The 57,671-nt window shown below is 40.6% G+C and carries 55 protein-coding genes (2 of these 55 running past the window's edge); 34 read left to right on the top strand and 21 right to left on the bottom strand.

Annotation, left to right across the window (positions count from 1 at the left end):
* A protein-coding gene (locus KIH23_RS00795) for a polyprenyl synthetase family protein (RefSeq protein WP_213210743.1) crosses the window boundary here: on the bottom strand, positions 1-377 show its start. 601 nt of this gene lie to the left of the window's left edge; the window shows 377 of its 978 coding nt (coding positions 1-377); its start codon is at positions 375-377; the stop codon falls past the left edge of the window.
* 125 nt (positions 378-502) lie between these two features.
* Between KIH23_RS00795 and KIH23_RS00800 the strand changes: the two genes are divergently transcribed.
* A complete protein-coding gene (locus tag KIH23_RS00800; RefSeq protein ID WP_213210745.1) occupies positions 503-1,396 on the top strand; it encodes a hypothetical protein in 894 nt (297 codons plus the stop codon).
* 50 nt (positions 1,397-1,446) lie between these two features.
* On the opposite strand, the gene rlmN is transcribed toward KIH23_RS00800, so the two are convergent.
* A complete protein-coding gene (gene rlmN / locus KIH23_RS00805) occupies positions 1,447-2,490 on the bottom strand; it encodes a 23S rRNA (adenine(2503)-C(2))-methyltransferase RlmN (RefSeq protein ID WP_213210746.1) in 1,044 nt (347 codons plus the stop codon).
* Between the two features lie 71 nt (positions 2,491-2,561).
* Here rlmN and KIH23_RS00810 point away from each other — a divergent pair, with 71 nt between their 5' ends.
* On the top strand, positions 2,562-3,203 hold the full coding sequence (locus tag KIH23_RS00810) for an O-methyltransferase (protein WP_213210747.1): 642 nt from the start codon (positions 2,562-2,564) through the stop codon (positions 3,201-3,203).
* Here KIH23_RS00810 and KIH23_RS00815 read toward each other — a convergent pair.
* The 6 genes from KIH23_RS00815 to KIH23_RS00840 form a co-directional block, all read right to left on the bottom strand.
* A complete protein-coding gene (locus tag KIH23_RS00815) occupies positions 3,200-3,754 on the bottom strand; it encodes a phosphatase PAP2 family protein (protein WP_213210748.1) in 555 nt (184 codons plus the stop codon). The two genes, KIH23_RS00810 and KIH23_RS00815, sit on opposite strands and share 4 nt — an antisense overlap.
* Complete coding sequence (locus tag KIH23_RS00820) at positions 3,754-4,101, bottom strand: twin-arginine translocase TatA/TatE family subunit (protein WP_213210749.1); 348 nt, start codon at positions 4,099-4,101, stop codon at positions 3,754-3,756. The genes KIH23_RS00815 and KIH23_RS00820 overlap by 1 nt, the downstream gene beginning before the upstream one ends.
* Before the next feature lie 70 nt (positions 4,102-4,171).
* Entirely contained in the window at positions 4,172-6,415 is a 2,244-nt protein-coding gene (locus tag KIH23_RS00825; RefSeq protein ID WP_213210750.1) for a M1 family metallopeptidase, read from the bottom strand.
* A 73-nt stretch (positions 6,416-6,488) separates the two neighbouring features.
* The gene (locus tag KIH23_RS00830; protein WP_213210751.1) at positions 6,489-6,977 is read right to left on the bottom strand and encodes a DUF6702 family protein; all 489 of its coding nucleotides are present in this window, start codon (positions 6,975-6,977) and stop codon (positions 6,489-6,491) included.
* 15 nt (positions 6,978-6,992) lie between these two features.
* Entirely contained in the window at positions 6,993-7,733 is a 741-nt protein-coding gene (locus tag KIH23_RS00835; protein WP_213210752.1) for a hypothetical protein, read from the bottom strand.
* Between the two features lie 4 nt (positions 7,734-7,737).
* Entirely contained in the window at positions 7,738-8,487 is a 750-nt protein-coding gene (locus KIH23_RS00840) for a hypothetical protein (protein WP_249684745.1), read from the bottom strand.
* 198 nt (positions 8,488-8,685) lie between these two features.
* Here KIH23_RS00840 and pepE point away from each other — a divergent pair, with 198 nt between their 5' ends.
* On the top strand, positions 8,686-9,402 hold the full coding sequence (pepE, locus tag KIH23_RS00845) for a dipeptidase PepE (RefSeq protein ID WP_213210753.1): 717 nt from the start codon (positions 8,686-8,688) through the stop codon (positions 9,400-9,402).
* A gap of 57 nt (positions 9,403-9,459) precedes the next feature.
* On the opposite strand, the gene KIH23_RS00850 is transcribed toward pepE, so the two are convergent.
* The 3 genes from KIH23_RS00850 to KIH23_RS00860 form a co-directional block, all read right to left on the bottom strand.
* Positions 9,460-9,756 carry an isoamylase early set domain-containing protein gene (locus KIH23_RS00850; protein WP_213210754.1) on the bottom strand — a complete coding sequence of 99 codons (297 nt, stop codon included), beginning with the start codon at positions 9,754-9,756 and terminating at the stop codon, positions 9,460-9,462.
* Positions 9,757-10,018: 262 nt separating this feature from the next.
* Positions 10,019-11,644: a phosphoenolpyruvate carboxykinase (ATP) gene (gene pckA / locus KIH23_RS00855; RefSeq protein WP_213210756.1), complete on the bottom strand. Its 1,626-nt coding sequence runs from the start codon at positions 11,642-11,644 to the stop codon at positions 10,019-10,021.
* 81 nt (positions 11,645-11,725) lie between these two features.
* Complete coding sequence (locus KIH23_RS00860; protein WP_213210757.1) at positions 11,726-12,112, bottom strand: DUF423 domain-containing protein; 387 nt, start codon at positions 12,110-12,112, stop codon at positions 11,726-11,728.
* A 190-nt stretch (positions 12,113-12,302) separates the two neighbouring features.
* Here KIH23_RS00860 and KIH23_RS00865 point away from each other — a divergent pair, with 190 nt between their 5' ends.
* The 4 genes from KIH23_RS00865 (at position 12,303) to KIH23_RS00880 (ending at position 15,347) form a co-directional block, all read left to right on the top strand.
* Positions 12,303-13,058, top strand: a complete 756-nt coding sequence (locus KIH23_RS00865; protein ID WP_213210758.1) for a DUF3108 domain-containing protein — start codon at positions 12,303-12,305, stop codon at positions 13,056-13,058.
* A gap of 1 nt (position 13,059) precedes the next feature.
* A complete protein-coding gene (locus tag KIH23_RS00870) occupies positions 13,060-13,377 on the top strand; it encodes a hypothetical protein (protein ID WP_213210759.1) in 318 nt (105 codons plus the stop codon).
* An 87-nt stretch (positions 13,378-13,464) separates the two neighbouring features.
* On the top strand, positions 13,465-14,811 hold the full coding sequence (locus KIH23_RS00875) for a saccharopine dehydrogenase family protein (protein ID WP_213210761.1): 1,347 nt from the start codon (positions 13,465-13,467) through the stop codon (positions 14,809-14,811).
* A gap of 65 nt (positions 14,812-14,876) precedes the next feature.
* Positions 14,877-15,347 (top strand): Lrp/AsnC family transcriptional regulator, encoded by a 471-nt coding sequence (locus tag KIH23_RS00880; RefSeq protein ID WP_213210762.1) that lies wholly within the window; start codon positions 14,877-14,879, stop codon positions 15,345-15,347.
* 145 nt (positions 15,348-15,492) lie between these two features.
* On the opposite strand, the gene KIH23_RS00885 is transcribed toward KIH23_RS00880, so the two are convergent.
* Positions 15,493-16,377 carry an NAD(P)H-binding protein gene (locus KIH23_RS00885; protein ID WP_213210764.1) on the bottom strand — a complete coding sequence of 295 codons (885 nt, stop codon included), beginning with the start codon at positions 16,375-16,377 and terminating at the stop codon, positions 15,493-15,495.
* A gap of 77 nt (positions 16,378-16,454) precedes the next feature.
* Here KIH23_RS00885 and KIH23_RS00890 point away from each other — a divergent pair, with 77 nt between their 5' ends.
* Positions 16,455-16,829, top strand: a complete 375-nt coding sequence (locus KIH23_RS00890) for a winged helix-turn-helix transcriptional regulator (protein ID WP_213210766.1) — start codon at positions 16,455-16,457, stop codon at positions 16,827-16,829.
* Positions 16,830-17,011: 182 nt separating this feature from the next.
* Here the strand turns inward: KIH23_RS00890 and KIH23_RS00895 are convergent, their stop codons facing one another.
* The 3 genes from KIH23_RS00895 to leuS form a co-directional block, all read right to left on the bottom strand.
* Positions 17,012-18,520: a T9SS type A sorting domain-containing protein gene (locus KIH23_RS00895; RefSeq protein WP_213210768.1), complete on the bottom strand. Its 1,509-nt coding sequence runs from the start codon at positions 18,518-18,520 to the stop codon at positions 17,012-17,014.
* A gap of 11 nt (positions 18,521-18,531) precedes the next feature.
* A complete protein-coding gene (locus KIH23_RS00900) occupies positions 18,532-19,200 on the bottom strand; it encodes a zinc metallopeptidase (RefSeq protein WP_213210770.1) in 669 nt (222 codons plus the stop codon).
* A gap of 93 nt (positions 19,201-19,293) precedes the next feature.
* A complete protein-coding gene (gene leuS / locus KIH23_RS00905) occupies positions 19,294-22,128 on the bottom strand; it encodes a leucine--tRNA ligase (RefSeq protein WP_213210772.1) in 2,835 nt (944 codons plus the stop codon).
* 300 nt (positions 22,129-22,428) lie between these two features.
* On the opposite strand from leuS, the gene KIH23_RS00910 reads away from it, so the two are divergent.
* From KIH23_RS00910 to truB, 4 genes are all read left to right on the top strand, one after another.
* Positions 22,429-23,304 carry a cell division protein FtsX gene (locus KIH23_RS00910; RefSeq protein ID WP_213210773.1) on the top strand — a complete coding sequence of 292 codons (876 nt, stop codon included), beginning with the start codon at positions 22,429-22,431 and terminating at the stop codon, positions 23,302-23,304.
* Positions 23,305-23,309: 5 nt separating this feature from the next.
* A complete protein-coding gene (locus KIH23_RS00915; protein ID WP_213210774.1) occupies positions 23,310-23,558 on the top strand; it encodes a DUF3098 domain-containing protein in 249 nt (82 codons plus the stop codon).
* Positions 23,559-23,656: 98 nt separating this feature from the next.
* Positions 23,657-24,442, top strand: coding sequence for an undecaprenyl-diphosphate phosphatase (locus KIH23_RS00920; protein WP_213210775.1), 786 nt, complete (start codon positions 23,657-23,659; stop codon positions 24,440-24,442).
* The gene (gene truB, locus KIH23_RS00925) at positions 24,442-25,140 is read left to right on the top strand and encodes a tRNA pseudouridine(55) synthase TruB (protein WP_213211098.1); all 699 of its coding nucleotides are present in this window, start codon (positions 24,442-24,444) and stop codon (positions 25,138-25,140) included. Before KIH23_RS00920 ends, truB begins: the two co-directional genes overlap by 1 nt.
* On the opposite strand, the gene KIH23_RS00930 is transcribed toward truB, so the two are convergent.
* Positions 25,100-25,723 carry a thioredoxin family protein gene (locus KIH23_RS00930; RefSeq protein WP_213210776.1) on the bottom strand — a complete coding sequence of 208 codons (624 nt, stop codon included), beginning with the start codon at positions 25,721-25,723 and terminating at the stop codon, positions 25,100-25,102. The two genes, truB and KIH23_RS00930, sit on opposite strands and share 41 nt — an antisense overlap.
* A 146-nt stretch (positions 25,724-25,869) precedes the next feature.
* Between KIH23_RS00930 and pyrH the strand changes: the two genes are divergently transcribed.
* Both pyrH and frr read left to right on the top strand, forming a co-directional pair.
* A complete protein-coding gene (gene pyrH, locus KIH23_RS00935; RefSeq protein WP_213210777.1) occupies positions 25,870-26,577 on the top strand; it encodes a UMP kinase in 708 nt (235 codons plus the stop codon).
* 24 nt (positions 26,578-26,601) lie between these two features.
* Positions 26,602-27,165: a ribosome recycling factor gene (gene frr, locus KIH23_RS00940; RefSeq protein ID WP_213210778.1), complete on the top strand. Its 564-nt coding sequence runs from the start codon at positions 26,602-26,604 to the stop codon at positions 27,163-27,165.
* A gap of 64 nt (positions 27,166-27,229) precedes the next feature.
* Here frr and KIH23_RS00945 read toward each other — a convergent pair whose 3' ends face one another.
* Complete coding sequence (locus tag KIH23_RS00945) at positions 27,230-29,503, bottom strand: cation:proton antiporter (RefSeq protein WP_213210779.1); 2,274 nt, start codon at positions 29,501-29,503, stop codon at positions 27,230-27,232.
* A 188-nt stretch (positions 29,504-29,691) separates the two neighbouring features.
* Here KIH23_RS00945 and KIH23_RS00950 point away from each other — a divergent pair, with 188 nt between their 5' ends.
* The 4 genes from KIH23_RS00950 to KIH23_RS00965 all read left to right on the top strand — a co-directional run bounded on the left by KIH23_RS00950 (position 29,692) and on the right by KIH23_RS00965 (position 35,795).
* Entirely contained in the window at positions 29,692-32,043 is a 2,352-nt protein-coding gene (locus tag KIH23_RS00950; protein ID WP_213210780.1) for an efflux RND transporter permease subunit, read from the top strand.
* Between the two features lie 52 nt (positions 32,044-32,095).
* Entirely contained in the window at positions 32,096-33,529 is a 1,434-nt protein-coding gene (asnS, locus tag KIH23_RS00955; protein WP_213210781.1) for an asparagine--tRNA ligase, read from the top strand.
* Positions 33,530-33,721: 192 nt separating this feature from the next.
* The gene (gene rpoN / locus KIH23_RS00960; RefSeq protein ID WP_213210782.1) at positions 33,722-35,188 is read left to right on the top strand and encodes an RNA polymerase factor sigma-54; all 1,467 of its coding nucleotides are present in this window, start codon (positions 33,722-33,724) and stop codon (positions 35,186-35,188) included.
* 1 nt (position 35,189) lies between these two features.
* Positions 35,190-35,795 (top strand): hypothetical protein, encoded by a 606-nt coding sequence (locus KIH23_RS00965; protein WP_213210783.1) that lies wholly within the window; start codon positions 35,190-35,192, stop codon positions 35,793-35,795.
* Here KIH23_RS00965 and KIH23_RS00970 read toward each other — a convergent pair.
* On the bottom strand, positions 35,790-36,491 hold the full coding sequence (locus KIH23_RS00970) for a porin family protein (protein ID WP_213210784.1): 702 nt from the start codon (positions 36,489-36,491) through the stop codon (positions 35,790-35,792). The two genes, KIH23_RS00965 and KIH23_RS00970, sit on opposite strands and share 6 nt — an antisense overlap.
* A gap of 139 nt (positions 36,492-36,630) precedes the next feature.
* Between KIH23_RS00970 and KIH23_RS00975 the strand changes: the two genes are divergently transcribed.
* The 3 genes from KIH23_RS00975 to KIH23_RS00985 are packed head-to-tail and all read left to right on the top strand — an operon-like array spanning position 36,631 to position 38,620.
* Entirely contained in the window at positions 36,631-37,116 is a 486-nt protein-coding gene (locus tag KIH23_RS00975) for a dihydrofolate reductase (protein WP_213210785.1), read from the top strand.
* Positions 37,117-37,171: 55 nt separating this feature from the next.
* The gene (gene ubiE / locus KIH23_RS00980) at positions 37,172-37,909 is read left to right on the top strand and encodes a bifunctional demethylmenaquinone methyltransferase/2-methoxy-6-polyprenyl-1,4-benzoquinol methylase UbiE (protein WP_213210786.1); all 738 of its coding nucleotides are present in this window, start codon (positions 37,172-37,174) and stop codon (positions 37,907-37,909) included.
* A gap of 6 nt (positions 37,910-37,915) precedes the next feature.
* The gene (locus KIH23_RS00985) at positions 37,916-38,620 is read left to right on the top strand and encodes a porin family protein (protein WP_213210787.1); all 705 of its coding nucleotides are present in this window, start codon (positions 37,916-37,918) and stop codon (positions 38,618-38,620) included.
* Between the two features lie 2 nt (positions 38,621-38,622).
* Here the strand turns inward: KIH23_RS00985 and KIH23_RS00990 are convergent, their stop codons facing one another.
* Entirely contained in the window at positions 38,623-39,351 is a 729-nt protein-coding gene (locus KIH23_RS00990; protein WP_213210788.1) for a TrmH family RNA methyltransferase, read from the bottom strand.
* Positions 39,352-39,434: 83 nt separating this feature from the next.
* On the opposite strand from KIH23_RS00990, the gene KIH23_RS00995 reads away from it, so the two are divergent.
* The 3 genes from KIH23_RS00995 (at position 39,435) to accD (ending at position 44,011) form a co-directional block, all read left to right on the top strand.
* Positions 39,435-41,939, top strand: coding sequence for a BamA/TamA family outer membrane protein (locus tag KIH23_RS00995; RefSeq protein WP_249684747.1), 2,505 nt, complete (start codon positions 39,435-39,437; stop codon positions 41,937-41,939).
* A gap of 48 nt (positions 41,940-41,987) precedes the next feature.
* Positions 41,988-43,055: a class II fructose-bisphosphate aldolase gene (fbaA, locus tag KIH23_RS01000; RefSeq protein ID WP_213210790.1), complete on the top strand. Its 1,068-nt coding sequence runs from the start codon at positions 41,988-41,990 to the stop codon at positions 43,053-43,055.
* Between the two features lie 101 nt (positions 43,056-43,156).
* Positions 43,157-44,011 (top strand): acetyl-CoA carboxylase, carboxyltransferase subunit beta, encoded by an 855-nt coding sequence (gene accD, locus KIH23_RS01005; RefSeq protein ID WP_213210791.1) that lies wholly within the window; start codon positions 43,157-43,159, stop codon positions 44,009-44,011.
* A 144-nt stretch (positions 44,012-44,155) separates the two neighbouring features.
* Here accD and KIH23_RS01010 read toward each other — a convergent pair whose 3' ends face one another.
* Entirely contained in the window at positions 44,156-45,415 is a 1,260-nt protein-coding gene (locus KIH23_RS01010; RefSeq protein ID WP_213210792.1) for an ABC transporter permease, read from the bottom strand.
* A 192-nt stretch (positions 45,416-45,607) separates the two neighbouring features.
* On the opposite strand from KIH23_RS01010, the gene purH reads away from it, so the two are divergent.
* The 6 genes from purH to rodA all read left to right on the top strand — a co-directional run bounded on the left by purH (position 45,608) and on the right by rodA (position 52,792).
* The gene (purH, locus tag KIH23_RS01015) at positions 45,608-47,134 is read left to right on the top strand and encodes a bifunctional phosphoribosylaminoimidazolecarboxamide formyltransferase/IMP cyclohydrolase (RefSeq protein ID WP_213210793.1); all 1,527 of its coding nucleotides are present in this window, start codon (positions 45,608-45,610) and stop codon (positions 47,132-47,134) included.
* A 57-nt stretch (positions 47,135-47,191) separates the two neighbouring features.
* A complete protein-coding gene (locus tag KIH23_RS01020; protein WP_213210794.1) occupies positions 47,192-48,220 on the top strand; it encodes a rod shape-determining protein in 1,029 nt (342 codons plus the stop codon).
* 70 nt (positions 48,221-48,290) lie between these two features.
* Entirely contained in the window at positions 48,291-49,115 is an 825-nt protein-coding gene (mreC, locus tag KIH23_RS01025; protein ID WP_213210795.1) for a rod shape-determining protein MreC, read from the top strand.
* Entirely contained in the window at positions 49,108-49,614 is a 507-nt protein-coding gene (locus KIH23_RS01030; RefSeq protein WP_213210796.1) for a rod shape-determining protein MreD, read from the top strand. The genes mreC and KIH23_RS01030 overlap by 8 nt, the downstream gene beginning before the upstream one ends.
* Complete coding sequence (gene mrdA / locus KIH23_RS01035) at positions 49,611-51,530, top strand: penicillin-binding protein 2 (protein WP_213210797.1); 1,920 nt, start codon at positions 49,611-49,613, stop codon at positions 51,528-51,530. The genes KIH23_RS01030 and mrdA overlap by 4 nt, the downstream gene beginning before the upstream one ends.
* 5 nt (positions 51,531-51,535) lie before the next feature.
* The gene (rodA, locus tag KIH23_RS01040) at positions 51,536-52,792 is read left to right on the top strand and encodes a rod shape-determining protein RodA (protein WP_213210798.1); all 1,257 of its coding nucleotides are present in this window, start codon (positions 51,536-51,538) and stop codon (positions 52,790-52,792) included.
* 41 nt (positions 52,793-52,833) lie between these two features.
* On the opposite strand, the gene KIH23_RS01045 is transcribed toward rodA, so the two are convergent.
* On the bottom strand, positions 52,834-55,056 hold the full coding sequence (locus tag KIH23_RS01045) for a carboxy terminal-processing peptidase (protein ID WP_213210799.1): 2,223 nt from the start codon (positions 55,054-55,056) through the stop codon (positions 52,834-52,836).
* 260 nt (positions 55,057-55,316) lie between these two features.
* On the opposite strand from KIH23_RS01045, the gene surE reads away from it, so the two are divergent.
* The 4 genes in view from surE to KIH23_RS01065 are tightly spaced (at most 24 nt apart) and all read left to right on the top strand, a layout consistent with a single transcriptional unit that may run on beyond the window.
* Entirely contained in the window at positions 55,317-56,105 is a 789-nt protein-coding gene (gene surE, locus KIH23_RS01050) for a 5'/3'-nucleotidase SurE (protein ID WP_213210800.1), read from the top strand.
* The gene (locus tag KIH23_RS01055) at positions 56,095-56,367 is read left to right on the top strand and encodes a hypothetical protein (protein WP_213210801.1); all 273 of its coding nucleotides are present in this window, start codon (positions 56,095-56,097) and stop codon (positions 56,365-56,367) included. Before surE ends, KIH23_RS01055 begins: the two co-directional genes overlap by 11 nt.
* A gap of 9 nt (positions 56,368-56,376) precedes the next feature.
* The gene (lpxB, locus tag KIH23_RS01060) at positions 56,377-57,501 is read left to right on the top strand and encodes a lipid-A-disaccharide synthase (protein ID WP_213210802.1); all 1,125 of its coding nucleotides are present in this window, start codon (positions 56,377-56,379) and stop codon (positions 57,499-57,501) included.
* 24 nt (positions 57,502-57,525) lie between these two features.
* Positions 57,526-57,671: the start of a C40 family peptidase gene (locus KIH23_RS01065; RefSeq protein ID WP_249684748.1), read on the top strand. Its footprint extends 496 nt past the window's final position; 146 of the gene's 642 nt are visible here — the first part of the coding sequence; the start codon lies at positions 57,526-57,528; its stop codon lies beyond the right edge, outside the window.

The following is a 57,671-nucleotide window of genomic DNA, read 5'->3' on the forward strand; positions in this document are numbered from 1 at the left end:
GAAAGCAACAAACCTTTTGAAAGCAAATAATCGCCCACCAAAACCGCAATTTTGTTTTTCCAAAGCGCATTGATCGAGAAAAATCCGCGACGGCGATTGCTGTCATCTACCACATCATCATGAACCAAAGTTGCTGTGTGAATCAGCTCGATGACCGAAGCTCCGCGATAAGTGCGTTCGTTTACGGTTCCGCCACTAAGCATTTTGGCCGTGAGAAACACAAACATCGGGCGCATTTGTTTGCCCTTTCGGTTAACAATATAATAAGTAATACGATTGAGCAATGCCACCTGAGAGCTCATCGATTCATAGAACTTCTTCTCGAAAAGTTCCATTTCGGACTGAATGGGCTGCTTTATTTGTGCGGTAATATTCATACAGAAGCCCAAAGATACTTATAAAAGTAATTGAGGCGCAATGCAATATTTTATATTTTTTTACATTTGAATTAAACTCTTTTAAAAGTGTTCAGTCAAAAGGCAAACTTAAAAACGACGAGATTATGAAAACAAGATTTTTAATGATGGGAGCTGTGCTAACATTGATGGTTACAGCTTGTAGTAAAGACGATTCTAAGAGCAGTGCATCAGCTGCTGACTTTAGTGCAGATGAAGCCAAACTCAATTCAAAAATGGATATCGCCAATGATGATGTTTCTGATATTGTTGAAGCCCAATTTGATGCAACACAAAGTAGTGCTGCAGGGCGAAGTGCAGAATCATCAGCTCTAACATCAAACTTACCTTCTTGTGCAACAGTAACGCGGATTCCCGCATTTGGAGAAACAATTACTCCCGGAACTCAAGTGACGAAAACCATTGATTTTGGAACTACTGGTTGCACAATGAACAACGGAAATATCCTTAAAGGCAAAATCATCATCACTTTTACCTACCAACCGGGCGCAAATCCACAAACCATCAATTATCAATTTGATAATTTCTACCACAACGCTGTAAAATTTACCGGAAATAAAACTTTTACCAGAACCATGACAGATGCTACAGCAACATCGCCAAGTCATCCGGTGGTAGTAATGAATATGGATTTAGATGCGACTTTTCCTGATGGACGTGTGATTCACCGAACCGGAACCAGAACCAGAGAAATTATTGAAGGTTATGGAAACGGTGATTTGAGTGATAATGTATATTCTGTAACCGGAAATTGGACCAACACATTTCCAAATGCAAGTGTAAAAACCAGTACGATTACAACTCCACTCATAGTAAAAATGAGTTGTATCCAACAAAACAAACCACTTATTGTTCAAGGTGTAATTACTTTTCAGAGAAATACAAGAACAGCCACACTTGATTATGGCGATGGAGAGTGCGATAACATTGCAACGTACACAGTCAATGGAAATTCATACACTATTATAATTGGCAACTAATCTTGCTAGAAATAAAAACAAAAAACGCTCTCAAAATCGGGAGCGTTTTTTTATGCTTCTTTATTGGCCAACTGACCGCATGCGGCATCGATGTCTTTACCTCGACTGCGCCGTACTTTGGCCACAATATCATTAGACTCTAAAGCGCGAATGTATGCATTGATCGTTTTTTCATCAGCTTGTTGAAACATTCCATCATCAATAGGGTTGTATTCAATTAGATTAACTTTACAAGGCACATATTTGCAAAATTTGACCAAAGCCTCGATGGATTTTGCATCGTCATTAATACCTTTCCAAACCACATATTCATAAGTCACACGACTTTTGGTTTTTTGATACCAATATTCAAGAGCTTTACGCAAATCAGTCAGCGGAAAATTCTTGGTAAATGGCATAATCTCGTTTCGGATTTCTTCTACCGCCGAATGTAATGATACCGCCAATTTGAATTTTACTCCATCGTCGGCCATCTTTTTAATCATCTTTGAAATTCCTGAGGTTGACACCGTAATGCGTTTGGGTGACATGCCCAAACCTTCCTCAGAAGTAATCATTTCAATCGCGCTCAAAACGTTATTATAGTTCATCAGCGGTTCGCCCATACCCATAAAAACAATATTTGAAAGCGGCCTACCGTGATAAAATCTGCTTTCTTTGTCAATTGAAACCACTTGATCGTAAATTTCGTCCGGGTTCAGATTGCGCATGCGTTTGAGTCGAGCTGTGGCGCAAAAGTTGCAATCCAAACTACAACCCACTTGACTAGATACACAAGCGGTAGTGCGGGTTTCGGTTGGAATCAAAACTGATTCAACGATTAAACCATCATGCAATCGCAAAGCATTTTTAACCGTGCCGTCTTCACTGCGCTGCATTTGATCCACGTGAATATGGTTGATGACAAAATTATCTTCGAGCATTTGACGTGTGTTTTTTGACAAATTGGTCATGTCGTCAAAACGGTGCGCGCCTTTGCTCCAGAGCCATTCATAGACTTGGTTTCCGCGAAAAGACTGATCGCCTTGAGCGGTAAAAAAATCGCGCAGTTGCTGTTTTGACAAAGCGCGGATATCTTTTTTATCGATTTGCATGCGGCAAATTTAATTGAATTTACCCGATTTGACTCTGAGATAATTTGATAACTTTGAGAAAATATTCAGCCATGCACTTCCTATCAGAAGAACTCGAAGATTACGTTGAAAGACATTCTGAAAACGAACCCGAATTATTAGCGGCGCTCAACCGCGAAACCCACTTAAAAATTTTAAGCCCACGCATGCTCAGCGGTCATTTTCAAGGTCGCGTTTTGAGTATGTTGTCTAAACTCATTCGCCCGAAAAACATTCTTGAAATTGGCACCTATACTGGTTACTCAGCTTTGTGTTTGTGCGAAGGAATGACAGCAGACGGCGTTTTACACACCATTGATATCAAAGATGAACTCGTGGGTTTTCAGCGCAAATATTTTGACCAATCGCCTTGGGGCAAACAAATTGTGCAGCATTTGGGGCCAGCCACCGAAATCATTCCAAACCTGACCGATACATTTGATTTGGTTTTTATTGATGCCGACAAAGAGAATTATCAAAATTATTACGAATTGATTTTGCCCAAAATGAATCAAGGCGGTGTGATTTTATCAGACAATGTACTCTGGAGCGGTAAAGTTTTAGAACCCCTCAAAGACAACGACCGAAGCACTAAAGCGCTGATGGCCTATAATGAACACCTCAAAAATGATCCGCGGGTTGAAACCGTTTTGCTGCCGATTCGCGACGGACTTACGGTGAGTCGTGTGCTTTAAGCTTGAAAGTATTTTTTGAAATAGTGTTTTGAGAGCAAACCTCCGAAAACGCCCCCAAATAAATATCCGAACAAAATATCTCCCGGAAAATGAACCCCGAGATAGATGCGGCTGTACGCAAAAATGAGCGGAAATAAGAAAATCAAAAATCCCAATTTGTAGTATCGCTTGAGCAAGCCATACACAAAAACCATCGAAGCCATAGAATTGGCCGCATGCGCTGAAAAGAAACTAAACGTTACGCTGGGTTTCACTACGCGAATCAAATCTTTTATTTCAGGATCGTTGCAAGGTCTGAGTCGCTCAAAAGTAACTTTGAATAAATTAGCCGATTGGTCACATAAAAACATGAGAATCGCAATATATACCATGCCGATTCCGAGGTTGCGCCAGCCGATTTTTTTTTGCAACAAATAAAACAACAACAAGAAAAAAGGAATCCAAGTCCATTGCTTGGTAATCATGAGCCAGAAACCATCGTATTTTTCTGAGCCCAATGAATTAAGCAATACAAAAGCTTTTTTATCGAGCGCAATGATTTTTTCCAACATTATCTTTGACGTTTTATCGGGCCTTCTGGGATATCTTCGAGGCTCTGGGCCACTTCATTTTGGGTTTGTGCAGTTTCGGTCAACATTTGGGTTTTGGCTTTGTTGACTTCGGTTTCAATATCTTGGGTAAGTCCGGTAAAATTTCCGTGCAATTCTTCAAAAGTTTTGTCTAATCCGTTGGCTTGAGCTCCTTTCTGGATTTCACTTTTGATATCGTTGGTGGCATTTTTGAGTTGCGCCATAATCTTCCCCAAATTACGGGCGATTTCAGGAATTTTATCCGTTCCGAACAACATCAGAGCTACAAACATGATGAAAATTAATTCACCGCCTCCAATACCAAACATAATCAATTATTTTGTGGCAAATGTACAAACTTAAGTGTTTGCTACACGACTTGGGTTGACTAATTAAATGTTAATCAAATTTTGATTTGACTTCTTGTTTGGGCCAAACGTTGTTGGTTACATCAATATCAGCGGTTTCTTCTTTAGGATCAACCTGAATTTTTGAAATAGCTTTTTTACTAGCAAACACGCGGCTCACTTCGGCATCATTCATACGCCAAATTTGCGCCGGGAATTTGTAATCCTCAGTGGTTCCATCGTCAAACGTTAGCTGAACAATAATGGGCATCACCAAACCTCCGGGCTTGTCAAAAGTCACTTGATAGAAATATTTCGGAGCATCGAGCTTTGCCTGTTCTTCAGCCGTAAACTTGGTTTTGACAAATTCATCCAAAGAAGTAATGCTGGCAATATTGAGTGGTTTTTTCATCTCAGGTTTAAAATCAGGGCTCGCATCAGCAATCATATACACAAGCGGGCCGCTGGCTTTGAGACGGTTGCGACGCGTAACTTCAGGCGCTTTGAAATCTTTAGGCGGATCATTGCTCACAAAATATTGCTGAACTTGTTTAATGCCAATGTCAGTATAATCAGTAGTGAAAAACCATCCTCTAAAAAACCAATCCAAATCAACACCTGAAGCGTCTTCCATCGTTCTGAAAAAATCATCCGGAGTTGGATGTTTGAACTTCCAGCGCGATGAATAAGTTCTAAAAGCATAATCAAACAAATCGTGTCCCATAATGGTTTCACGCAAAATGTTGAGACCGGCAGCCGGTTTTCCGTAGGCGTTGTTGCCAAATTGTTTGATGCTTTCTGAGTTGGTCATGATGGGCTCTAATTTCGATTGATCACCGCTCATATACGGAACAATTTTCTTGGCCGGACCGCGATCAGCCGGAAAGTTCGGATCAAATGACTGCTCAGCTAAATATTCCATAAAGGTATTGAGCCCTTCGTCCATCCAAGTCCATTGACGCTCATCTGAATTGACAATCATCGGAAAAAAGTTATGCCCGACCTCATGAATAATCACGCCCAACATGCCGTATTTGACGCGATCTGAATAAGTTCCATCGGCTTGTGGTCGCCCGAAATTCCAGCAAATCATCGGGTATTCCATGCCTTGATCTTGCGCATTCACTGAAACCGCTTTCGGATACGGAAAATCAAAAGTATATTTTGAATAGCTTTTTAAAGTATGCGCCACCGCTCGTGTTGAATAGTTTTCCCAGAGCGGATTGCCTTCTTTGGGATATACTGAAACGGCCATGATTTTCTTACCGCCAATTTCAACGGCCATGGCATCAAGGATAAATTTTCGCGAGGTTGAAATACCAAAATCACGCACGTTTTCGGCCTTGAATTTCCAGGTTTTCTTTTGGGTTGAAAAACCTTTCTCGGCAGCCATGGCTTCGGCTTGAGTTACCACAACCACTGGTTTTTCAAACGAGTTTTCGGCCTCAGTATAACGTTTGAGTTGTTCTGGTGTATAAACCTCAGCGCGGTTTTGTAAAACGCCGGTGGCTTCCATGATGTGATCGGCCGGAACGGTGATGTTGACTTCGTAATTTCCGAAAGTCAAAGCAAATTCTCCGCTGCCCCAGAATTGCTGATTCTGCCATCCTTCCACATCATTATAAACCGCCATGCGCGGATAAAACTGCGCCAAAACATAAAGGTTATTTCCGTCGGCAAAATGCTCATAACCAGAGCGTCCACCATCAATCATATAATTATTGATGTTGTAATTCCACTTGATGTTCAAAACGATTTTTTCGCCATGCGCCAATGGTTTTTGCAAGTTAATGCGCATCATGGTGTGATTGATGGTATAGGACATCGGATTGCCTTTGGCGTCTTTGACATAGTCGATTCTGAAACCACCGTCAAATTTTTCTTCCAAGTATTTTCTTGAAAAACCAGCTACGCTGATCGACGGATCCATTTTAGAACTTTCAACCAAAGGCGTTTGCGAGCTGCGTGCCGCAATGTTTTGATCTAATTGCAACCATAAATAATCCAATGATTCCTTAGCATTGTTGGTATAAGTAATGGTTTCGGTTCCGAATAAACGAGCGTTTTTATCGTCGAGTTCAACATCTATTTTATAATCGGCTTGTTGCTGATAATACTCCGGCCCCGGAGCGCCGGAAGCCGTTCTGTAGCTATTCGGCGTGGCCAACAAATCATACATCTGACGGAATTTATTTTCGTCAACATGCCCCTTTTCTTTGACTTTTGGAGTTTCTTGAGCCTTGATCGGAGCCGATATGATTGATAGCAAAAAGACAATCAAAAGATGTTTTTTCATAGAATTTGTTTTAAGTATGCTAATTACAACCAGATAAAAGTAGTTGTTTTTTAAAAATTGTTACCGGTCAATTTTATTTTAACAGTCCACTGGTGGTTTCAGCCGTGAGCAGCAAACTTTGTTTTTTACCGCCTAATTGACTCTGAATAATATTTTGTTGTTGATCTGAAATTTCTAAAAGTGCCGTATTCTGAACTTTGAGCGAAGTTATTTTGGGCACTGCATTGATTTTGTAATAACCCAACAAAACATTGTCTTGATATTCATGCGATACATATTGGCAAATACTCTTTTTTCCGTTGACAAAAACGATAAAATGTTCGCTCAAATACCGATTCATGAGTTGCTCATCAAGTGTAGATTCAGTGGTTTCGCCCAAATGAGTTTTTTGTTTGTAGTTTTTTTGGATGGCCGCATTGAGGTCGTCAATAAAAATACGCGTCGTAATTTCAAGTCTTTGCTTTTTTGCGTTGTAGTCAATTTTATAGATAGAAACATAAAACTTATGTGCCACGAATGAGCACAAAGTCAAAAACAAAAATAAAGCGACTATCTTTTTCATTGGGCTCAAAAATAGTTATTTCTGCTCAGCTTCGAGGTCTTGAAGATAATTCCGAGCCAATCCGAGCGCCAGAAACTTGGTCAAGGTTTTATTTTTGGCTCTGAGCGCCCTCACAAAATCTGTATCATTGATGATGTAAAAGTCAAAACCCGAAATATAATCTTCAGGGATTTTCAAAGTTTGGGTGTAATATTCATCATCAAACCAACCATCTAATTGCAAAAGCAAACGCTCTTTTTGCTCCACTTGAACTTCCTTTTTAAGCATGCGCGTTCTGCCTGAAATGCCATTTAAAATCGGATTGAGCGGAACAATTCCACCGCCCGTGGTAGCTTCTCTAAGTCGGCGTTGGGCTTGTGTGTATTTTCGTTGACCGCGCGGAATAATCCCCAAATTTTCGGCGGTGATTCCTTTGTTGTCATTGACGGTTACTTCAGGTAAAGGTACCGTGGTTTCTGACATGACCGCTTTGACAAAACCAGCTTTGAGTATTTCTTCGGTAATTTTTACGCGTCGCGTTTCAAGGTTAACAGCCGTAAAAACCAATGCTTCGTCAACTCTGACTTTAATTTTAAACGTTCCGTCGGCCGCGGTTGATGTTGTATAACCAGAATCATCATTGCGAACGTTGACTTTTTCAAGCGGAACATCGCGCAAAACCACCAAACCGCTCATTTCTTGTCTAGGTAAAACTTGGGCTTGAAGTGAAAAAACCACAAGCATGCAGAAAAAAATAAGGCTGATTTTAGACGTCAAAAGTTTACGGATTTGTAGTAGCTAGTTTTTTGAATTCATTGTTTTTGCGGATTAAAAAATCCATCAGTTCAAAATCGGTGTTTTTTTCGGTATATTTTTTTGACTGATTGTCGTTGTTACAATACACCAAAAACAATTTGAGGTGATCGTCGACTATTTTGAGCGTTTCATTAAAAAAAGAATATTGAATGCGTTTGACCACAAGTTCGGTAAAAGCCATTTCGTCGGTAAAGTTGTTTTTCTTCGGATTGTTTTTGCGCAAAACCTTCAAAACGTCTTTGTACAATCGCACAAAATCAACGCCGTTTGGAATCGCATTATAATTGGGCACAGCAATGTTTTTGGGAGAAGTTTGCGCATCATCAGCATATTTTTTGTCGGCAATCGCTTGCTTATTTTTTAAGCTCGGATCTTGATTTTTACTGGTTACCACAACTTCAGCCAATTCGTTGGTAAAAATTTGAAGTTTAACTTTGAACAAATCCAAATCGAGGTCATCATGATGAATCACTACTTTTTTAGACTTAAACAACAAACCTGAAAAAACCAACGTATCGTTTTCTCTGGCCAAAATATTAAAATAGCCTTTGGGTAAAGAAGTTGTTCCGGTGCGGGCATTGATGTTAAAAATTACCACGTTTTCAACTTTAATCGAATCGTTGATGATTTGTCCATGCAAAAATTTTCTGGGTTGCTGCGCTTGAACCACTAATGAAATCAAAAGGAAACTAAAAATAATCAGCCGTGTTTTCATGATCTAATAATTTATCATTGTCCTTTAAAGTTAATATTTTTCTTGCGTTTGAAGCTTGATAAAAGTCAGAAAGCCCGCAGAAAAATCAGCTGTAAATTAACACAAACTTTTGCGAGTGAAATGATAAGGCTTTGTTAATTTAAAATCATCCGCAAAAGTTCTGGAAAGCTTTTTATCTTTAAGCCATAAAACAAATTCATGAAAAAACTCATCATCGCCAGTACTTCAACCTTGCATGGCGGAAATTATTTAGACTATCTAATGCCGACTTTGGCTACCTTTTACCAAAATTGCACAACAATATTATTCATCCCGTATGCGCGTCCCGGCGGAATTTCACATGATGAATACACCGATAAAGTACGATCAGCATTCAAGCAAATAGGCAAAGAAGTCAAGGGTTTACATGAGTTTGAACATCCGCAGCAAGCCATCAAAAATGCTGAAGCAATTTTTACCGGCGGCGGCAATACTTTTTTGTTGGTTTCGCAGCTTTATAAGTTTGAGGTAATGACCGTTTTGGCCGAACAAATCAAAGCCGGAACGCCTTATTTGGGCACAAGCGCCGGAAGTAACATCACCGGCCTAACGATGCAAACTACCAACGACATGCCGATTATTTATCCGCCGAGTTTTCAGACTTTGGGCATGATTTCGTTTAATTTGAATCCGCATTATTTAGATCCGGACCAGAATTCAAAACATATGGGTGAAACCCGCGAAACCCGCATCAAAGAGTTTCACAGTTTTAATTCAGTACCGGTCTTGGGCTTGCGCGAAGGCAGTTGGCTCGAGGTTTTAGGTGATCGAATTACACTCAAAGGTAACCTCAGCGCTCGTTTGTTTAGAGCCGGTCAAGAACCCGAAGAATGGCCAACAGAATCTGATTTGAGTTTTTTGAATCAATTGAGATAATACATAAAAAAAGCCGCTTGATCAGTAAAAGCGGCTTTTATTTTTTTAACCCGAAAATTATACTTCTAATACTGAGTTTTCAGCACCAGCGTATGCGTTCCATCGGTATGAATCCGCCTCTGGCTCGTTGATGAACACACCATCAACTATATAGCGATATTCATACGAAGCATCTTTAACCAAATCAAAAACACCTTTAAAAGATCCGTTTTTGAGTTTTCCTAAAGCGCCTTCTTCAATGTTCCAGTTGTTAAAATCACCTACTACAGCTGCTGATTGCGCTTCTTTAGCCTCAACAGTAAAAGTTACTTTACAAACCGGTTTTGTTTTTATAAATTGCTTCTTAACAGACATAACTTATTCATTTTTAGAATTATGAAACAAAGTAAATGATTAAAAAGACACAAAAAACGCATGCAAAACGATTTACGGATATGACAAAATCCAACTCAAAAAAAGTGAAGCTTCACAATTTAAACCGCGCTTGATTTAGAATCTGAAATAAGAAAACGTTTTCACTCTGAGGATTTTTAAAAAACAAAAGCGCCGATTTTAAAGTGAAAATTTAAAAAATCACTCCAAAATCGACGCTTTTAAGCTATTGAGCAGCAACTATCTACAATTGCGGACCGGCTGCTACTAAGTTTTTACCTTCTTCGTTATCGGTATATTGTTGGAAGTTTTTGATAAATCTGCCCGCCAAATCAACCGCTCTTTCGTTCCACTGCTCAGCAGCTGCATAAGTGTTGCGCGGATCAAGGATTTCAGCGTTTACATTAGGCAAAGCAGTCGGCACTTCAAAATTGAAAACCGGAACCTGAGTGCTATCAGCGTGTTCGATTGAGCCGTCTAAAATAGCATCAATAATGGCACGCGTATCTTTGATAGAAATTCGCTTGCCGGTTCCGTTCCAACCTGTATTAACCATGTAAGCTTTGGCGTTGTGTTGCTCCATTTTTTTGACCAATTCTTGACCGTATTGCGTTGGATGCAATGACAAAAACGCTTTGCCAAAACAAGCCGAGAATGTGGGTTGTGGCTCGGTTACTCCGCGCTCAGTTCCGGCTAATTTGGCCGTAAACCCAGATAAGAAATAGTATTTGGTTTGTTCAGGGGTTAGTTTTGAAACCGGTGGCATCACTCCGAAAGCATCTGCCGTTAAGAAGATAACTTTGGTGGCGTGCCCTGCTTTTGAAACCGGACGAACAATGTTTTCGATGTGATCAATCGGGTAAGATACACGCGTGTTTTGGGTAACTGAACCATCGGTAAAATCAATTTTTCCTTGGGCATCGAGCGTTACATTTTCTAGAAGCGCATTTCTGCGGATGGCATTGTAAATATCCGGCTCGTTTTCTTTGCTCAAATCAATAGTTTTGGCATAACAACCGCCTTCAAAATTAAAGACGCCTTCATCATCCCAACCGTGCTCGTCATCACCAATGAGTTCTCTTTTCGGATCAGTTGACAAAGTAGTTTTTCCGGTTCCTGACAAGCCAAAGAACACCGCAACATCACCGCCTTTACCTTTGTTGGCTGAACAGTGCATCGAGGCCATTCCTTGAAGTGGCAAGTAGTAGTTCATCATAGAGAACATTCCTTTTTTCATTTCGCCACCATACCAAGTTCCGCCAATGAGTTGCATTTTTTCGGTGAGGTTAAAAGCGATATAAACTTCAGAATTTAATCCGTGTGCTGCAAAATCTTTGAATCCAGATTTAGAGCCATTCATGACGATAAAATCAGGCTCACCAAAATTCTCAAGTTCTTGCTCGGTTGGACGAATAAACATATTTTTTACAAAGTGCGCTTGCCAAGCCACTTCCATAATGAAACGCACTTTAAGACGCGTGTTGGCATTGGCACCGCAAAAGGCATCTACCACAAACAATCTTTTTCCTGAAAGCTGTTGAACGGTGTTTTGTTTGAGCGCTTCCCATGTATTTTGTGAAATAGGTTTGTTATCATTAGCGGCTTTATCAGAATTCCACCAAATGGTGTTTTCGGTCACGCTATCTTTGACAATATATTTGTCTTTCGGAGAACGCCCGGTAAATTCACCGGTCATTACGTTGACGGCGCCCAGTTCAGAAAGTTGTCCTCTTTCGTATCCTTCTAAGGCCGGATTGAGTTCTTCATTATACAACAAATCAAACGAAGGATTGTAGACAATTTCGGTAGCGCCTGTGATTCCGTATTTTTCTAACGAAATCGATTTCGTAATTTGAGCGTAGGTATCCATATAAAAAGTATTTTGTGTTGTGTTTAAGATTTGCGCAAAAGTAAAAAGAATATTTTAGCTACTCTTGGCAAACCAAAAATATTATGCTTTTTTCTTGAAAAAATCGATAAAAACCAATATCCAACCGACAATCATCAAAAGTCCGCCAATGGGGGTTATCCAACCAAAAGGTTTGAAGTCAATTCCGGTAACAGAACCTGTGGCCAATAAATAAATCGAGCCAGAAAAAAACAAAACGCCAAGACTTGTACAATAAAAAACCGCCGAGCGAATCTTATCCGACAGTCCGGGCAAAAGCACAACAAAACACAAAAACAAAGCGTGATAGATTTGATATTTGACACCGGTTTCAAAAGTTATAAGCTGTTCAGGCGTGAGCACTTTTTTAAGTCCGTGGGCACCAAAGGCACCGAACATAATGGCCAACGCGCCCATGAAAGTTGCGGTAAGGATTATTTTTCTATTCATAATATTGAGTATAATAAAGGATGTTTTTTTAGGTTTAATGAATTAACATGAAAGAAGTCAAATGCCCTAGCCCCGGTTGCAGTGGCATCCTTTGGACTGGTTCTTTCCAGGCCAAAGATAGAACGAAAAACGGGATAAAGCTTCTCATAAAAAAATACTACATTTGTTCATCAAAAAAATTTTCAAGCACATGAAAAAACTTCTTTTTATTGCCTCGGCTCTTTTGTTGTTTGCCCAGAACGGTCAAAGCCAAGCGGTCAAAGCCGGCGAAAAACTCACCTACTCTGCCTCGTACAACATGAGCGGACTCATGACTCCGCTGGCACAAGTAACTATGGAAACCGAATCTGTATCAACGTCTAAAAGCACTTTGTTGCATTTGATTTGTGAAGCCAACACGTTTAGCAAATGGGATTCGTTTTTTAAAATTCGCGACAGTTATGAATCATACGTCAACCCGAGTACTCTAAAACCGAGTTTGTACAGAAGAGAAATTCTTGAAGGAACCTACAGCAAAAAAGAAAAATATATTTTCAAAAACGGAACGCTTGAGTGTACGGTGAATAAAAAGAATACCCCCGAACGCAGAAGCGCTTTCCGCATTCGACCAAACACACAGGATGTTGTAACAACATTATATCAGGTGAGAAATATTGATTTCAGCAAAATGAAACCGGGTCAAACCAAATCATTCATTGTGGTTTTTGACGAAAAAGAAATGAGCGCGACCGTAAAATATATGGGCAAAGAAACCATCGATGCCGGACCGTTGGGTTCAAAAAGTTGCTATAAAGTTTCAATCGGAGCCAATACCGACAAACTGCGCGGCACCGACAAAAACCTGATTTGGCTCACAGCCGACAACAAAAAAGTTCCGGCTTTGATTAAATTCAGCATCCCGGTGGGCACCGGACAACTATTGCTTACTAACGTAAAAGGAATCTAATATGAGAAAAGCTTTTATTGTATTATCGTTTATTTTTACCCTTTTGGGAATTGTTTTCGTGATTTTACCCATGGGAACTCTCGGATTTTTGCCGGTAGGTATATCGTTGCTTTTTAGCGGATTGGCCTTTGCCAAATCACAAGCTTCAGATCGTTCAGTTCCTAAATATTTATTGATGTTCGGAGGCATTCTGTTTCTGGCCGTAATTATTCGCGTGATGATGCCGGACGAAGTAGCCAAAGACAGTGAACTAGAGCAACACAAAATCGAATCAAAACAAGAAGACCTCAAAGATCTTGAAGAATTAGAAGCTCAATAATCTTGAGTTATTTAATATAGAAAGCCTGCCTCGTGCGGGCTTTTATTTTGGGGTGAATTTTATACCTTTGGCAACAATTTTTTACGCATGAGAAACATACTGATTATTGGTGCCGGCCGTTCGGCATCATCGCTTATTGAATATTTACTTCAAAAATCAAACAGCGAACAACTACATCTAACCATTGCCGATTTATCGGTTGAACTGGCCCAAAAAAAAACCAATAATCATCCCAATGCTACGGCTATTGCCCTAGATATCAACCATGCTGATGAACGTCAAGCGCAAATTCAAAAAGCCGATTTGGTTATCTCAATGCTGCCGGCGCATATGCATATTGAAGTAGCGCAAGATTGTGTAACATACAAAAAACACATGGTCACCGCTTCATACATCAGCGATGCCATGCAAAACCTCAATCAAGCGGCGAAAGCCAACGGTTTGGTTTTTATGAACGAAGCCGGACTCGATCCGGGCATTGATCATATGAGCGCGATGAAAATCATTGATGAGATTCGCGAAAAAGGCGGCAAAATATTTTCATTTGAATCGTATTGCGGCGGACTCATAGCTCCGGAATCTGACAACAACGCCTGGAACTACAAATTTACCTGGGCACCGCGCAACGTAGTATTGGCCGGACAAGGCGGCGCTGCCAAATTCATTCACGAAGGCACTTATAAATATATTCCGTATCAAAAGTTGTTTCAGCGCACCGATGCCTTAGAAGTAACCGGCTACGGAAGTTTTGAAACCTATGCCAACCGCGACTCGCTTAAATATCGTTCGGTTTATGGTTTAGAAGATATATCGACGCTTTTGCGCGGAACCATTCGTCGCGCCGGATATTCGCGCGCTTGGGATGCTTTTGTACAATTGGGCATGACTGATGACAGTTATACCATTGACCATTCGGAACAAATGAGTTATCGCGATTACGTATGTTTGTTTTTGCCCTATTCAAGCCCTGAAAACACAGAAAAACAATTTTGTGCACAAGTAGGCATAGCACAAACCGATGATGTTTGGCGCAAGTTTGCCGAACTCGATTTGTTCAGCAACACCAAAAAAGTAGGCCTCAAAAACGCTACGCCGGCCCAGATTCTTGAAAAAATTCTCACCGAAAACTGGACACTCGAACCCTCCGATAAAGACATGATTGTCATGTATCACAAATTTGGTTACGAACTAGATGGCCAGAAAAAACAGATTGACTCGCAAATGGTGTGCATTGGTCAAGATCAAATCTACACCGCCATGGCCAAAACAGTAGGCTTACCGGTAGCGATGGCGGCTTTGCGCATACTCAATAAACAAATCACCCAACCCGGCGTACAATTGCCGATCAGCAAAGAAGTGTATTTGCCGCTTTTGGCCGAACTTGAAACCTACGGCATTCACTTTACCGAAACCGAAAAACCTTATATAGGTTAATCGATTTTCTGAATGTAGTTTTAATTAAAAGCCAAATACCTATTTTTGGTTAAAAATTTCAACTCATGAAGATCAATCAGCTGCAAATAGAAATCGATGGTATCGACAAAGAAATCCTCCGCGACCTCATGGAAGACGCGCGCAAACCCATTTTGCAAATCGCCCATAAAATAGGCATTTCAGGCGCGGCCATTCACCAACGTTTGCGTAAACTCGAGCAAGCCGGTGTAATTTCGGGTTCAAAATTCATCGTCAACACCAAGGTTTTGGGCTACAGTACCATGGCTTTTGTGGGTATTTATCTCGACAAAGCCGCCCGCAATTCTGAGGCGGTGCGCGAGCTCAAAAAAATTCCCGAGGTGCTTGAATGTCATTACACCACCGGGAATTGGTCAATTTTGATTAAAATTATTTGCCGCGACAACGAGCATCTGATGCATTTGCTTAACACCAAAATTCAGGCTATTGAAGGCGTTTCCAGAACCGAAACTTTTATTTCGCTCGATCAGCAAATCAACCGCCAAATTCAGTTGTAATTTCAGTTGTATTAGGGCGTGCCCCTACGGGTCGCGTTTTTCGCAGTGCGCGGCACTTAGCTACAACCGCTCACGCAAGCTTCCCAGAAAGCACACTATCATTCATCAGAATTTTATTTCACTGAAAACTTCATGAGTCAAACCATCAAACTGCTTGTGCCAAAATCTGAGCAAAAGCTTCTAACTTAAACGAACCTTGAGGCTGGGCATTCGTTGCGAAATAATCTTCTTGCGCTATGCCGCTTCTAAAAGCTTTTCCCATTTGCAAATAACCTTGCGCATTGGTCTCGGGCAATCCGGCTTGAATCATGCCGTTGTAGGCATCTTCATCTGAAAAAACCATCCAAGGCAATTCGGGTTTGCCCACAGCGCTGCCAACCACTTTTGCGATTTCTGAAAAAAAGCGCACATCACTCGAAACATATAAGGTTGAATGCCCCGTAAAATCTAAGGACAACAATTTTTGCGCAGCTACCTCAGCAATATCCACCGGATGCACCAAAGCCATTTTCTCGCCGGCGGCGCCAAAGTTTGAGCCCATAATTCCGGCTTGCTGAATCAGCGGAACCATCGAAAATAAATTGGTATAAAAATAAGCAGCGCGCAAACTAATCACATCCACGTTGGTTAACGTACCGAGTTGTTGCTCTAAATAACCCAAACCATCAATCGGGCCGCAACTGTGGCCTAAATGTGCACCGATGCTGCTGAGTTGCACCACTTTTTTGAGTCCGCTTTGTGCCACAGCTTGTACATAACTATCGGCAGCTTGTTTCATAAAAGCGGGCCAATCGTGGGTGGTAAACGTGGGCGGAATCATGATATAAGCCGCATCGGCTCCGGTAAAAGTTTGCGTCAGAAAATCAGTGTCAAACAAATTGCCGATGGCTGGTTTTGCGCCCAGCTTTTCAATAGCAGTACGTTTGTTTTCGTCACTACTGATGATGGTGATATCGTGGCCGGCGGCGATGAGTTTTTGCGCCAAAGGCAAACTGATGTTTCCGGTTGAACCGGTGATAACGTATTTCATAATTTTTAGATTTAAATGTGAGGCAAAGTTATTTTTATACTTACTTTTGTACAAGTACCTACCAAAAAGTATGTAAAATGTATCAGATCAAAGAAGCTTCAACCAACCATGAAAATAAGCAGCAAATTACGGTAGCTTGCCCGGTGAGTTTTACGCTCGAAAAACTAGGCGGGCGTTGGAAACCCATTATTTTGTGGAATTTGCGCGACAGACAAAAACGCTACAGCGAACTCAAAAAAGCCATTGTTCCGATTACCGAAAAAATGCTCATTCAACATTTAAAACAACTTGAAGCCGATGGTTTGGTGATCAGAAAAGTGGTTGAAGTAATGCCGCCGCACGTTACTTACGAGCTCGCCGAAGCCGGTAAAGAATTACTGCCCGCCTTAGACACTTTGGCCAAATGGGGTTTGAAACATCAAACTATGGCCGGAAACGAAACGGTTGATTGAAGCTGAACCCACTCAAAATAGAAACTCCGAACCGCGTTAGGGATGGAAGCTTTGTTTGAGCTCGCGCCGAAGGATGAGGCGCAGCGAGTGCGCACAGCCCGGCGTGGCCCCAAGGAACGACGGCCGCGCAACGCCAAAAAAAATCCGCCTCAAGTGAAGCGGATGATTTATTTTTATTGGTTTTATTTTTTAATCAACTTGGTTTTATAGAAACCTTTTTGGGTTTGAACATTGAGCAGATAATTGCCTTTAGCTAAATTGGTAAGGTTGATTTCTCTGGTTTTTTGCCGGGTTTCGAGCAAAAGTTCTCCGGTAATATTATACAGCGAAACCGAATCAACTTCTTGCAAAAAAGTAATTTTGTCGTCTGCCGGATTGGGTGTAAAAAGCACTGAAGAATCGTCTAATTCTGAAATTTCAAGACCCAAGCTATCGGGCGCGAGTTTTACAACCCAGAGGTCAGTACCTCCGTGATTGCCGGTAAAATTACCCGTATTAGATTGGGCATAACCTGCCATGATGTATCCACCATCGGTTGTTCGTTGAATGGTGCTTGTCCCATCATAAGATGTTCCGCCAAAGCACTTTTGCCACTGAATAACTCCTGTACTGGTTATCTTGACCAACCAAGCATCTTGCTGACCATTGTTGGCTCCGGTCACGTTGCCGCTGTAGGATGAATCTGAAACTCCGGCAATGATGTAACCACCCTCAGGCGTTTGTTGTATGGATTTGGCAATATCAAAAAATCCGTCGCCTCCGTAATCTTTTCGCCATTCATAATCGCCAACACTATTGACTTTGATAACTCCGTAATTATGCCCGGTTTCATTGCCAATCTGGCTGACTACATCACCCACCATAATGTAACCGCCGTCTGAAGTTTGTATCACATTTTGAGCCGTGTCGGTATCTGCATAAATTTTTTCCCATTCAAAATCGCCGTTATTGGCCAATTTTACTAGCCAATAATTTCCTGAGCTGTGATCTCCGGCAGCAATATAGCCACCATCAGCAGTTTGCTGAATACTCAGAAAATTATCAATGGTAGTGGTTCCCAAACATTGTTGCCATTCGATAACACCAGTATTACTGAGTTTAATGATCCAACCATCGGTAAAACCGTGAAAACCGACAACATCTCCGTTGACCGGCATAATATTGTTGTCATACGAATAACAACTTCCGGCCACGATATATCCGCCATCGGTAGTTTGCTTGACACTGTAGGCGGTTTCTTTGTCATCGCCGCCGTATTTTTTTTGCCATTCAATGGTTCCGTCAGGAGATAGTTTTACTACCCAAAAATCTTTATCACCTCTGTAATTGGTAATATCGCCTTCAATAGATTCTGAAACGCCCACTACAATATAGCCGCCATCAGTGGTTTGTTGTATGTTGTTGGCGCGATCATCTCTGAGCCCACCGTAGGTTTTTTGCCATTCAAGAGCACCTGCTGCGTCAAGCTTGAGCACCCAAAAATCATAGCTGCCATGGTTGCTGGTAATATCACCGTTTGAAGAAGTAGTATAACCTGCCACAATGTAACCGCCATCAGTAGTTTGTTTGATACTGTTGGCAACCTCTGAACCTGAACCACCATAAAGTTTTTGCCAAACAACAGCCGGAACCTGAGCTTTGATACTCAACGCGCAAAGCAATACACAAATACCAATACCTTTTTTGAACATTATCATCTAGATTACCTTCTGTTGGTATATACCATGATGTAGTATAGCAAAGTTGCAATTGAACCTATCGCTGCCACAACATAAGTGCGCGCAGCCCATTTAAGTGCATCTTGTGCGCCGGCTTGCTCTTCACGCGTGAGCATGTGTTTGTTCTCGAGCCAAGCCAGTGCGCGGTTACTCGCATCGTATTCAACCGGTAAAGTGATGACTGAAAATAAAGTAGTTGCAGCAAAAAGCACAATTCCCACCAACAACAATTGCGGAAAAGATTTGATCATCAAGATTCCGGCAATCAAAACCCATTGCACCCAATTAGAAGCTACCGATACAACCGGCACCAATTTAGAACGCATTTCAAGCCAACTGTAGGCTTGGGCGTGTTGCACGGCGTGACCGCATTCGTGCGCAGCAACGGCAGCAGCAGCGGCATTGCGTTGGTTGTATACCGCCTCGCTCAAATTGACCGTTTTGTCAGTAGGGTTGTAGTGATCGGTCAGTTGTCCTTCAACTGAAATTACTTGTACGTCTCTGATTCCGTGATCGGCGAGCATTTTCTCGGCGATTTCTTTTCCGGACATGCCGTTTTGCAAATGCAATTCTGAGTAATGTTCAAACTTACTTTTGAGTCGTGAGCTTACGAGCCAGCTCACCAACATAATAAGACCTCCTAATAGTAACATAATTTTATTTTTTAGTTTTTAAAAGTACACATTGGTTGTCAAATTACAAGCCATTTGACTTCGGCTTAACATTTCATGCAATTTTGTCAGGTTTTAGCCCACCAAATTGATAATTTTACCCGGAACAATAATCACCTTATTCGGTGTGCGCCCTTGCAATTGTTGTTGGGTGCGCTCATCGGCCATGACGATTTCTTCAATTTGCGCCGGTGTTAAATCAAGCGGCAATTTGAGCGTAAAACGCATTTTTCCGTTGAACGAAACCGGATATTCTTTTTCGCTTTCAACCAAATATTTTGCTTCACACTCAGGGAACGCCACCTGCGAAACCGAACCTTCGTGACCCAATTGTTGCCATAATTCTTCAGCAATATGCGGCGCATAAGGCGACACCAATACAGCCAACGGCTCGAGAATAGCGCGGTGATGGCATTTTTGCTGACTGAGTTCATTCACGCAAATCATAAACTGCGAAACTGAAGTGTTGAATGAGAAATTGTCAATGTCTTCCGTAACTTTCTTGATGGTTTTGTGCAATGATTTATACATTTCGGCGGTAGGCTCATCACTAGTAACCACCCAACCGTTATCGTCAAAATACAAACGCCAGAGTTTTTTCAAAAACCCAAAAACACCCGTGATTCCGGCGGTGTTCCAAGGTTTGGCTTGTTCGAGCGGCCCGAGAAACATTTCATATAAACGCAAAGTGTCGGCGCCGTATTCGGTACAAATATCATCGGGATTAACGACGTTGTATTTGGATTTGGACATTTTTTCGACTTCGCGACCGACAATGTATTTGCCATTTTCTAAAATGAATTCTGCATTTTTATAATCAGAATACAAAGGGTGATTTTTGAACGCCTCAATGTCGAGTTCATTGGTGATATCGTTGATGACAGACAAGTCAACGTGAATTGGATGAACATTTTGATCAGCGATTAATCCTTTTGAATATAACTTCTTAGAATCTTCACTTCTGTATACAAAAGCACTCATCCCCAAAATCATTCCCTGATTGATGAGTTTTTTAAATGGTTCTTCAGTCGGCGCAAAACCGCGGTCTTTAAGGAATTTGTTCCAAAAACGGCTGTAGAGCAAATGCCCCGTAGCGTGTTCGCTTCCGCCTATGTACAAATCGACATTTTCCCAATATTTTAAGGCATCTGCTGAAGCAAATTCGGTAGTGTTGTGCGCATCCATATAACGCATCCAATACCAAGAACTTCCGGCCCAACCCGGCATGGTGTTGAGCTCTAACGGAAATACGGTTTCATGATTGATTTGGTCATTGCTCACCACTTTGTTTTGTGCGGTTGACCACGCCCATTCTGAGGCATTCCCGAGTGGCGGTTGGCCATCTTCAGTAGGTAAATATTTTTCAACTTCGGGCAATACCACCGGCAAATGCTCGGGCGCAATCATTTGTGGCAATCCGTTCACGTAATATACCGGAAACGGCTCGCCCCAATAGCGCTGACGCGAAAATACCGCATCGCGCAAACGATAGTTGACTTTGGCTTTTCCGGCTCCGATTTTCTCGAGTTCTTCGATGATTTTTTGGGTTCCGGTTTTGTAATCTAAGCCATTCAAAAAGCCAGAATTGATGAGTTCAAAACCGCTTTTGTCGGCAAAGGCGGCTTGTGAGATATCTTGGTTGAAAATGTTTTTGATTTCAGGCATGCCCAAGCTGCCTTTAAAGAAATTCGCAAAGGCATAATCGCGCTCGTCACCCGCAGGAACGGCCATAACCGCTCCGGTTCCGTAACCCGCCAAAACATAATCGCCAATCCAAACCGGAATGAGCTCTTGGGTAAACGGATGCATGGCATACGCCCCGGTAAAAACACCCGAAATGGTTTTGACATCGGCCATACGCTCGCGCTCTGAACGCTTGGCGGTTTTCTCGATATAAGCTTCGACCGCTCCTTTTTGTTCTGCGGTGGTAATCTGCTCAACCAATTCGTGTTCGGGCGCCAATGTCATAAACGTTACGCCGAAAATCGTATCAGGTCGCGTAGTAAAAACATCAATGTGGAATTCAGAGTTTGGAATTTGGAATTTGACCATAGCTCCTACTGATTTTCCGATCCAGTTGCGCTGGGCTTCTTTGAGCGATTCGGTCCAATCAATTTCGTCTAAACCTTGCAATAAACGCTCGGCATAAGCTGAAATACGCATTGACCATTGGGTCATTTTTTTGCGGATGACCGGATGACCACCACGCTCTGAAACGCCGTTGACAATTTCATCGTTGGCCAAAACGGTTCCGAGTGCCGGACACCAGTTGACCTCGGTTTCGGCCAAATAGGTCAAGCGATATTGCAATAATATTTTTTGTTTTTCGGCATCAGAAAACGCATTCCATTCTGCGGCTGTGAAGGAACGAACATCGTCGTCACAAGCGGAATTGATAGAGCTATTTCCGGATTTTTCAAATACAGATATGAGTTCGGCAATGGGCAAAGCTTTTTGCGCATCATAGCAATAATACGACTCAAACAATTGAATAAAAATCCATTGGGTGTGTTTGTAATAATCTGGATTTGACGTGCGCACTTCGCGTTGCCAATCAAATGAAAACCCGATTTTGTCGAGTTGTTCGCGGTAACGGGCAATGTTCTCTCGCGTGGTTTTTTCGGGATGTTGACCCGTTTGAATGGCGTATTGTTCGGCCGGCAAACCAAACGAATCATAGCCCATCGGATGCAAAACATTAAAACCTTGGTGACGTTTGAAGCGCGCGTAAATATCTGAAGCGATGTAGCCCAGCGGATGTCCCACGTGTAATCCGGCGCCGGATGGATACGGAAACATATCGAGCACATAATATTTTGGTTTTTCGGCGTTGTTACTGGCAGCAAAAGTTTGGTTTTGGGCCCAGTATTTTTGCCACTTGGTTTCGATTTCGTTCGGATGGTACTTCATAATTAGCTGAGTGCCTGAGTGCCTGACTAACTGAGTTTTTTACGCCAGAAGACAGAGAAAAACAGGAGCATTTTAGGGTTAAAAAAGATTTGAATATAAGCCGAATTTGCATTAGCCCCGATTGCAGTAGAAATCCTTTTGGGCCGGGGTTCGGCGCAAAAGATTGCCACGAAAAGCGGGATTAGGCTTCTAAAAATCGAAGGCAAATTTACGTTTATTAGACGAAAGTCAAAACTTTAACCAGAGAAACTCTGCGGAATCAAATTGTTTATTATTTTTACGCCATAATTGTATGCACTTATGAGTTCTTCATTTGAAAAATTTCAAAAACGACGACTGTTATCTTCTTATTTTTCGGTGGTTTTGAGTATGTTTTTGGTCCTGTTCCTGTTGGGAATTTTGGGATTGTTCATCATCAATTCAAAAAAATTGTCGGATGATTTTAAAGAAAATATTGTGATGACGGTGTTTTTTAAAAATGAAGCGACCGACAGCGTGACCGGTGCGTTTGCGCAAGAACTCAAAGTAGCCAAGTTTGTCAAAAGCTCTGAATATGTAACCAAAGAGCAAGCTGCCCAACAACATACCGAAGTAATTGGCGAGGATTTTATGACCTTTTTGGGTGCGAATCCGTTGCAGAATTCTTTTGATATTCACCTCAAAGCCGACTATATTGATTTGCCGAACATCCGCAAAATTGAAAGCCATTTCAGAGCCAACGAAATGGTGGCCGATGTGGTTTATGACAAGCAATTGGTGAGTTTGGTGAACGACAACATCAACAAAGTAAGTATGTGGATGCTGATCATCAGCGGAATTTTGGCGCTCATTGCTATTTTGCTCATCAACAGCTCAATGCGTTTGTCCATATACTCCAACCGATTTATCATTAAAACCATGCAAATGGTGGGCGCGACCAAATCATTCATTCGCAAACCGTTTATTTGGCGCAGTGTGCGTTTGGGTTTTGTGGCTGCGGTTTTGGCGGTTTTGGCACTGATTGGAACGCTTGTTTATATTGAAAATAATTTTCCGAATTTAGGCATTATGAATGATCCGACGCTGATTGCCGCTGTTTTGGCAGGCGTTTTGGCCGTGGGCATTTTGCTTTCGTGGATCAGCACTTTCTTTGCTACTCAACGTTATTTGAACTTAAGAACCGACGATTTATACTAATCTTTATGAAAGAAGAACAACCTCAAAAGCAAGAGTTTCTTTTTGAAAAAGTCAATTATACCATTTTACTCATCGGCATTGCGGTAATCATCCTCGGTTTTGTTTTGATGTCGGGCGGAGGCAGCGATGATCCGAAGGTTTTTAACGAATCGGTTTTTGATTTTAGAAGAATTCGTTTGGCGCCAACCACTGTTTTGATTGGTTTTGGCATCACGATTTATTCAATTTTAAAAAATCCTAAAAAAGCCGAATAATTTATCAGACTATAAGATGGTAGGACAATAAGACGGTAAGATTAGTTCTTGGCGATTTGTATCTTACAGTCATAAAATCTTAAAATCTCAAATCTCAAATGAATACATTTCAAGCATTGGTATTGGCGATTATTGAAGGCATTACCGAATTTTTACCTGTGTCCTCAACCGGACACATGATTATTGCCAGTTCATTTTTTGGCATTGAACACGAAGAGTTTACCAAGCTTTTTACCATTGTAATTCAGCTCGGTGCTATTTTATCGGTGTTGGTTTTGTACTTCAAACGCTTTTTGCAAACGCTTGATTTTTACTTTAAACTGCTCGTGGCTTTTATTCCGGCGGTGGTTTTAGGGCTCATTTTTAGCAAAAAAATTGATGCTTTACTCGAAAACCCGGTGACTGTTGCCGTTTCATTGTTGCTCGGCGGTATATTGCTTTTAAAAGTAGACGATTGGTTTGGTCAAGCGCAAGAAACCGAAATCAGTTATGCCAAAGGTTTTAAAATTGGTTTGTTTCAGTGTTTGGCTATGATTCCGGGTGTTTCGCGCAGCGGTGCGAGTATTGTGGGCGGCATGAGTCAAAAATTATCGCGTACGGCAGCCGCTGAATTCTCCTTCTTTTTGGCTGTTCCGACCATGTTGGGTGCCACAGCCAAGAAATGTTATGATTACTACAAAGATGGTTTGGTATTGACCGGTGAACAAACCCAATTGCTGATTATTGGCAATGTGGTGGCGTTTATTGTAGCCATGCTGGCCATCAAGACTTTTATAGGTTATTTAAGCAAACACGGCTTTAAGGTTTTTGGTTATTACCGAATTGCCGTTGGTCTCATTTTGTTGGCGATTCACTTCTTGGTTCATCCGCTTTCGGTACTATGATTTCGGCAGAAGATTTCTCAAACGGTCAAGTTGTTTTGATTGATAAACCACTGCATTGGAGCTCATTTCAGGCGGTGAATAAAATGAAATGGGTGCTTAAAAGCAAACTCGGTCTCAAGAAAATTAAAATCGGTCATGCCGGAACTTTAGATCCGTTGGCCACCGGATTGCTGATTGTTTGTACGGGTAAATTCACCAAAAAAATAGCTGAAATTCAGGGCCAGGTTAAAGAATATACCGGCACTTTTTATATGGGTGCCACTACGCCATCGTATGATTTAGAAACTGAAGTTGACGCGCGTTTTGAAACCGCACACCTCAGCGATGAACTAATTGTAAAAACAACCCAAAAATTCTTGGGCGAAATTGATCAAAAGCCACCTATTTTTTCAGCCATCAAAAAAGACGGAAAACGTTTGTACGAGCACGCCCGCGCTGGTGAAAAAGTTGAAATTGCCGCACGCAAAACCGTGATTCACGAATTTGAAATCACGCGCATCGCCTTGCCCGAAGTTGATTTTCGAGTGGTTTGTAGCAAAGGAACTTACATTCGTTCACTGGCCTATGATTTTGGATCAGCACTTGATTCTGGTGCGCATCTGACCGCTCTGCGCCGAACCAAAATTGGCGATTATTCGGTGGATGATGCTTTTGAGATTAGCACGTTTGAAGACTCAGTTGCTCACAGTGCAACATAAGATCGGCTAATTCTTCTTGCGTACTCGCGCCTTTATCATGCAAATACCACAACTGAAGTTCTGTTTTAGCGGTTTGGTCTACTACGCCATGTTGGGCTTTGTAGTCTATAATTAATTGCGCAGCTCCCGCAGGACGTGGCCCCCAACTTGCTAAAACTTCCAGTGTTTCGGCTTTGAGCACAATGAGTTTGGGAATTGATTTGCTCCCGTTGGTTAAAAAATGCTGCATTAAATCATCGTGATCATCGCGTAAAGCAATATGAAATTCAATTTGGCTGGAAGCTTGTGCCATTTTATCCATAATGGGCACTAATTGCGCTGCATCGCCACACCAACCTTCAGAAAGCACAAGCCAAATGTAAGATTGTTGCAACTTTTGCAATTTACCCAATGCTGAATCCGTTAAATGCATGGTTTTGTCTAATCGATTCATGCGCACTTGATTGAGCTCGGCATAATGAAGTAAATCTGAGGTTTGTTCATGTCCGGTTACTTTCCCTTCGGATAATAGTTGAGTAACAATCTTGCGATATTCTGTATAAGTGTAACTGTTTTGTATTGCACGTTTGATGGCAGTCTTCATGGGTATTAATTTTTACTGCACAAAGTTATTAATTTTAACAAATTTTGTACGATGACTTTAGTCACACAAAGCAAAGTAGATTTTTTTTGAACTCGCTTTTGCAGATAAAGAATATAACTATATTTGCACAACCTATAAAATCACACATGAAATATAAAAGAATTCTTCTGAAATTAAGCGGTGAAGCCCTCATGGGAGACCGTCAGTACGGTATTGACCCGGCTCGTTTGGCTGAATATGCAGAAGAAATCAAACAAGTACACGACATGGGTGTTGAAATCGCTATTGTTATTGGCGGCGGAAACATTTTCAGAGGTGTAGCCGGAGCCAGCAATGGTATGGATCGTGTACAAGGAGACTACATGGGCATGTTGGCCACCGTCATCAATGGCATGGCTTTACAAGGTGCTCTGGAAGACAAAGGAATGCTCACGCGTTTGCAAACGGCACTTAAAATTGAAGCCATTGCAGAACCGTACATCAAAAGACGCGCGGTTCGTCACCTTGAAAAAGGCCGTATCGTGATTTTTGGTGCCGGAACCGGAAACCCTTATTTCACGACCGATACTGCTGCTGTTTTGCGCGGGGTTGAAATTCACGCCGATGTTATTTTGAAAGGAACTCGTGTGGATGGAATTTACACCTCAGACCCTGAGAAAGATCCGAGCGCTACCAAATTTGATTATATTTCATTTGAAGATGTCATCAAAAAAGGCCTTAATGTAATGGATACCACCGCTTTTACTTTAAGTCAAGAAAACGAATTGCCTATTTTGGTTTTTGATATGAATAAAGGTGGAAATCTGCTTAAAATCTGTAAAGGCGAAAATATCGGAACCGTAGTAAACGTATAACAGACCGTCTCAAAATCTATAACTATGACTGAAGAAATTGAATTTATCATAGACAGCGCCAAAGAATCGATGCAAGGCTCGATTGCGCACCTTGAAAAAAGCTTTTTGAACATCCGCGCCGGAAAGGCTTCACCAGCCATGTTGGGCAGCGTGTTTGTTGATTATTATGGTTCACAAACACCTTTGTCGCAGGTTTCAAACGTCAATACGCCTGATGCGCGCACGATTACAATTCAGCCGTATGAAAAAAGCATGTTGAGTCCGATTGAAAAAGCCATCATGGTGGCCAATTTAGGATTTAACCCAATGAATAATGGTGATGTCATCATCATTTCGGTACCGCCGCTTACTGAAGAAAGACGTCGCGATTTGACCAAACAAGCTAAATCTGAAGCTGAAGATGCCAAAATTGGTATTCGCAACGCCCGTAAAGACGCCAATACCGACATTAAAAAATTAGAAAAAGAAGGCACTTCAGAAGATATTTGTAAATCAGCCGAAGAAGATGTACAGCAATTGACCAACTCGTTCATTAAAAAAATCGACGATTTATTAGTGCTCAAAGAAGCCGAAATCATGAAAGTTTAATAGACGTTTTAGATACAATAAAATCCGCCTTTTGAGCGGATTTTTTATTTTTAGTCATCTTAAATTAAGGCTTAATAATCAACACCGAAGGCACATTGCTGAGCCATACACTTTGCGAATCAACAAGTTTTTTCCAACTGTCAAGACTGATGATCATCAAATCTTGTTGGGTGAGAAACTCTTTTTTCATGATGCGGTCTTCGAGCAAATCCATGTGATTCGGATATTTTTCTTCCAACGAATGTAAGGCACTTTCCATTACAAAATGGGTTTTAACCAAATTGTTGATATCCAACACCGAGATAGATGCGTCACTGTTGTAAATGAGTCGCTGTGCATAATCAGTCAAGAAAATATCTTCGGCACTAAATAGCGGCATAAAAACGCGTTTAACTTGTTGCAAATCTTTATCGATGAGCACACCGAGCGGCATTTTACATTTTGAAATGATTTGACGCGTGCGTTCATCAAAAGGCGAATTCTCAAACAAACCTTCTTTTCCGGTAAACTTATCGAGTAAACGATCTGGATTGATGATGCTTGAAGTAAATCCGAGTACTTTTCCGAGTAAAGTTCCCTCAAAAATTGATTTGCCTAAACCAACGAGTAACAAATCATATTCACCTTGGTTGGCCACCTCGGCAATATCGTTTTCAATATCTACCGTAGCTTTAAAAAGCGTATTGATTTCTTGCTTGAGGATTTTAGATTCTTCTACAATTGGCTCAAATCGAACTTGCTCTAATTCTTCTAAATTGTATGCATGCATTTCGTCGCTCAGGGTTAAATGCATGGCCGTAACCGACGATGCCTCTTTTTGCTTTTTAACCAAACTGTTGGCCAGCCTGAGTAAGGATTTTCCCTTTTCATTATTGCCAAACGAAATAAGAATTTTGTATTGTCGGCTGAGTTGCTCGCGCACTTCGGGCAAATAGGTTTCTTTGGTTTTGAAGGCAAAGTTGATGATGTCTAGCGCTGGTCCAGTCATAAAAGTGGTCACCAAAGCCATAATCACCATCATGGTAAAGACTTCTGAAGTGAGCACGCCCAAATCATAACCAATGTTGAGCACAACGAGTTCCATGAGTCCGCGGGTATTCATGAGCGCACCAATGGTGAGGCTTTCACGCCAGTTTTGCCCGACAAATTTAGCAGCAATAGCACTGCCTAAAAACTTTCCGGCCACCGCTACTGAGATGATGTAACAGGTAACTTCAATCAGATATGGATCATTGATGAGCCCAATTTGCGTGCGTAATCCGGTAAAAACAAAGAAAAGCGGCAACAGTAAAATAACCGAAACATCTTCAACTTTATCAATAAACAAGGATCTGAACTTTGGAATGTCGGGCATAATCGCACCGGTCATAAACGCTCCGAACAAAGCGTGAATACCAATGACTTCGGTGGCATAAGCCGACATAATGAGCGTCAGGAAAAAGATGGCAACAACCGGTTTATTGAGTTTACTTTTGCTTCCGTATAAGTCGCCGATGCGTTTCAAGAAAGGTTTAACAACAAAAATCATTGTCAAAACATATAACAAAGCCAAACCAATGGTATACAATGAACTTAAAAAAGTTCCGGCTTTGACAATCGCAATCACCGCAGCCAATAAGCACCAAGCCGTGATATCATCTGTGGCAGCACAAGTAATAACAATGGTTCCTAAACGGGTTTTGTGCATACCGCGCTCTTGTACAATACGCGCCAAAACCGGAAAAGCCGTAATACTCATGGCGATACCCATGAATAAGCTGAATGCCAAGAATTCAACACCTACAGGAGCAAATCGATGATAGATATAATACGCCAAGCCAATGCCAAGCGCAAACGGAATCACAATACTGGCATGACTGATCACCAATGCATCGTTGGCTTTGTTCTTTAAAACTTTTAAATCGAGTTCCATGCCGATGACAAACATGAACAAAATCAGCCCGATTTGGCTCAGAAACTGTAAATTACCTAATGATTCTGCCGGAAACAACACCTGCGAAAACTCAGGCAAATACATCCCGAGCAAGGATGGACCGAGCACAATTCCGGCAATGATTTCGCCAATAACGCTGGGTTGCCCAATTTTGCGAAACACCCAACCAAACAAGCGAGCCACAATAATGATGGTAATGATTTGAGCCAATAAAATCGCAAGCGGGTGATGCAGGTTTTGCATAAACGATTTGACGAATTCACCCCAAAGTGTATTTTTTGAATTGACATGAACAATCGAACGACCGGCTTCAAGCAATTTTCCTTGAGTTAATATCCAATATATGAGCACCGAAAAACCTCCGGTAACCAAAAAGTAAAAAACCGTGTTCTTGAGTTTGTTCATGGGTAGTTTAGCTAAAGGGCTTACTAAATAAGATGCATTCAAAATTGCTAATTAACGGGCAATTGTCCTACACTTTCGAAAAATAATAATAAAAAATTAATATCACCACAAAACCTTATAAATCTGAGCTGTTTTTTGGGTTCCTTTTCTATTGTTTTGTTTACCTTTGCCGAACTTTTTAAGCCTGTATGAAAAACACTATAAAAGTTGGTTTTTGGGAGCGTTTAGCGCGTGTCATCCTCAAGAATAGAATTGCCATTATTGTGGTTATTGCGGCGCTGAGTCTGTTTTTAGGATTCCAGTGGCGCAATTTGCGCATGACCTTTACCGAGGCTAACTTATTGCCCGAAAAACACTTGGCCAATCGTCAGTATCGCGACTTTTTGACCAAATTTGGCGAAGAAGGCAACTTAATTGTTTTAGGTTTTAAAGATCCGAAGCTATTTACACCCAAAAATTTTGCGGCTTGGGGCGTGCTCATGCGTGATTTAAAAAAAGCACCTGAGGTTGAATTGGTCGTTTCATTGAGTGATTTAAAAAAGCTTCAAAAAGACACCATTGCGCAAAAGTTTGAAATGGTTTCGCTGATTGATCACACCAAAACTTCAGACGAAAAATATCTGCAAAGCATTCGCACTGAGTTATTTCAAAAACTGCCTTTTTACGAAGGTTTGCTGTTCAACAAAACCAGCGGAAGTATTCGCGCGGCGGTTTATCTCAAAAAAGAAATCGTCAATACGGCCCAACGAAAAGATTTCATCATCAAAAAGTTGGTTCCGGCGGTTGAAAATTTTGAAAAACAAACCCAAATTGACCTGCGTGTTTCGGGCATGCCGTACATCAGAACCATCAACGCCGAAGACATGAAAGGTGAAATCGGCTTGTTTATTGGCGCCGCGCTGTTTATTACCTCGTTTATTTTCTTTCTGTTTTTCCGATCGTTTCGGGCCACCTTTATCTCTATTTGCATTTTGCTTTTGGGCGTGGTTTGGTCGTTCGGAACCTTAGGATTTTTTGAATACCGCATCACGATTCTCACAGCCATTGTTCCGCCGCTGATTATTGTCATCGGAATAACGAATTGCATCTTTTTGATCAATAAATATCAGCAAGAAATCAAGCAACACAACAATCAGGCAAAGGCTTTACAGCGTGTGATTTCAAAAATTGGCGTATCCACTTTAATGACCAATCTAACCACTGCAGCCGGTTTTGCCACCTTTATGATTACCGGAAACGATTTGCTGTATGAATTTGGTTTGGTGACTTCGATCAACGTTATTACGGTGTATTTGCTTACGCTGTGTATCGTGCCAATTGTATACAGTTTTATGCCGCTGCCCAAAGAAAAACACTTATACCATTTGAGCAAAAACTATATTTCATCTTTGCTCAATTGGGTTGAAAACATGGTCAAAACCAAACGCACATTTATTTATGCCGTTTATGTTTTGATGTTGCTGTTTAGTTTGGTAGGTGTCATGCAGATGAAAGTTTCGGGCAGTTTGATTGGCGAGTTACCCAAAAGCGCAGCCTTCTTTAAAGACATTTTGTTCTACGAAAAAGAGTTCAACGGTGTCATGCCGCTTGAAATCATGATTGACACGCACCGCAAAAAAGGGGTCATGAAGCTCTCGACCTTGCGCCGCATGGATGAATTGCAGCAAACCATTGAGCAAATGCCGGAGCTTTCAAAACCGATTTCGCTCGTGAATTTGGTTAAATATTCTAAGCAAGCCTATTACAACGGCAATCCGGAATACTACGACTTGCCAACTTCGCAAGAGCAAGCTTTTATCTTGTCATACGCCAAAAATGCCAACAAAAACGCCCAAGACAACTTGATGAAAAGTTATGTTGATGCCGATGGGCGTTACACACGCATTACAACCTTCATGCGCGACATTGGAACCGATGAAATGGCGCGTGTTGAAAAACAACTGCAGAGCAAAATTGATTTGATTTTCCCGAAAGAAAAATACACGGTAACCTTGACCGGAAAAGCGCTGGTTTTTCAGAAAGGAACTTCGTATTTGGTAGACAACCTCATCGAGTCGCTTATTTTTGCGATCCTGACCATTGCCGGGCTTATGGCCTATTTGTTCCGTTCGGTTAAGATGGTTTTGGCTTCGGTTATTACCAATATTTTGCCGCTGTGTATTACCTCGGGCATCATGGGTTATTTGGGCATTCCGCTCAAACCGTCGACCATTTTGGTCTTTAGCATCGCCTTTGGAATTTCAGTAGACAACGCGATTCAGTTTATGGCCAAGTATCGTCATGACTTGATTCAGAGCAACGGAAAAATCAAGAAATCAGTAGTGAGCGCGCTACGCGAAACGGGCATCAGTACCTTTTATACCTCGGTGGTTTTGATTGTTGGATTTGCCGTTTTCACGCTTTCGAGTTTTGTAGGAACCATCGCTTTGGGCGGACTGATTTCATGCACTTTGCTTTTTGCGATGTTTGCCAACTTACTGGTTTTGCCGGCGCTGGTTTTGACCTTTGAGAAAAAACGCACACGCAAAGAAGAAGAATAAACGTCTTGATTCACAATCACATTATTATATTTGCACTTCAAATTTACAAACGATGAAGCATACCAAAATAAAAGACTTATTACAGAGCAACACAACCATCGCCTCTGTCAATGTCAAAGGTTGGGTAAGAACATTCAGAAACAACCAGTTTATTGCACTCAATGACGGCTCAACTTTGAGCAATATTCAATGTGTAGTTGACTTTGAAAATACACCTGAAAGCATTTTAAAAAGAATCACCACCGGAGCCGCTTTGTCGGTAACGGGTTCTTTGAGTGAAAGCCAAGGTGCCGGACAGAAATACGAAATACAAGCTACTTCGGTAGAGATTTTAGGCGATTCAGATGCCGAGAAATTCCCGATGCAACCCAAAAAACACTCGCTTGAATTCTTGCGTGAAAATGCGCATTTGCGCGTGCGTACCAATGCTTTTGGCGCGATCATGCGCGTGCGTTCGGTTTTGTCATTTGCGGTGCACAGATATTTTCAAGAAAAAGGATTTGTTTATGTAAACACGCCAATCATTACAGGAGCTGATGCCGAAGGTGCCGGCGAAATGTTTCAAGTAACATCCTTGGATTTGAACCATCCGCCCAGAACCGAAGACGGACAAATTAATTACAAAGAAGATTTCTTCGGAAAACACACCAACTTAACGGTTTCCGGGCAATTAGAAGGCGAAACTTTTGCAATGGCACTCGGTCAGATTTATACGTTTGGACCAACGTTCAGAGCAGAAAATTCAAATACTTCGCGCCACTTAGCCGAGTTTTGGATGATCGAACCCGAAGTAGCGTTCAATGATCTGGACGACAACATGGATTTGGCTGAAGATTTCATCAAATATGTAGTAGGCTATGCTGTAGCGCATTGCGCCGAAGATTTGAAGTTTTTAGAAACGCGTTTGCTGGATGAAGAAAAACAGAAACCGCAGGCAGAGCGCAGTGAAATGAGCCTTTTAGAGAAACTCAACTTTGTGTTAGAAAACAACTTTAAACGTGTTTCATATACCGAAGCGATTGATATTTTAAAAGATTCAACACCGAACAAAAAGAAAAAATTCCAATATATCATTGACCAGTGGGGCGCCGACTTACAAAGTGAACACGAGCGTTTCTTGGTTGAAAAACACTTTAAATGTCCGGTTATTTTATACGATTATCCGGCCAACATCAAAGCGTTTTACATGCGTTTGAACGAAGACGGAAAAACTGTGCGCGCCATGGACATTTTGTTTCCGGGCATTGGTGAAATCGTGGGCGGTTCGCAACGTGAAGAGCGCCACGATGTTTTGGTAGAGAAAATGAAAGCGCTGGGCATTGACGAAGAAGAATTGTGGTGGTATCTCGACACGCGCCGCTTTGGAAGCGCGGTTCACTCAGGATTCGGTCTTGGTTTTGAGCGATTGGTATTGTTCGTGACGGGCATGACCAACATTCGCGATGTGATTCCGTTTCCGAGAACGCCTCAGAATGCTGAATTTTAAGAAAGATAGGAGTCCGGTTTGCGCCGGACTTTTTTATACACGAATCAAAACTAGCCCGGATGGACGCGGAAATCCTTTGGCGCAGCGCAGCGCAGACAAAGATTGCAGCAAACAGCCGGATTAGCTTCAAATAAAAATTAAAAATACACCGCATTTTTTTAATTTTGAAACGCTCAAAAAATTTGATTTTTTATGCTCAAACAAGGTCTAAATCTTAAATTATTACAGAAACTTTCGCCACAGCAAATTCAGCTCATGAAGTTGATTCAATTGCCGACGCAGGCTTTTGAACAGCGCATCAAAGAAGAATTGAATGAAAATCCGGCGCTTGAAGCGGGCAAAGAAGAAGACGAATCGTATGAAAAAGACGAATTTGACAACCAAGATGAATATGATGATTTTGATGACAACGAGAGCATTGAAACCGATGACATCAACATTGACGAATATCTGAGCAACGACGAAACGCCTGATTATAAAACCCAGACCAACAATTACAGCGATGATGATGAGCGCAGAGAAACGCCATTGGCTTCGGCGGTGAGTTTTCATCAAGACCTCATCAACCAACTCAATACGTTTATTTTGAGCGATGAAGACCGCGAAATTGCTGAGTTTTTGGTGGGTAGTATGGATGATGCAGGTTACATCAGACGCAGCTTGATGGACATTGTGGACGATATGGCTTTTACGCAAGGTATTTATACCGACGAGAAAACCGTTGAGCGCATTTTGCATATTGTGCACGAACTTGAACCTTCAGGTGTGGGCGCGCGCGATTTGCAAGAATGTTTGCTGTTGCAACTCAAACACAAAACACCCACTGAATCTGTAGCGCACGCCACCGATATTATTGAAGAGCATTTTGAGGCTTTTACGCGCAAGCATTACGAAAAATTGCAGCAAAAACTGGGCATCAGCAATGAGCAACTCAGAAAAGCCATTCACGAGATTGAAAAACTCAATCCAAAACCCGGCGGATCGTTTGCAAGCAATACCAAAATCACCGAAAATGTGATTCCTGATTTTGCCATTCGCATCAACGAAGGCGAGCTTGAACTTACGCTCAATGGCCGAAATGCGCCTACTTTGCACGTTTCACGAGAGTATCAAGAAATGCTGCAGACCTATAAAATGTCAAAAGAAAAAACCTCATCGCAAAAAGATGCGGTGTTGTTTATCAAACAAAAACTCGATTCGGCCAAATGGTTTATTGATGCCATCAAACAACGTCAAGAAACACTTTTTGTAACCATGACCGCCATTATGGAATATCAGCGCAATTACTTTTTAGAAGGCGATGAAACCAAGCTCAAGCCGATGATTTTAAAGGATATTGCCGATCGAGTTGGACTAGATATTTCAACCATTTCACGCGTGGCCAACAGTAAATATGTTGAAACGCCTTATGGAACCAAACTGATAAAGGAATTCTTCTCAGAGGCGATGAAAAATGATCAAGGCGAAGATGTTTCAACGCTTGAAATCAAGAAAATTCTTCAAAACATTATTGAAGAAGAAGACAAACACAAACCGCTGCCCGACGATCAGCTGGCCGATATGCTCAAAGAAAAGGGCTATCCGATTGCGCGCCGAACGGTGGCCAAATACCGTGAACTCATGGATATTCCGGTAGCTAGGTTGCGTAAAAAAATGTAGTTTGAAAAAAATACTTCCGCTTTTTTCGTATGCTTTTCATCCGGTGTTCATTCCGCTGATGGGCTCTTCGCTGTATTTGTATATCTATCGTTCGTTTTTTGAAATCAACGAAATTCAAATAACCTTGGTGCGGATTGGAATATTGACTTTGTTTATTCCGCTGGTGTTTTTGTATTTTCTTAAAGTAATCGGTAAAATTGATTCGATGATGATTCAAAAAGCTGAACAACGCAAAATGCCTTTGGGTTTTCAAGTCATGCTCATGAGTTTGCTATTGATGAGCGTAGAATTATACCAAAGCATGCCGGGTTTATATGTGTTTTTTTTAGGCGGAATGACCGCAACACTTCTGGCGTTGAGCTTTTTGTTTATGCAAAAAAAAATCAGTCTTCATATGATTGGCATCAGCGCCTTGACTGCCTTTGCTATGGGCATTAGTCTTGAAACCGGCGAAAATATGAGCTCACTTATTGCCTTGCTCTTTATAGCTTGCGGAGCAGTTGCTTCATCAAGATTATCTATGAAGGCACATAATTATTCAGAGTTAACTTTAGGATTTATATCGGGCTTACTTCCGCAAATATTGTTATGGCGTTTGTGGCTATAAAATGTAGAACATCAGCCCAAGGTTCATAGTGTGCAAATTGATGGTTTCACCTTCAACTTGGGTTCCGTCGCGGAATAAGGGTAAAAAACCGTAGTATGCATATAAATTCCAACTGTTGTTACCTGCAGCCATGTATATACCGGCTTGCCATTTTCTGAAATCGGGATTGTTGTGTATACGAACTGCGACTACATCATCAATATAAACCGATTTACTATATATCAAATAACTGAGCTGAACACCCGAATAAACACGCCAAAACTTATGCCCCACCGGACCTGATGTGCGCCATCGAAACTCAATGGGAAGGTCTATAAATAATTCTTCAAATTTATTTTTTTGATAGTCTGAACCAATGGTTTTGGTACTGTAGTATGGATCTCCGTTGATTCGAGTTATAAACAAACTCTGAAAATAATTTGAGTAAGTTAATCCAAGTCCTGGTGCAATGGCCACGTTTCTGCGTTTGTTGATGGGGAAATCGCGTAAAAAACCGCCTTTAAATCCGGGTGAGAATCTATTTTGATTCACATTGCCGGGCATATTGAGCAAAATATTATAGGTAAAACCCAAATAGAATTGATCTTCTCTGTAGAGCGAATCAACAGCAATCATTGGCGACGGAAGCACTTCAGGTTGAATTTCTTGAGCCCAGAACTTGGTCGAGACTATGAGCAGAAAAACAAATTTACGCATGGGTTTAATTTTGTGGCTTAAAGGTACACAAACCAGATTATATTTTGAATTTAAATGTAAATTTGTCAACGTTGTTCCTGACTATAAATATTGATGACCAACAAATGGTTCGAGTTAATCTTATTTCAAAATCTATTTCATGATTATTCTCATAGCCGCAATGGCCGAAAACAGAGCCTTGGGCAAAAACAATCAACTTTTGTGGCATTTGCCCGATGATTTCAAGCGCTTCAAGCAGCTTACTTCGGGTCATTTTATTGTTATGGGTCGAAAAACTTTTGAAAGTTTACCCGGAAAGTTACCCAATCGAACGCACATAATTATATCAAGACAAAAGGATTATGAAATAGAAGGTTGCTTAACGGCTACAAGCCTTGAAAACGGTTTAAAATTAGTTCCTGAAGGTCAGGATGTTTTTGTAATTGGAGGCGGTCAAATCTACGAACAATCATTGCCGATAGCTGATGTAGTTGAACTTACTCGTGTGCATACTGAAATGGATGCAGATACTTTTTTCCCGGAAATAAATTTTGATTATTGGCAATTAACTTCAAAAGAATACCATCAAAAAGACGAAAAACACGCTTTTGACTTTACTTTTGAAACCTACCTACGCAAGGCTTAAATTGAGTCGCTAAACGTTTTTTGGTTCATGGCTTTGTAGTATATTTGCGCCACTTATGAATGGTACTAAAAAAATCACGCCTTATAAATCTTCAGACCTGAGCAAAAAAGAGCAGGTTGCCCAAATGTTTGATAATATTTCGGGTAATTATGACGGGTTGAACCGAGTTATATCAATGGGAACCGATATGAATTGGCGCAAAAAAGTGATTGCTTTAGTAGCCGAGAAAAATCCAAAAACTGCTTTAGATATTGCTACCGGAACTGCTGATTTGGCCATTATGTTGACCCAAACTTCAGCCGAACGCATTGTGGGTTTGGATATTTCAGCGGGCATGCTTGAAGTAGGTAAGCAAAAAGTAACGGCTCAAAATCTGAATGATAAAGTTGAGCTTATCTTGGCTGATTCAGAAGCTATTCCGTTTGAGGACAATTACTTTGATGCCATTACCGTATCTTTCGGTATCCGAAATTTTGAACATCTTGAAAAAGGATTGTCAGAAATTTTGCGCGTACTCAAACCCGGTGGTATTTTTGTCATCTTAGAAACATCAAATCCGACAAAATTCCCTTTCAAACAAGGTTATCAATTCTACACCCGCTTTATGCTACCCATGATTGGCAATTTATTTTCAAAAGATCAGTCGGCTTATGGATATTTGTCTGAATCGGCAGCAGCTTTCCCGTTTGGTGAAGAACTCAACAATATTTTACGCAAAATTGGGTTTATAGAAGTGGTCAACAGACCTCAGTTATTTGGCGCCGCGACCATTTATTCGGCTTCAAAAAAATAATTATTTATGAAACACAAAATTGTTTGGTTTTTTGCATTTCTAATGCTCTCGGCACAGGCCCAGAAAGCCAAAAGAGTGTTTGGTAAAGATCCGCTGGTAAATTTGGAAAACTTTGATAAACAGCGCGTTTATTGGGGATATTATTTAGGATTCAACTCATACGACTTTAAATTTGATTATAAAGTAAATGCCCCGGATATCGAAGTAAAAAGAACTACCGGTTTTAATGTTGGCTTGGTGGGTGATTTACGGCTGACTGATTATATTAACATACGCTTTGAACCTGGTTTGTATTATACCAAAAGAAACCTCACCTACACAACCTTGACCAAACCGGTTGACCGTGATCGCGAAGTAAATTCAACCTATATTCATTTGCCGTTGTTGCTTAAATTTTCGTCGGTAAGAACCGGAAACATTAGGCCGTATTTGGTTGGCGGGTTTTCTACAACTTCAAATTTGGCGAGCAATCAAAAATCAAAAGACGACAATACACAGCAAAAATTCCGTATGAAACAATGGACCCAAAACTATGAAGTTGGTTTTGGAATTGACTTATATCTTGAGTATTTTAAATTTTCGCCTTCAATCAGAGGTGTTTTTGGCATGAACGACGAATTGGTGCGTGACAATGACCCGAACAGCCCTTGGACCGGAAATATAAACTCAATGAAAACCAGAGCTATCTTGGTTAATTTTACTTTTCACTAGAACTAAACCGACCGAAAAAATTCGCTCAGCACGATGGCTGCAGCTGATGCTACATTGAGGCTTTCGGTTTGTTGAAATCGTCCAAATCTAGGAATTGAAATTCGATGATGAACCCATTTCTCTACGCTGGTGCTGATTCCGTTAGCTTCGTTACCCAAAACAATGATGCCTTCTTTGGGCAAATCTTGCTGATAAATGTTGTCTCCATCCATAAAAGTTCCGAAAACTGCCAGTGGAGATTGCTTGAAAAAATCGGGTAAATCAACATAGTGAACCTGAACTCTCGCGAGCGAACCCATGGTAGCTTGTACTACTTTTGGATTGTACAAATCAACCGTTTCACGCGAACAAATGAGTTGTTCAACGCCAAACCAATCACACATGCGCAATATCGTTCCCAAATTGCCCGGATCGCGAACATCGTCTAAAACAACAGATAAACCATGATGAGTTATAGGTTTTAATTCGGGAATCTCGAAAACTGCCAGGCAATTGTTTGCCGCTGAAAGTGCACTCATCTTGGCCAACTCAGAAGCTGACACCAAAGTTTTCATCTCATCTGAAACCGATTCAAAAATCGATTCAGTAGTGTATAAATGATGCAACTTAAATTGAGCATTGAGCAACTCTCGTATGACCTTAACTCCTTCGGCAGTAAAAAGCTGATGGGCATTGCGGTATTTTTTTTGTTGCAAACTCGTGATTAACTTGAGTTGGTTTTTACTAACCATAGAAAAAAATGTATTTTTGAATCAAATATCTTCGACACTTGAGAAACCTTGCGACAAAAATATCATTATTTATCCTAATTGGGATGATATTCGCTGCTTGTAATACGCTCAAAAGGGTTCCGAAAAACAAAAGGCTACTGACCAAATCTGAAATTCTGGTCAACAACAAAAAAGTCAATACCGAAGAAGTTTCGGCTTTAGTGTACCAAAAACCCAACACCTCGATTCTTGGTTTTAATTTGCGTTTGCATTTGTATAACATGGCCAACCTCAAGCACGACTCAATTTACAAAGCCAAGTTTGTCAAGAATCCTAAAAAATATAAGCGAATGTCAAAATTGCTTTCGGCCAAACAAGTCAACCGATTAGGACATTCGTTTTGGTATGAAGGCATACATGAGTTTCTGAAAAAAACGGGGGAAGCTCCTGTTATTTTAGACAAGAAAAGCACTGATAAATCGCTTCAAAGACTCAAATCACATTACTTTAATCGCGGTTTTTTTGATGTTAAAGCATCCTATGAAATTGATTCTTCGCAAACCAACAAAGCCAAAATTAAGTATTTCGTTGAAACCGGAAAACCGTACATCATTGACACCATTAAAACAACGATTCTGACGCCGGCGCTTGATTCTCTGTATAAAAAGAATGCGGCTAATTCGATCATCAAAACCGGAAAACCTTATAAAACTTCTGACCTTGAAGACGAGAAAAGCCGAATTACAACACAGTTCAGAAACAATGGCGGATTTAACTTCCAACCTACAAACGTAAGTTTTGACATTGACACGCTGAACGGAAACCACAAGGCCAACATCAACTTAAAAATTGACAATTACTCCTACAATGATGGCGACTCAATCAAAACGCGCCCGTTTAATTTGTATAAAATCAGCGAGGTAAACATTCATACTGATTATAACGCCAAAGACTCTGTTGAAGTTGTCGAGAAAAAAACGACTTATCAAAATTTCAATCTATTCAGCAAAGGCAAGCTCAAATATCGTCCGAAAGCTATAACCGATGCTGTTTTTGTAACTCAAGGAAGTTATTTTTCAGATACTCGGAGCAACTTGACCACACGATATTTATCGAATCTAAAAGTGTTTAATTATCCTTCTATTCGATATCGGGTAAATCCGGCCGATTCACTAGGCCAATCGCTCATTGCGGATATTTACCTGACCCAAAGAGAAAAATACAGCTTTGGTTACGGAATTGACTTTACGCATTCAAATATTCAGGATTTTGGTATTTCGGGAACGCTTTCGTTTGGAATTAAAAACATTTTTAACGGAGCCGAAACCTTTGAAATTGCTACCCGAGGCAACATCGGTTCTTCAAAAGATTTGGCCAACCCTGACAATCGATTCTTCAACGTTTCAGATTATGGAATTGACATGAAACTCAATTTTCCGAGGATTTTTATGTTTTTTAATACCGAAAAAATCATCCCGAAAAGCATGATTCCATCTACATCAGTCACCATGGGTTTTTCAAAACAAAAAAACATTGGTTTAGATAAGGAAAATTTTACCGGCGCGATGACCTACACTTGGACACCGAGACGAACCACAACGATGCGTTTTGACTTGTTCAACATTCAATACGTCAAGAATGTCAACCCCGGAAATTACTTCAACGTTTACCAATCATCGTATGTAGCTTTGAATGATTTAGCCGTTAAGTACAATGCCAATCCAACGTATTTTAATAGTGATAATGAATTATATGTTCCGTCGGGCATTAACAGTTTTGTTAGTGACATCAACAACGGAACCATTACAACGACAACTACCGATTTAAAAACCATCAACAACATCATAGAACGTGCAAATCGTCTTACTGAAAACAACTTGATTTTTGCTTCGAATATTACGCTGTCAAAAACCACCAAATCGGATATTTACGACGAGACTTTTCACGTGTTCAGAACCAAATTTGAATCAGCCGGAAATTTCTTATCGTTGTTGGCCAACTTATCAAAACAAACCGGCGGACAAAATGCAAACAAAACCATTTTTGAAGTAGCTTATTCGCAATATCTCAAAGGCGAACTTGAATACATCAAGCATTGGGATATGAAAAACAAAAAAGTGCTGGCCTTTAGAAGTTTTGTGGGTTTGGCCGTTCCGTACGGGAACTCCGAGAGTATTCCGTTCTCACGAAGTTATTTTGCCGGCGGAACCAACGATAATCGCGCTTGGCAAGCCTACTCACTCGGACCGGGAAGCCGTTCGTCACTCAACGACTTTAATGAGGCCAATTTAAAGATTGCCGTGAGCAGCGAGTTTAGATTTAACTTCTTTGAACGTTTCAACGGTGCTTTGTTTGTTGACACGGGCAATATTTGGAACGTTTTAGACAATGTTGAAGATGAAAAATCAGTCTTTGAAGGCTTTAAATCACTACAAGATTTAGCCGTAGGTTCAGGCTTTGGCTTGCGTTTCGACGCAACGTTTTTTGTATTCAGAATTGACTTCGGATTCAAAACATACAACCCCGCAGAAACCGCCAACAAAAAGTGGTTTAGAGATTATAACTTTGCCAACTCGGTTTTAAATATTGGTATTAATTATCCGTTCTAAAAACAGAAATCATTATTTTTGTCGACCTATAACTTAAAATAAACAACCATGGCGCACAATATCAAACCCGGAGTAGCTACCGGCGATCAGGTTCAAGAAATCTTTCGTTATGCCAAAGCTCACAATTTTGCTCTTCCGGCAGTCAATGTTACTGGATCAAGCACGATTAATGCAGTACTCGAAACCGCTGCTAAACTCAAAGCTCCGGTGATTATTCAATTCTCAAACGGAGGTGCCGCTTTTAATGCCGGTAAAGGTTTGTCAAACGCCAACGAAAAAGCTGCTATTGCCGGCGGAATTGCCGGAGCACAACATATCCACACCTTGGCTGAAGCCTATGGAGCGACTGTTATTTTGCACACAGACCACTGCGCCAAAAAATTGCTTCCGTGGTTAGACGGATTGCTCGATGCCAGCGAAAAACACTTTGCCCAAACCGGCAAACCTTTGTATAGCTCGCACATGATTGACTTGTCTGAAGAACCGTTGCACGAAAACATCGAAATCTGTAAAGAGTACTTAGCGCGCATGAGCAAAATGGGTATGACTTTAGAAATTGAACTCGGAATTACCGGTGGTGAAGAAGACGGTGTAGACAACTCAGATGTAGATAGCTCAAAATTGTATACCCAACCTGAAGAAGTGGCTTATGCCTATGAAGAACTCATGAAAGTGAGTCCGCGTTTTACCATTGCAGCTGCGTTCGGAAACGTACATGGCGTATACAAACCGGGCAACGTAAAATTGACCCCTAAAATCTTGAAAAACTCACAAGAATACGTTCAAAACAAATACAATACGGGTGCAAATCCGGTGGATTTTGTTTTTCACGGCGGTTCGGGCTCAACCCTTGAAGAAATTCGCGAAGCCATCGGTTACGGTGTGATTAAAATGAACATTGATACTGATTTGCAGTTTGCTTACACTGAAGGCATCCGCGATTATATGGTCAACAACATTGACTATTTGAGAACACAAATCGGAAATCCAGAAGGCTCAGATGCGCCAAATAAAAAGCATTACGATCCGAGAAAATGGGTGCGTGAGGGCGAAGTTACTTTCAATAAAAGATTGGAACAGGCATTTGCCGATTTGAACAACGTTAATACACTTTAATTATTTTAAATGTTAAATGTTGAATGCTAAATGTAAAATAGGAAATCGATTTTTAATATCATTCAAAATTTATCATTCAACATTCATAATAAATATAAATTATGGCTTGGTTTAAAAGAACAGAAAAAGGAATTACCACCGCTACCGAGGATAAAAAAGACGTGCCAAAAGGTTTGTGGTATAAAACACCGACCGGAAAAATCATTGATGCCGACGAGCTTGAACGCAATATGTGGGTAAGCCCGGAAGATAACTTTCATGTGCGTATTGGAAGTGCCGAGTATTTTCAGATTTTGTTTGACAACAACGAATTCAAAGAACTCGATGCCAAAATGACTTCAAAAGATCCGTTGAACTTTTTTGACACCAAAAAATATTCAGATCGTTTAAAAGATGTCATGGATAAAACCAAACTCAACGATGCGGTGCGCACAGCTGTGGGCAAATCAAAAGGAAAAGACTTGGTGGTTTGCTGTATGGATTTTGGCTTTATCGGCGGATCGATGGGCGCAGTTGTAGGCGAAAAAATTGCCCGCGGAATTGACTATTCTATCAAGCACAAAGTTCCGTTTTTGATGATTTCAAAATCAGGTGGAGCACGTATGATGGAAGCCGCTTATTCACTGATGCAGTTGGCCAAAACCTCAGCTAAATTGGCGCAATTGGCCGATGCCAAAGTGCCTTATATTTCGCTTTGTACCGATCCGACCACCGGAGGAACCACAGCATCATACGCTATGTTGGGCGACATCAACATTGCCGAACCGGGTGCTTTGATTGGTTTTGCCGGACCGCGTGTAGTGCGCGATACCACCGGGAAAGATTTACCGGAAGGTTTCCAAACTTCAGAATTTGTATTAGAGCACGGATTTTTGGATTTTATCGTCAACCGAAAAGAACTCAAAGACCGAGTGAATTTATACATTGACTTGATAGAGAATAACGAAGTAAGATAAGTAAAGCCCGGTAAACGCCGGGTTTTTTATTTTATTGAAATTCTCTAGCGAATCGTAAAGCCCTAGCCCCGATGGTAGCAACTATCCTTTTTGGAGCTTGTCGGAAAAAAGATAGTGCGAACAGCGGGATAAGCTTCTAAAAAATTACATGCCTGTTCTAATCGCCTCCACCGGATCTAATCTTGAAGCCGAAATAGCCGGAAGAACTCCTGAGATTAAACCAATCAAAGCAGAAAGTCCGGTGCCGAGCAGTGCGTTGCCCATACCGAGTACAAATTCAAAATCGAGCATATGGGTAAGCACTTGGGCAATGATAAAAACCAAAATGAGCCCCACAATTCCACCAATAACAGATAGAATGATTGACTCGAATAAAAACTGTAGTAAGATAAATTTGTTTTTAGCACCCAGTGATTTTTGAATCCCAATTAAACTCGTGCGCTCTTTTACCGAAACGAACATAATGTTGGCAATTCCGAAACCGCCCACAAGTAGTGAAAACCCACTGATGATCCAACCAATGGTGTTGAGTTGCGCAACCATATTATCAATAAAGTCGGTCAGTCCTGATAGAATATTGATGAAAAAATTGTCAATACTGTCAGCTTTAACACCACGATAAACTCTGAGTTTATGACCAATATTAGCTTTAAGTTCGTCTATGTTTAAGCCTTTTTCGGGCTTGATGATCACCACCGGGAGCATCATCTCACTTTTATCGCCGTAGAGTTTGCGCAAAAAATTAGACGGAATGAAGGCCGAAGTATCATCGCCTCCGCCCACATTTATTCCAGAACCGCCTTTTTTTTGCGTCACGCCAATCACTTGAAAACGCTGACCGTAAATGCGAACGGTTTTGCCTATCGGGTCGGCGCCATCAAACAAGCCTTGGGCGATTTCATATCCCAAAACCACCACTGCTTTGGCTGAATTTGATTCGGATTCATTAAAAAACCGGCCTTCACTGAATTCCATGCGCTGAATATCGTCAAACTCATCGGTGACCGCTACCATATTGACATCACTCATGCTTTTAGATTCAAAACGAATTTGCTCATTATTGGTAAAAAATTGAAAAGACATATTTTCTACGCCTTCAATATTTTGCTTTTTGAGGTATTGATATTCTTCGTAAGACACCTTTGGAAATTGCTCAATCTTCCATTGTGGAATATTAGAAGGCCCAAACGGAACACTGGTGAGATACATGGTGTTTTTGTCAAGGGTGCTCAAATCTTTTTTGATCTTTCTGTCCAGCGAATCAACCGCTGTGAGTACCGCAATAATAGAGAAAATACCAACCGTTACGCCTAAAAGCGAAAGCAAAGTGCGCAATTTATTGGTGCGCAAAGCATTAAGGGCAAAACCAAAACTTTCTCCGAGCAAACGCCAATAGACAATCATAAACCTGATTTTAGATGAGTAAAATTGCGCATTATTTTTTCAAAAACCTAGAAAAAACAAAGCCGCTGCATTGGTCAAAACTATCAAAATAAAGTTACGCTTGACGATGGTTTTTCTTGCTTAAAAAATTACTTTTGCACTTTAATTTTTGACTTCGGTCTGAAATAAACCTTTAACACACAACAACTACCCATGAACACAACAACAAAAATCGCCTCGGCGCTGATTTCGGTATATTCGAAAGAAGGGCTTGAGCCGCTGGTGCGCGCATTGCACGAGCACAAAGTCACCATTTATTCAACCGGCGGAACTGAAGAATTCATCAAAAGTATAGGTATTCCGGTCGTAGCTGTTGAAGATGTTACTTCGTATCCATCCATTTTGGGCGGACGCGTGAAAACTTTACACCCAAAAATCTTTGGCGGAATTCTCAACCGTCAAGACCACGCCGGCGATGTGGCACAAATGCAAGAATTCAATATTCCACAAATTGATTTGGTTATAGTTGACTTATATCCGTTTGAAAAAACAGTCGCTTCAGGTGCTTCTGAGGCTGATATTATTGAAAAAATTGACATCGGCGGTATTTCGCTCATTCGTGCAGCGGCCAAAAATTTTAAAGACACGGTTATTGTTCCATCAGTGAACGAATATGGTTATTTGCTTGATTTGATTCAATCACAAAACTGCGCAACAACTATAGAACAACGTAAGGAATTGGCAGCAAAAGCCTTTCATGTTTCATCGCATTATGACACCGCCATCTTTCATTATTTCAACTCAGATGAACCTATTTTTAAATTGAGTTCGGCTGATGGAAAAGTGTTGCGTTATGGAGAAAACCCACATCAACGCGGTTATTTCTTTGGCGATTTTGAGGCGATGTTTACCCAATTGAACGGCAAAGAATTGTCGTATAACAATTTGCTCGATGTAGATGCGGCGGTAAACTTGATTTTAGAATTCAAGAACGATGCTCCGACTTTTGCGATTCTCAAACACAACAACGCTTGCGGATTGGCGACTAGAAATACGATTCACGAAGCTTACTTAGCGGCTTTGGCCTGTGATCCGACCTCAGCTTTTGGCGGAGTGCTCATTGCGAATCAACCGATGGATGAGGCAACGGCTGCTGAGATTAATTCACTGTTTTGTGAAGTAGTCATTGCACCAGAATTTAGCCCAAAAGCCATCGAAATTTTATCTGAAAAGAAAAACAGAATCTTGCTGGTTTTGAAAGACGATTCTATGCCTAAAAAGCAAGTTCGTTCGGCACTCAACGGCTGGCTCGTTCAAGACAGAAATGACTTGACTGACAATAAAGAACAGCTCAAAACCGTTACTGATACGGTTCCTAGCCATGCTGAAATTGACGACTTGCTGTTTGCCTCAAAAATTTGTAAAAACACCAAATCAAACACCATTGTTTTGGCCAAAAACCAAACACTCTTGGCTTCAGGCACCGGGCAAACCTCACGCGTGGATGCTTTAAAACAAGCCATTGAAAAAGCCCATAGCTTTGGTTTTGACCTTCAAGGCGGCGTGATGGCCAGCGATGCGTTTTTCCCGTTTCCGGACTGTGTAGAGATTGCTCATCAAGCCGGAATAACCGCTGTGATTCAGCCCGGAGGCTCGATTAAAGACCAATTGAGCATTGATTTTTGCAATGAAAATAAAGTTGCCATGGTATTTACAGGAACACGTCATTTTAAACATTAATTTGTTTAACTTTGTGCGTTAAAAAATTGTATAAACACTATAACCCTAAAAAGAAGTATGGGATTTTTTGATTTCATGACCGAGGACATCGCGATTGACCTTGGAACCGCAAACACCCTCATCATCCACAATGATAAGGTTGTAATTGACAGCCCTTCAATTGTAGCCCGCGACCGAATCTCCGGAAAAATCATCGCCGTTGGTAAAGAAGCGAACATGATGCAAGGTAAAACCCATGAAAACATCAAAACCATACGCCCACTCAAAGATGGGGTTATTGCTGACTTTGACGCTTCTGAAAAGATGATCAGCTTGTTTATCAAAAGCATTCCTGCCCTCAGAAAAAGAATGTTCACTCCTGCCCTGCGTATGGTGGTGTGCATTCCGTCTGGAATTACTGAAGTTGAGATGCGCGCCGTAAAAGAATCTTGCGAGCGCGTAAACGGAAAAGAAGTTTACCTCATTCACGAACCAATGGCAGCAGCGATTGGTATTGGCATTGACATCATGCAACCTAAAGGGAACATGATTGTTGATATTGGTGGTGGAACCACTGAAATTGCCGTGATTGCTTTGGGCGGAATTGTTTGCGACAAATCAGTGAAGATTGCCGGTGACGTTTTTACCAACGACATCGTGTATTATATGCGTACACAACACAACCTTTTTGTGGGTGAAAGCACTGCTGAAAAAATCAAAATTACCGTGGGCGCCGCTTTGGAGGATTTAGAAACACCACCAGATGAAATGTCGGTTCAAGGGCGTGACTTGCTGACTGGAAAACCAAAACAAGTAGATGTTTCTTACCGCGAAATTGCCAAAGCTTTGGACAAATCGATTCAGCGTATTGAAGATGCCGTAATGGAAACACTCTCACAAACTCCACCAGAGTTAGCCGCTGATATTTACAATACGGGTATTTTCTTGGCCGGCGGAGGATCTATGTTGCGCGGATTAGACAAACGCATCTCGCAAAAAACCGATTTGCCGGTATTCATTGCTGAAGATCCACTTAGAGCTGTTGTACGCGGTACCGGAATGGCGTTGAAAAACATCCCTAAATTCAGAAGTATTTTAATCAAGTAAATCGCTCGAGTATCTAGTTGAGCCATAGATTCGGACATAAACCAAGTAGTCTCAAGTATACCCAAAGAAGATGCAGCAAATATTTGTATTCATTTTTAAAAACAGCTATCGATTGCTGTTTTTGCTGCTTTTAGTGGTATCGTTGGTGTTTACGGTTCAATCGCATTCTTATCACCGAAGCAAAGTGATTAGTTCTGCTAATTTCTTGAGCGGCGGGGTTTATGAACAAATCAATTCAACTCGAGAATATTTCAACCTTAAAAATGAAAACGAGCAACTTGCTCAAGAAAATGCAAGACTCAGAAGCTTATTGTTAAGCCTCAAAGACAGCAGTATTGCACCAAAAATTGATTCACTCAAAGGCGTTCGTCCGCAAGACATTATTGTTTCAAAAGTTATCCACAACTCGTATAATGTTTATGAAAACTATTTAACCATCAATAGCGGAAGCTCAGCCGGAGTAAAACCTGATATGGGCGTTGTAAACAGTTCCGGAATTGTAGGTGTCGTTGACAAAACCTCAAAGAATTATGCAACAATAATCAGCATTTTGAACATAAAATCCCAAATCAATGCTAAGATCAAAAAATCTAATCATTTTGGCTCACTGATTTGGAATGGTAAAAACACCGGATTTGTTCAACTTATTGACGTACCGCGTTTGGCATCGGTTCGCAAAGGAGACACGATTGTAACCGGTGGTCAATCGGTAATTTTCCCCGAAAATATTGGTATCGGAACCATCGATAAGATATATATTGACAACGAAACCAATTACTACACGCTCAACGTAAAATTGTTCAATGATATGACCAACTTGGGTCATGTATATATCATTAAGAGTAAAGACCGTCAAGAAATTCAAGATTTAGAAAGACGAAAAGAAGATGAATAGTGCCGTATTACTCAATATTGCCCGTTTTATTCTGCTTTTAGCGGCTCAGATTCTCATCTTCAACAATATGGATTTTCTGGGCTACATCAACCCATATCCGTATATTTTGTTCATCATTTTATATCCGGTAAACGGCAATAAAATTGGGTTGTTGTTATCAAGTTTCTTACTCGGCTTGATACTAGATATGTTCTGCAATTCTGGCGGGGTTCATGCAGCGGCTTCGATTATTTTAGCCTATTACCGACCGTATATTTTTAAATTTTCGTTTGGGTTGAGTTATGAATATCAAACCGTAAAACTCAACGATACACTAACACCAGAACGCTTTTCTTTTTTGCTTATAGCTGTAGTTTTACATCACTTTGTTTTGTTTTTACTCGAAGTTTTTAGACTCAATTTCATCTTTGAAATTATACTTAAAACCATAGTCAGCACTCTTTTTACCTTACTGATGTGTATTCTGATTATTTACCTGATTAAGCCCAGCAGAAGATGAGAAAAGTACTATTGCCAACGGTCATTATTATCGGAGCAATATTGTTGGTGTTGCGGCTTTTTTACTTGCAAATTATCGACGATTCATTCAAGCTTAAATCAGACAACAATGCCATTAAAATACAATATGATTATCCGGAACGCGGCTATATTTATGACCGCACCGGAAAATTGCTTGTAGCCAATCAACCTTCGTACGATATCATGGTTATTCCAAAAGATATCAAAAACTTAGATACGATTGAATTTTGCAAATTACTCAACATTACCAAAGCTGATTTTATTAAAATAGTCAATAAGGCCAAAGTATATAGCCCACGACTTCCGTCGGTTTTTTTACCTCAACTCAATAAATTAGAATTTGCCGCTTTTCAAGAAAAAATCAGAAAATTTGAAGGTTTCTATATCCAAAAGCGTTCATTGCGAGATTATCAGGTAAAGTTTGGAGCTAATGTTTTTGGTTTTATTACCCAAGTCAACGAACGAATCATTGAGAAAAATCCCTACTACAATAGCGGCGATTTAATTGGTAAACAAGGTGTTGAAGAAAGTTATGAAAATATTCTCCGTGGTGTAAAAGGAGTAAAATATATTCTCAAAGACAAATTCAACCGCGAAATTGGCCCGTATAAAGAAGGTAAATACGATACAATTTCTGTACAAGGAAAAGATATTCATTTGAGTATTGACGCCGAATTACAACAATACGGCGAAGAATTGATGATCAACAAACGCGGAGGTATCGTGGCCATTGAACCCAAAACCGGAGAAATTCTAGCATTGGTCACTGCGCCATCGTATGATCCGGCTATTTTGGTAGGCAGACAGCGTTCAAAAAACTATACGATGCTTTATCGGGATTCAATTGCTAAGCCTCTATATGACCGGGGCTTACTGGCTGAGTATCCGCCTGGCTCACCATTTAAAATCTTAACAGGACTCATTGGCCTGCAAGAAGGTGTTATTGATGAGCAAACGACCGTTTTTTGTAATCATGGATTTAGCTATGCCCGCGGAAGATTTATGCGATGTCACTGCCACGGCGGCGCTCAACAGTTACACCGCGGAATTTATGAATCATGCAACGCATATTTTGGAACGGTTTACTTAAAAACCATCAATAAATATTTACGCCCGGCTGACGGTGTTGATGTTTGGAGTCGTCATTTAAAAAGCTTCGGATTGGGCGAATTTATGGGCTATGATTTACCAACCGGCCGACGCGGAAAAGCACCGACTTCTAAAACCTACAAGCGTATTTATCCCAATGGAGGCTGGAAGGCCACAGCTATCGTATCAAACTCAATTGGACAAGGTGAAGTGTTGATGACCCCAATTCAATTGGCCAATATGATGGCAACAGTTGCAAATCGAGGATATTATTACACCCCACATATCATTAAAAGCATCAAAGGCGAACCGATTGATAAAAAATACAGAACCAAACATGTAACCACCATTGATCGTAAATATTTTGAACCCGTAATTGAAGGGCTATATGATGTTTATAACTTAGGAACGGCACATGCGCTACAAGTTGAAGGCATTCAAATTTGCGGAAAAACAGGAACTGCAGAGAATTACACCAAAATAAACGGCAAACGCGTCAAACTTCAAGATCACTCAATTTTTGTAGCATTTGCTCCCAAAGACAATCCAAAAATTGCCATTGCTGTTTTGGTAGAAAACGGTTATTGGGGCGCACGCTGGGCCGGACCAATCGCAAGTTTGATGATTGAAAAATACATTAAGAAAAAAATTACACGTACCGATCTTGAAAAACGAATGTTTGAAGGAAGTTTACAAGGTGAATATGCCAAATATACCGGACGAAAAGAGACCGATACTTTGTTGTTAAAAAAACCAGAGGTTACAGAAAAACAAGCTGATTCTCCAGAAGAGGCAACTGAAAATTAATTTAAATGAAAAACCAAAGCGTAACCAACAACCTCGATTGGATGAGTGTTTTCATCTACATGATCTTGGTCATTATGGGCTGGCTGAATATCTATTCGTCATCGCTTTCGTTATCTGATGACAATTATATCTTAGACCTCTCTCAGTTTTATGGCAAGCAATTATTTAGCATCGCTTTGGCCATACCGCTCATTTTTATTGTATTATCTGTTGAAGGAAAATTTTACGAGAAGTTTTCAAGCGTCATATATATCATTGGATTATTTGCTTTGGCAGGTTTATTTGTATTTGGAAAAACGGTTAAAGGACAAGCCAATTGGTATTCATTCGGATCTTTTGGTTTACAACCTTCAGAATTTGTAAAGGCTGCTACATCACTGGCATTAGCAAAATATCTAAGCGATGTACAGGTAAACCTTAAAGACACCAACCGACAAATTCAAGCATTAGCTATCATTTTTGTGCCGGTTATTTTGATTGCGGTACATGACCCAGGAAGTGCGCTCATTTTCATGTCTTTGTTTTTTGTTTTATATCGAGAAGGCCTTCCTCCTTGGTATTTATGGACAGGCTTTATTGCCATCATTTTGTTTGTTATGGCACTTTTATTTAAGCCATGGGCAGTTGTACTCATTGCAGCGGTGGTTATTACACTATATTATTTTAGAAGCAGAATAGTTGATCGAAACATCATTGCAAGTGCTATTGTTTTGGTCATGATTACAGGTTTTGTTTTCTCGGTAGATTATGTGTTCGAATCGGTTTTCAAACAACATCACCGCGATCGATTTAATATTTTGCTTGGAAAAGAAGTCGATATGAAAGGTATTGGTTATAATACCAACCAATCTGAAATTGCTATTGGTTCTGGCGGATGGTTTGGCAAAGGTTTTCTTGAAGGTACACAAACCAAAGGCGGTTTTGTTCCAGAACAACATACCGATTATATTTTTACCACCGTAGGAGAAGAATGGGGTTTTTTAGGCTCTTTGGTGGTTATTGGCCTTTTTATCGGATTGATTTTTAGAATTATATACTTGGCCGAACGACAAAAAACCAAGTTCAGCAGAGTTTATGGTTATTGTGTAGCTTGTATTTTGTTCATTCACTTTTTTGTCAACATTGCCATGGTGGCCGGAATATTTCCAACTATAGGGGTTCCTTTGCCTTTCTTTTCTTATGGTGGATCGGGGCTTTGGGGCTTTACCATTTTGCTGTTTATCTTTTTAAAGATGGATGCTAATAAGGTAAACGAATGGTAAGTAAAAAGCATAAAAAAAGCCTCTTGTTCGAGGCTTTGTAATTATGATTTAATCGGTTCCTTCTTGATTTTCGTCACCACCTTTTTACCAGCGTTTTTGGGTTGCAAATCATCGAGTACATTCAGCGCTTCTTCAACATAAATATCTTTTGACAAGCTTTCATGCCATCTTTCACGTTTTTCTTTAAGCGATGAATCAGTCTTCATGGCTTCTTGCTCATAAGAAAGCGACTTGAACTCTAAACTATTTTTGTAATCAGCAATTGATTTATACTTTTTAGCTTTTTCTTCAATGGCTTTTTGCTCAGCTTTGAACTGATCAATGTTTAAATTGTATACACTTTCTTTGTTTCGCTGATCAATCCATTGTGCGTTTTCATCAATAAGTTTGAATTTCGGATTTTCTGCAATACGTTTTTTACTATTGTCAATCGCAGCATCAAAATTGCTTTGCTTATCCCAGAATTTAAACTCAGACGGATCGATTTTGTCCCAAGGCATTGCATTGTCAATATCACGTTCACCCATTTTAAGGTAAGAATAACGATCCGGAATAGCTACATCACTACTTACGCCTTCTAATTGAGTTGAACCCCCTGTAATTCTGTAAAATTTCTGTGTAGTGGTTTTTAGTGCTCCCAAATCGCCAACATTGCTTCCGCGAACGAATTGATTGAGGTCAATTACATTTTGAACTGTTCCTTTTCCGTAGGATTGTTTGCTTCCGATTACAATTCCTCGGCGGTAATCTTGCATAGCTGCAGCAAAAATCTCAGAAGCCGAAGCCGAGAAACTATTTTGCATCACCACAAGCGGACCATCCCATTGAATGCGTTTATCACGATCATATAAAACTTCTTTTTTGCGACCCGCTGATTTAATCTGAACTACCGGACCTTCTTCAATAAACAAACCGGCTATGTCAACAACGGTTTTGAGCGATCCGCCACCGTTATCGCGTAAATCCATTACGATTCCCTGAACACCTTCGTTTTTTAAACGTTCAACTTCTTGAGCTACATCTTTTCCGGCATCACGGCTGTCGTTGTTTTCAAAATCAATATAGAATTTAGGTAAATAAATAATTCCGTACTTAACACCATTACGCTCAACTACGCTTGATTTAGCATAGGTTTCTTCGATTTCAACAATATCGCGAATGATGGAAATAATCTTAATGGTTCCGTCGACTTTTTTAACCGTCAAACGAACTTCGGTTCCTTTCGGGCCTTTGATTTTTTTGACCACATCATCCAAATGCATTCCGCCAACATCAACCGGTTCTTGGTTGCCTTGTGCTACTTTAAGAATGATATCACCAGCCTCTAGTTCTTTACCACGCCAAGCCGGGCCGCCTGAAATGAGTTCAGAAATTTCAGTGTAGTCATTTTTCTTTTGCAAACGAGCACCGATTCCTTCAAGTTTACCGCTCATGCTCACATCAAAACGCTCTTTTTCATCGGGCGGAAAGTAATTGGTGTGTGGGTCAAAACGCGTAGCAACGGCATTGACATAAACTGAAAACCAGTCGTTACGATCTAAATCGTTGATGAAGTCAAAATATTCGTTGAGTGATTTGAGTGAACTTTCACGCGTTTCTTTTTCAAGTTGTTCAAATGATTTAGGCGCTTCAGGCTTTTCATCTGCTTTTTTCTCAAATGCTTTTTCTTTTGACTTATCGTCAGATTTAACACCGTTTTTCAAATCTTCTTGCATTTTGAGTTTGTCGGTGAGTGATGAAAGTGTTGAAAGCTTGATTTGTTTACGCCATTTTTCTTTAAGTTCATCGGTGTTTTTGGCATACGGAAGCTTCTCGTAATTGGTATTGAATTCTTCCTTTACGTTGTAGTCAAAAGGTTTGGCTAAAATATCTTTGTAAAAACCTTTGCTCTCAGAAATGCGTTTCATCAAACGGTCATAAGTCAAATCAAAAAACGCAAGATCTTTATTTTTGATCTGATCGTCTAATTGCGTCTCGTATTTAGCAAATTCATCAATATCAGATTGAATAAAAAAGCGTTTTGACGGATCAAGCGCTTCAATGTAATCTTTGTAGATTCCTTTAGAGAAATTATCATCCATAGCTGCCGGATCATAGTGCCCGCGCTCAATAACAAACGTGAGCAATTCGAGCAACATTTTGTCTTTTTCAGGGTCGTTTGGAGACTTAAAAACTCCTTTAAACGCAAACAAGCCAACAGATAAAAACAATACGGCCAATAATACTTTGAAATTTCTTTTCATAAATTCAATTAAGCGGTTCATTAAATTTTTTGGTCTAAATTAAGCAAAAACCCAAGTGGTGCTTGATTCAGGGGGCTAATTTTTTGTTAAAGATGCTAATGTAACAACTTCCTGTTAAAAATGATTATTTTTGCGGGATTATTTGGCATAACAGTTATGTTCATATACGCCGTTGGCCCTAGCCCTGATGGAAGCGGCAGCCTTTGTGCGGTTTGCAAAACCGAACAAAGCTACAGCGGACAGCAGGAATAGCTTCTAAAAAAATAAATCAACTATAATTCATGAAGAAACCTTTGATTCTGGTAACCAATGACGATGGAATCACGGCTCCGGGTATTCGCGCTTTAATTGAAGTGGTCAGTGCTTTGGGCGAAGTGGTTGTTGTGGCTCCCGATAAACCGCAGAGTGCGATGGGACATGCCATAACGGTCAATAATACCTTGTATTTAAACCGTCATTCTACAGCAGATGCAGTCATTTCTGAATATAGTTGTTCGGGCACACCGGTAGATTGTGTGAAATTGGCCGTGAATGAATTGCTCAAACGCAAACCGGATTTATGTGTTTCGGGTATTAACCACGGGTCAAACGCATCAATCAATGTGATTTATTCCGGAACGATGAGTGCCGCAGTTGAAGCGGGTATTGAGGGTATTCCGGCCATCGGTTTTTCATTAGACGATTTTAGCTGGAACGCTAATTTTGAGCCTATTAAAAGTTATGTAAAGAATATTGTTGAACACACTTTGAAAAATGGTTTACCAAGTGGTGTGGTGCTCAATGTGAATTTCCCGAAATGTGCACAAACAGAGATCAAAGGCGTTAAAATTTGTCGACAAGCCCAAGCTCAATGGATAGAAAAGTTTGACAAAAGAACCTCGCCGATGGGTAAAGATTACTATTGGCTCACCGGTGAGTTTGTCAATCAAGACAGCGGCCAAGATACTGATATTTGGGCATTAGAAAATCATTTTGTATCGGTGGTTCCGGTGCAATTTGATTTGACGGCTCATCATGCATTGGCGCAACTCAACACGTGGAATTTAAACCAAAGAAAAAATGAAGAATAAAGATTTGATGATTGGGGTTTTGCTGGCTCTTCTGACTACTTTTTTGGGAACTTTCTTGTTTATAAAATTATTTACCGACATGGGGTATTTAACGGGCATGCATTTGTATAAAGAGCAAGGTATGTTGGGTAAAATTCTCACTTTGGGAGCCATTTTGAATATAATCTTATTTTATTTTTTGATCAAAAAAGACCGCGAAGAAATATCACAAGGCGTGATTTTGGGTCTGATTATTATTACTGTGGTCACACTATTTTTATAAGCTAAACTCATGAAATACTATATCATTGCCGGTGAAGCTTCAGGCGATTTACACGGTTCTAACTTAATCAAGGCTTTGTACCAACAAGATACTAAGGCGGAAATTCGTTTTTGGGGAGGAGATTTGATGCAACAAGCCGGCGGAACTTTGGCAAAACACTACCGCGATTTGGCTTTTATGGGTTTTATAGAAGTGGTTTTTAATTTAAAAACTATTCTAAGCAACATTAAATTTTGTAAAAAAGACATCGAATCTTTTGCTCCGGATGCACTCATTTTTATTGACTATCCGGGCTTTAATATGCGCATTGCTCAGTGGGCAAAAACCAAAGGAATTCCAACGCACTATTACATTTCACCTCAAATTTGGGCTTGGAAAGAAAACCGCATCAAAGCCATCAAACGCGATTTTGACCAGTTGTATGTGATTTTACCTTTTGAAAAAGAATTCTACGAACAAAAGCATCATTTTCCGGTTCACTTTGTGGGCCATCCGCTCATTGACGCTATCCACAGCCGACAAACCTTGGACAAAGCCACTTTTATCGCTCAAAATCAATTAGAAGACAAACCTATTATTGCCGTTTTGCCAGGAAGCCGAAAACAAGAAATCACCAAAATGTTGGGTTTAATGCTCAGTGTTGCCGACATATTTAAAGATTATCAATTTGTGATTGCCGGAGCGCCTAGCCAACCCAAAGAATTTTATCAAAGCTTTTTGCAAAATAAGAATGTTCATTTTGTGGCCAATCAAACCTATGATTTACTGAGCCATGCCAGCGCAGCATTGGTAACTTCGGGAACAGCCACTTTAGAAACTGCTTTGTTTAAAGTGCCTGAGGTGGTTTGCTATAAGGGCAGTTGGGCATCGTATCAAATTGCCAAACGCATCATCACGCTCAAATATATTTCACTGGTCAATTTAATCATGGATGCACCTGTGGTTACAGAGCTCATACAAAATGATTGCAACACCCAAAAACTCACCCAAGAATTGCAAAAAATCCTAGAACCAGCTCACCGAGAAAAACTAATGCAACAATACAATGAACTTGAAAATAAACTCGGCGGATTGGGTGCTAGTGAAAAAACAGCTCAACTTATTGTACGAAGTTTAAATTCTGAACGTTTGTAATACTCATCTGAAAAAAAATATCTTTTGAAACGAATTGTTTTTTTTATCCTAATTGTTATTTCATTGGCCAGTTGTAAGCCAACTTCAACCATTATTACTTCAAAATCTGAAGCCATGAAGCGCGGAATTTACCACGCGCCTGAATCTAAAAAAACGGCTACAGCCAAAAC

It is taken from the genome of Flavobacterium sp. CYK-55 (assembly GCF_018413465.1).
Lineage (GTDB): Bacteria > Bacteroidota > Bacteroidia > Flavobacteriales > Flavobacteriaceae > Flavobacterium.

What these genes read in the sequence shown, in the direction of transcription:
- KIH23_RS00800 (WP_213210745.1), top strand. Translation starts at nt 503, where the DNA reads ATGAAAACAAGATTTTTAATGATGGGAGCTGTGCTAACATTGATGGTT.
- rlmN (WP_213210746.1), bottom strand. Translation starts at nt 2,490, where the DNA reads ATGCAAATCGATAAAAAAGATATCCGCGCTTTGTCAAAACAGCAACTG.
- KIH23_RS00810 (WP_213210747.1), top strand. Translation starts at nt 2,562, where the DNA reads ATGCACTTCCTATCAGAAGAACTCGAAGATTACGTTGAAAGACATTCT.
- KIH23_RS00815 (WP_213210748.1), bottom strand. Translation starts at nt 3,754, where the DNA reads ATGTTGGAAAAAATCATTGCGCTCGATAAAAAAGCTTTTGTATTGCTT.
- KIH23_RS00820 (WP_213210749.1), bottom strand. Translation starts at nt 4,101, where the DNA reads ATGTTTGGTATTGGAGGCGGTGAATTAATTTTCATCATGTTTGTAGCT.
- KIH23_RS00825 (WP_213210750.1), bottom strand. Translation starts at nt 6,415, where the DNA reads ATGAAAAAACATCTTTTGATTGTCTTTTTGCTATCAATCATATCGGCT.
- KIH23_RS00830 (WP_213210751.1), bottom strand. Translation starts at nt 6,977, where the DNA reads ATGAAAAAGATAGTCGCTTTATTTTTGTTTTTGACTTTGTGCTCATTC.
- KIH23_RS00840 (WP_249684745.1), bottom strand. Translation starts at nt 8,487, where the DNA reads ATGAAAACACGGCTGATTATTTTTAGTTTCCTTTTGATTTCATTAGTG.
- pepE (WP_213210753.1), top strand. Translation starts at nt 8,686, where the DNA reads ATGAAAAAACTCATCATCGCCAGTACTTCAACCTTGCATGGCGGAAAT.
- KIH23_RS00850 (WP_213210754.1), bottom strand. Translation starts at nt 9,756, where the DNA reads ATGTCTGTTAAGAAGCAATTTATAAAAACAAAACCGGTTTGTAAAGTA.
- pckA (WP_213210756.1), bottom strand. Translation starts at nt 11,644, where the DNA reads ATGGATACCTACGCTCAAATTACGAAATCGATTTCGTTAGAAAAATAC.
- KIH23_RS00860 (WP_213210757.1), bottom strand. Translation starts at nt 12,112, where the DNA reads ATGAATAGAAAAATAATCCTTACCGCAACTTTCATGGGCGCGTTGGCC.
- KIH23_RS00865 (WP_213210758.1), top strand. Translation starts at nt 12,303, where the DNA reads ATGAAAAAACTTCTTTTTATTGCCTCGGCTCTTTTGTTGTTTGCCCAG.
- KIH23_RS00870 (WP_213210759.1), top strand. Translation starts at nt 13,060, where the DNA reads ATGAGAAAAGCTTTTATTGTATTATCGTTTATTTTTACCCTTTTGGGA.
- KIH23_RS00875 (WP_213210761.1), top strand. Translation starts at nt 13,465, where the DNA reads ATGAGAAACATACTGATTATTGGTGCCGGCCGTTCGGCATCATCGCTT.
- KIH23_RS00880 (WP_213210762.1), top strand. Translation starts at nt 14,877, where the DNA reads ATGAAGATCAATCAGCTGCAAATAGAAATCGATGGTATCGACAAAGAA.
- KIH23_RS00885 (WP_213210764.1), bottom strand. Translation starts at nt 16,377, where the DNA reads ATGAAATACGTTATCACCGGTTCAACCGGAAACATCAGTTTGCCTTTG.
- KIH23_RS00890 (WP_213210766.1), top strand. Translation starts at nt 16,455, where the DNA reads ATGTATCAGATCAAAGAAGCTTCAACCAACCATGAAAATAAGCAGCAA.
- KIH23_RS00895 (WP_213210768.1), bottom strand. Translation starts at nt 18,520, where the DNA reads ATGTTCAAAAAAGGTATTGGTATTTGTGTATTGCTTTGCGCGTTGAGT.
- KIH23_RS00900 (WP_213210770.1), bottom strand. Translation starts at nt 19,200, where the DNA reads ATGTTACTATTAGGAGGTCTTATTATGTTGGTGAGCTGGCTCGTAAGC.
- leuS (WP_213210772.1), bottom strand. Translation starts at nt 22,128, where the DNA reads ATGAAGTACCATCCGAACGAAATCGAAACCAAGTGGCAAAAATACTGG.
- KIH23_RS00910 (WP_213210773.1), top strand. Translation starts at nt 22,429, where the DNA reads ATGAGTTCTTCATTTGAAAAATTTCAAAAACGACGACTGTTATCTTCT.
- KIH23_RS00915 (WP_213210774.1), top strand. Translation starts at nt 23,310, where the DNA reads ATGAAAGAAGAACAACCTCAAAAGCAAGAGTTTCTTTTTGAAAAAGTC.
- KIH23_RS00920 (WP_213210775.1), top strand. Translation starts at nt 23,657, where the DNA reads ATGAATACATTTCAAGCATTGGTATTGGCGATTATTGAAGGCATTACC.
- KIH23_RS00930 (WP_213210776.1), bottom strand. Translation starts at nt 25,723, where the DNA reads ATGAAGACTGCCATCAAACGTGCAATACAAAACAGTTACACTTATACA.
- pyrH (WP_213210777.1), top strand. Translation starts at nt 25,870, where the DNA reads ATGAAATATAAAAGAATTCTTCTGAAATTAAGCGGTGAAGCCCTCATG.
- frr (WP_213210778.1), top strand. Translation starts at nt 26,602, where the DNA reads ATGACTGAAGAAATTGAATTTATCATAGACAGCGCCAAAGAATCGATG.
- KIH23_RS00945 (WP_213210779.1), bottom strand. Translation starts at nt 29,503, where the DNA reads ATGAACAAACTCAAGAACACGGTTTTTTACTTTTTGGTTACCGGAGGT.
- KIH23_RS00950 (WP_213210780.1), top strand. Translation starts at nt 29,692, where the DNA reads ATGAAAAACACTATAAAAGTTGGTTTTTGGGAGCGTTTAGCGCGTGTC.
- asnS (WP_213210781.1), top strand. Translation starts at nt 32,096, where the DNA reads ATGAAGCATACCAAAATAAAAGACTTATTACAGAGCAACACAACCATC.
- rpoN (WP_213210782.1), top strand. Translation starts at nt 33,722, where the DNA reads ATGCTCAAACAAGGTCTAAATCTTAAATTATTACAGAAACTTTCGCCA.
- KIH23_RS00970 (WP_213210784.1), bottom strand. Translation starts at nt 36,491, where the DNA reads ATGCGTAAATTTGTTTTTCTGCTCATAGTCTCGACCAAGTTCTGGGCT.
- KIH23_RS00975 (WP_213210785.1), top strand. Translation starts at nt 36,631, where the DNA reads ATGATTATTCTCATAGCCGCAATGGCCGAAAACAGAGCCTTGGGCAAA.
- ubiE (WP_213210786.1), top strand. Translation starts at nt 37,172, where the DNA reads ATGAATGGTACTAAAAAAATCACGCCTTATAAATCTTCAGACCTGAGC.
- KIH23_RS00985 (WP_213210787.1), top strand. Translation starts at nt 37,916, where the DNA reads ATGAAACACAAAATTGTTTGGTTTTTTGCATTTCTAATGCTCTCGGCA.
- KIH23_RS00990 (WP_213210788.1), bottom strand. Translation starts at nt 39,351, where the DNA reads ATGGTTAGTAAAAACCAACTCAAGTTAATCACGAGTTTGCAACAAAAA.
- KIH23_RS00995 (WP_249684747.1), top strand. Translation starts at nt 39,435, where the DNA reads ATGATATTCGCTGCTTGTAATACGCTCAAAAGGGTTCCGAAAAACAAA.
- fbaA (WP_213210790.1), top strand. Translation starts at nt 41,988, where the DNA reads ATGGCGCACAATATCAAACCCGGAGTAGCTACCGGCGATCAGGTTCAA.
- accD (WP_213210791.1), top strand. Translation starts at nt 43,157, where the DNA reads ATGGCTTGGTTTAAAAGAACAGAAAAAGGAATTACCACCGCTACCGAG.
- KIH23_RS01010 (WP_213210792.1), bottom strand. Translation starts at nt 45,415, where the DNA reads ATGATTGTCTATTGGCGTTTGCTCGGAGAAAGTTTTGGTTTTGCCCTT.
- purH (WP_213210793.1), top strand. Translation starts at nt 45,608, where the DNA reads ATGAACACAACAACAAAAATCGCCTCGGCGCTGATTTCGGTATATTCG.
- KIH23_RS01020 (WP_213210794.1), top strand. Translation starts at nt 47,192, where the DNA reads ATGGGATTTTTTGATTTCATGACCGAGGACATCGCGATTGACCTTGGA.
- mreC (WP_213210795.1), top strand. Translation starts at nt 48,291, where the DNA reads ATGCAGCAAATATTTGTATTCATTTTTAAAAACAGCTATCGATTGCTG.
- KIH23_RS01030 (WP_213210796.1), top strand. Translation starts at nt 49,108, where the DNA reads ATGAATAGTGCCGTATTACTCAATATTGCCCGTTTTATTCTGCTTTTA.
- mrdA (WP_213210797.1), top strand. Translation starts at nt 49,611, where the DNA reads ATGAGAAAAGTACTATTGCCAACGGTCATTATTATCGGAGCAATATTG.
- rodA (WP_213210798.1), top strand. Translation starts at nt 51,536, where the DNA reads ATGAAAAACCAAAGCGTAACCAACAACCTCGATTGGATGAGTGTTTTC.
- KIH23_RS01045 (WP_213210799.1), bottom strand. Translation starts at nt 55,056, where the DNA reads ATGAACCGCTTAATTGAATTTATGAAAAGAAATTTCAAAGTATTATTG.
- surE (WP_213210800.1), top strand. Translation starts at nt 55,317, where the DNA reads ATGAAGAAACCTTTGATTCTGGTAACCAATGACGATGGAATCACGGCT.
- KIH23_RS01055 (WP_213210801.1), top strand. Translation starts at nt 56,095, where the DNA reads ATGAAGAATAAAGATTTGATGATTGGGGTTTTGCTGGCTCTTCTGACT.
- lpxB (WP_213210802.1), top strand. Translation starts at nt 56,377, where the DNA reads ATGAAATACTATATCATTGCCGGTGAAGCTTCAGGCGATTTACACGGT.